This window comes from Aquimarina sp. AU474 (genome assembly GCF_900312815.1).
GTDB lineage: Bacteria > Bacteroidota > Bacteroidia > Flavobacteriales > Flavobacteriaceae > Aquimarina.
The window spans coordinates 288,357-346,027 of sequence record NZ_OMPE01000004.1 but is presented as its reverse complement, the minus strand read 5'-3'; the positions used below and the strand labels follow the sequence as shown (position 1 = coordinate 346,027).

Sequence of the window (57,671 nt, the reverse complement as noted above, 5' to 3'; positions counted from 1 at the left end):
TTTTAATACTTTTATTATTCCTTGATTGGCTATCTCATAATCTTCGGCCACCAATACTTTAGTAAACATTGTGCTAATTTTTAATTAGGGATTTTAATTTCGGCTTTAAACCCTTTTTCTTTTTCTGATTCAAAGATAAGTGTTCCACCGATAGCACCAATACGCTTTTCTGTATTGCGCAATCCATTTTTGGATTTTAAATCTTCTTTTGAGATCCCAATTCCATTATCCGAGTATTTAATCATCATCATCTGATCCACATTAGAAAACACCAATACCACCAAACTAGCATTGCTATGTTTTTGCATATTGGTCATTAATTCTTGTAATACTCTATACACCGTTATTTTTACAGGTTTTTCTTTTAGGTCCCAATCAATTTTATCTAACCCTCTAACCATTAATTGAATTCCGTTTTTGCTATAGTTTTGCAACATATTGCTTAATTCTTCGATAAAGGTTTCATCGGTGTCGAACTCGTTGTTTTCACGAGAAATATCACGTGCTTTATGATAGGTAGTATTGAGTTTATCTTTAATTTGTGGATCATGGGGATCGTTTTGATATTGCAACATGACTTGAAAGATATCATTACCCAACTCATCATGCAATCGTTTAGAAATACGAGTTTCTGTCTCATAACTAGCTTGAAACTGTATGATCTGATTTTGCTGTGCCAGATATTTTGTGCGTTGTCTAAAAAAGTAGATTGCAAATGCTATACCCAAGAACAAGACAGCCATGCCTAGTAAATATATAGTATTTTGGTTACGGACTATATGAATTTTGCGATTTTTCTCTTCGTTTTGTTTGAGTAAGTTTTCATTCTCAAATCTAGTAGGAGCGTATATTTCTCGAGTTTTTTTCCTAAGTTCCATTAACTGAAGACTAGCATCTTTAAAGTGTTGATGATACTCTAAAGAGTTAGGTTCTAATTCAGTAATAAGAGTCAACACCTCCATTGACGCCTCGTAATCTTCAAAATTTTCTGAACACAAAAATGCCTGATGAGCATAGTACTTTGCTTTTTCAACATCTTTATTCTTAAAATATTTTGTAAGATGTATATTACTCGCAAATAAACCAAATAAATCTTCCTTTTCATGGCGAATACTTCTAGCCTTCAATAACATTAATTCACTCATAATATTTTTAGGGTTTTGAAGAAATTTGATGTAACCTAAGTTACTTAGTAATTGTGCATATTCAGTAGGTTTTTGAAGTGAATCACTTTCTTTTAACAAAGCTTGTAAAATATTTATACTTTCTTCATATCTTTTTTCTCGTGATAAAATATTAGCTCTAGTATTTTTATAAGTAAGAATATTACGAGCGCCTATTTTATTTTTTGCTATCGAATCCTTAATTAAATTTAGAGCCTTATTATTCCATATTAAAGCTTCTTTAGAATTTTTAAGTTCAATAAAAGATATTGATATACCATGATACAATCCACTAATGGTGCGATATTCTGTAGAATTCTCTAAATATCTTAAACCATCTGTGGCTGTTGTTTTACCTGCATTATGATCTCCTAGTATTCTTTGAACTCTCGATAATGCCATTAAACACTTACCGGCTCTAATACTATCTTTAAGATTCCTAAAGATTTTGAAAGATTGATTATAATCTTTAAAAGACTCTATATAATCACCTTTTTCCTTATGTAAATAACCAACTTTATAATATGCTTTTCCTAAATTTTCACTGTCAGATTTCTTTCGAGCCAAATCTATCATTAAATTCGCTTGTTCAATAGCTTTCAAATAATTGTTAGATCTGGATAAAATTGTAGATTTTAAATTAAGCCCCTTATAAATTAAGGAATCTACACTTAGGGAATCTGCTCCATTTATAAAATTATCCACCGCAAGGAATTTTTCTTCTTCTGAATTAGCCCTGTTGGAAGCAATTTCATAATATGCATTTAAAGAATCTATTTTCCTTAGAAACTCAGTAGAATCAGTAGTATTTAAATAGTAATCTTTTTTACAAGAATAATTAAGCAGTATAAATAGAATGATTAAAAAAAAGAGGGATGTAAACGGGTATCGTTTCATCCCTCAAAAATATTAAATTATTTGAATTTAATCTAAACTTCCTTCTTCTTCTTCGGTCTCACCGTTCTCTCCTTTAGTTGCTAAAACTTCAGGAAGAGAAGTTTCCACTTCCTCAATTCCAACTTCCTCATGGATAGGAGGAGCCTCACAAGCGACTAAGTTGATTCCTAAAAGGATGGCTAATAGTATGTATTTTAAATTTTTCATGTTGTTAGTTTTTTTGTTTTCCATAATTTGGGGTATGCCCATAGGTTGTAACCCCAGATAAGTATGTTGCACATACCCAATACCCATGGGAAATAATTGATCGTATTCGGGAAAGTGAAGTCCTTTATGATCGTGTTACCGTACTTTCCCCGTTTCGGGTAGCAGCGATCTGTAATTAGACTTTTGGTGGATCAGTTTTCGATATGTTCTATTCGATGTTTCAGCTTTGCCTAATTATGTATTCGAAATGATAATTAGACTAGGCGCATGTATCCCATTACATTTTTTAAGAAATTGTATTCTTAAAGCATGCTATCGATTTACAAGGTATCGATCGGTTAGAACGTATTGACCAATGATAGTTGTGATCATTCAAATACAATGTCTTGTCCAGAACACATTATTTGAGGTGATTACTTTTTTAAAAGCTTATGAAACTAAAGCCTTGCGAGAAGTATAATTTGTATTGATTATAGCTCCACAAGAGTTGTTACATATACACATAAGTACTCTTTGCAATCTTTTGATACCACTTGCCTTGGTTATCATTTTTTGAAGAGGATCAACAACCAAAGTATCGATATCCACTTCAAGGATGCTTTCGAACGCACCCGCTAGCGGATGTATTCTAGTCTCCAGACCCTTGTTAGAAAATTGATTATACTTCATTTTTTAATCGTTTAGTTGTTAATTGTGTTATATGTTATACAAATCTCCGTGCTTACTACGCAATCATTTTGCGTAATTAAATAATACTGGTGATTCTTTTAATATTATTGTTATACAAAGGTTAAAATATTTTGGAATATTTACAAATATTTTAACAGTTATTTTATTGATTATCAAATAGTTACATTAAAACTAAGCAAAGATATCCCTGTCCGTTTTTTATACAGATATTAGGGGTTTGCGTTAGCACTTATTGGTCAGATGTTTATGATTCAAAATCTTAATTATTATGTATTGATTAGTGTCGATTCATTTTGATAAAGGCATTAAAAAAAGCGTTCAATTTCTTGAACGCTTTATAAGTTATTTTTGATTTCTTTTATCTATTTAAGTAAAAGATTCGATATAGCCTACAATTGTCCAATCACTAATGGATATTTTATTAATCCATCTAGAATCATACTGCGTTAGCAGTAGTCTTGGTTCGTTATGTGTACTAGTGTGTTTCATTTATTCTATTAATTTAATGAATTTTCGGATATTTTCCTAATAAACCTTCTTCAATCCATACTACATTAATGTCTAGATTATTTCTTCTTTAATTTTTTAGAAGATGACTTTAAATTTTCTTTTTTGGGAGTCTTTTTCTTTGGCATTTTTCCTTCAATTCTCTGTTTTTCTTCTTTTAAATCACTTATAAACCGATTATTATACGCATTCTCTTTTGCTAACTTCAAACATTTTAAGGCTTTTTTATACTCTCTCTTTTGTTCAAAAAGAATTGCCTTTTTAAGATGCAACATCGCCTTATCGGTTCCTTTTATGGTTAATGCAAAATCGATTAACTTTTTGGCTTCATCATAATCCTCGTTCCATAATAAAACGTTTATATATTTTGGATATACATCTAAAGCATACATATCTTCGGCCAGAGCTTGTTGATAATACTCTTTTGCGGTTTCATAATTTTTTAAACTCTCTGCATATATCTGACCCAAAAGACATAAAGCAATTGGATTTTTTTCATCATATGATAAAGCATAGTTTAAAGACTCTACTGCTTCTTCCAAATTATATGGATACGCATCTAATGCCTGAAATAAATATTTATCTAATAAATTGCTCATTTTTTCTAATTCTTTAATTGATCACGTAAATCATTTTTTAATTGATTTCGCTGGTTTTTGAAAGTTTTTACTTTGTTTTCTTTCTTAAAATCTGTCCCTTTTAAATACTTTAATCGGATTGCCTCGTTGCACACTCCAATGGTTTTCCCATTGATCCGTCAATGATTTTTTTAATTGCTCTAACTGGATTTCTAACATCTTTTCTTTAATACGACGAATAGCAATTTTTCGATTTTGATGTTGAGAACGACTATCCATAACCACCACACTTGTTCCTGTGCGTAGATATATAGCTCTTACTGCAGAGTTCACTTTATTTACATTTTGACCTCCAGGACCTGTACTTCGCATTGTTTGATAAGTAATATCCTTTTCTTCTATCTCCTTGAGATGTAGAAGATCTATCTCATAAATCCCTATAAACCAATTTTTGCGTTTATGATATTTACGAAAAGTTGAAGCACCTATCCACTGTACAGTCCCAATCCAAGAAATTAAAAATTTATCAACTTCATTTCCTTCAACTCTTACAGTCGCAGATTGCACAGTTCCATTTTCGGAACCTTTTATTCTTTGAATGACATTATACGATAATCCTTTTTGTTTTAATTCATCCAGAAAATATTTAAGAACTTGGGCAACAACCCAGCAGCATTCTGCCGGGCCTCTACCTGCTGTTATTTGTATAATTTTTTGATTCATTTATTCATCTTTTTTATTTGTCCATACGAACAATCTTTGGTGTAAATGTTCCTAGAACTTCTACAAGTTCTTGTTGATTCGCCATTACTTTATTAATATCCTTGTATGCCATTGGTGCCTCATCAACTCCTCCTCCTATTAGACTTACATCATTTGCTTTTAGTTGTTTTTTAATTTCACTCTTAGTAAAGGTATCCTTACATTTTCTGCGAGAAAATAATCGCCCTGCACCGTGTGATGCAGATTGTAAACTTTCTTTGTTCCCTAATCCTCTCACAATAAATCCAGGAGCTGTCATTGATCCAGGGATTATCCCTAGCTCTCCTTTGGCAGCTGGTGTAGCACCTTTTCTATGCACTATACACTCTTCACCTTTAACCTTTTGTTTCCAAGCAAAGTTGTGATGATTTTCGATTTTTGCTACTGGTTTCGAGCCTAAAAGCTTTGCTATTCTAGCATGAATATCATCATGACATGCCTGTGCATAATCGCCTGCCAAATTCATTGCAAGCCAATATTCTTTACCATCGTGAGTATTCAAATCCAACCATGCTAACTGTTGTACATGTTTTGGTAATGGACATTGCTTAGTTGCCAAATAGGTATAGTGTTTTGCTATATTAGCTCCTAACCCCCTTGATCCGCTATGCGATAATACGCCCAGATATTCTCCTTCTTCTAAACCCCACTCATTTGTAGGTTCTGTAATAGAAACTACACCAAATTCAACAAAGTGATTACCTCCTCCTGAGGTACCTAATTGCTTATAAGCTTTATCTTTTAATCTTTTAATCAACGGAATTGTTTTAAATTCATCCCGTTCAAAAATCGCATGATCGTGCTTCACATTATGAGTCTCATACATGCCAAACTTTGTATGCTCGGATAGGATATTCTCTAATTGATGTTTTTTACCTTTCAAATAAGATACCGCAATAGGGTAAATTGTTAAACACATTCTACATCCTATATCTACTCCCACTCCATATGGAATAACAGCATTTTTTGTCGCCAATACTCCTCCTATCGGTAAACCATATCCGGTATGCGCATCTGGCATTAAAGCCCCGGCGGTTGCCACTGGTAATTTTAAGGCATCAAACAATTGATATTTGGCTTTCTCATCAATTTCATTTTCTCCATAAATCATAAATGGAGATCGAGTTGTTTTGAGCGCATGCCTTTTGATCTCTACCGGTTTCAGTAAACTTTCTGCAATTTTTCCCCAAACACCATCGCCTCTATAATCTTCAGGATTAAGTAACACCTTTTTAGCTTCTGTTAATATTTGTTCTTTTTTTACTCGTTTATGATATCGATTAATCTGACCTAAAGTCACATTAATACTGTTATTTTTTGGAAAGCCTAATTTAATTAGGTCTTTTCCACTTAGTTTCTTTCCCATGGTATTGGAATTTGAGTGTACCCTCTTTTCTATAATTTGACAAAAGGTTAGACTTTTGATATACTCCTTTGCTTCTATGTAATCATCAAAGAGGTAACCGCTATGTCTCTAACACATTATATAATGATAACTTGATAAACCGTTTCGGATAATTAAGTACTCATTTGGATTAAGTCAATCCATCATGGCGTTATTTAAAATAAAAAATCCGAAACTTTAAGGCTTCGGACTTCTATTCATAAATAAGAAAACTTATGTATTACTGAAGTCCCGAAGCATACTCTGACAAGAACCTTGTTCTTTTTGAGTATTAGTATAGTGCTTTACAAAAATCATTGTACTTCGGTTATTAAAGGTTAACTATTATTATTATTCGCAATTCGTTAACTGCGGTGCAAATATGTATCTAGTTTTTGGATTACACAAATAAAAATTGAATTTATTTTATTGATTATCAGATACTTATGCAGACAAAAGGCAAAAGAATCCCTGTCCGTGTTTTGACGGATATTAACCTATTTGGTAATCAACTGTTGTCCCGAAACTTATCTTTCAAATGACATTTGATTTGGTATTATTAATTTTCTAAAAAAACGTATAAAAAAAAGCATCCAATTTCTTGAACGCTCCTGTTATATTTATCTTCTTCTTGGTTTTCTACCTATATTCACGATATACAAACAGCTTTTTAGCGTCCTTTTTATGTAGTTTAACAAAATTCATATATCTAATTTTACTTTTATTCAATTAATGAATGTCTATGACATTGGTAATATTTCTATTACTTTACCATAAACATTTTTTGTCCATCCGTTAATTCTACCGTGATTATTACCAATTAACAATCCACGTTTATCATTTTTTCCTTTTACCAGATGTGTAAAGCAGTTTCCACGAACTTTACAATAAACGATATCTCCTACTTCGCAACCTTTCCAATCACTAGGTTGAAGCCTAACGGGTTGTTTAGATTTTAAAAGTGGTAGCATAGAATTACCGGGTTCTTTTGAAATAATGGTTTCTCCATTACTTAATTTTTGAATTTTCCAATTCATAATCTTCATTTTATAAGTTATGTAACCCATTATTGGCCTACATATCCCATAAAATTTCAAAAGAACATTTTCAAGGAACTGGTGCAAATATGAGATTATTATTCAATTCCTTCCAAATTTATTTCAAAATTTAAAACTACTTCCTTCTTTTTTTTCTTCGCCAAGGGGCATTCTTTTGCCAATCTCCTGCCATGATACATCCATAAGGCAATACCTCATCAATAATATTACCCAGACCATATTCATCCATTTGTTCCCGTACTGTCTTAGCGTTTTTATATGCACTTGGTAATTCAGTAACATCAATTTCATTAGAAAAAAAACGAACATCCAAGCCTTGTGTTTCTTCTTGAAAAACTTCTTCATTAGTTCTGTCTTCTTTACTTCTTCTATGTTGTGTTCTACTCACATTACGTCCTGCTCCGTGAGGTGCAAAACCTAAATTGGTAGTTGTGGTTTCTCCACTCACAATCAAAACGGGTTCAGACATATTTAAAGGAATTAATCGTGGTCCCGTAATATCAGGCATAAACTTGGCATCTAATGGGGTTGCTCCTTTGGCATGATAGAATAAATCTTTGTCCTTAAACACAAAATTATGTTCATTCCAATATCTATCCTTTGCTTCTATCTGTAAAGCTTTGAGAGTAGCATTATGGATAACTTCATGATTAGTTTTTGTCCATTTTCTAATAATCTGTAATGCTTCCCAATAGATTTTCCCCTCTTCAGTTTCAAAAGGTATCCAGGCATTTTGCTTTAATGTAGTTGGAGATAATTCTTTTCTAAAACGTTCGGCAATTTTCATCCCCTGAGTATACAAGTTCGCTCCTGGACCTCTAGATCCATGATGTGTAATCATCATCGTATTACCAGTATTTTTTGAAGTCCCAATAAACAAGAAATGATTTCCATCTCCCTGAGTTCCCAAATGAGATCTAGCTGCTTGAATCATCTTTTCATTATTAAGCATATAGTTCCCTTTAAAATCAGCTAATAACTCATCAGGAAATCTATATTGCGAATTTCTATCTCTGCCTCCAGGTCCAAAATGTGTATTGTTATGTGCCACATCTAACACTTGTTTAGGATCCATATCACCAAAATCAGTAAGCATTACAGAGCAACAAATATCTGCACTGTGCATCCCGGGATGAATTGCATTTTTGGCAACTGCAATCCCTCCTACAGGAATAGTACCATTAGGACCAGTTGGACAAGCGTCTGGCATAATAGCCCCATCGACAAGTGTTGGAGTTTTCATTAAGGTATTCATTGATGCTACCACTGAGTTTACATTCGTTTTTTCTAATTCATCCTCTGCCTTTAGATTGATAGCAAAGGGGACTGGATTTTCGTGTAAAGGCAGAACTGGCGGAGACTTAAATTGTTCTAGATAGGCATACATTGCTTCCTCGCTCAATTGGTTTGTATTAATATGTGTTATTGCCTCAGGAAACCATTTTGCGGACCTAAATCCCAAATCGATTAATGTTTTTCGTGTTATCTTTGTTTTGTTTTCCATAATTCTTTCTTCGTAAATACTAATCACTCCCTGGCAAGCGGAGCGTTTTATTCAAAAAAATATATAAACGTTTATAATTTGAATACAAATGTTTCTTATAAGTACGCAATGATTTTGCGTAGACCTAAATAATTTCTATTTTTCAACAAATATTTGGATATGGCACAAAATAAGAATGCATTAATACGGTATAAAACTATTGATAAATGTTTACAAAATCATCATCGCCAATGGACATTAGATAACCTAATCGAAATGTGTTCTGATACACTGTATGAATATGAAGGGAGAGATATTAACGTGAGTAAACGTACCGTACAGTTAGATATCCAAATGATGCGTAGTGATAAATTAGGATATAACGCACCTATAGAGGTTTATGATAAAAAGTTTTATCGATATGCCAACGAAGACTATTCTATTACTGATATACCACTAACAGAAAATGATATGAATGTATTATCAGAAACTGTAGAAATGCTAAAGCAGTTTAAAGATTTTTCTCTGTTTTCTGAGCTTGGAGGTATTATACAACGACTAGAAGACAAAGTGTATACCGAAAAAACAAATCAATCGGCTATCATCCATTTAGACAAAAACGAAAATCTTAAAGGCCTTGAACATCTTGATACTTTATACCAAGCGATTTTAAAAAAAATAGTTTTAAAAATTACCTACAGATCGTTTACCGCCAGACAGGCTTCAGAATTCGTGTTTCATCCTTTTATACTTAAAGAGTATAATAACCGATGGTTTTTGGTTGGCATACCTGATACGAAAAACAAACAACCTATTGTAACCCTAGCACTTGATCGAATTATTGATTTAGATTTTGATACTGCTATCCCCCATTTGAAAGAAAATTTTGATGGTGACGCGTATTATAAAAATACCATTGGTGTTACTGTATTAAATGATGAGCAATTACAAGAAGTTATTTTAAAAGTTGATAAAAACAATGCTCCCTATGTGCTCACAAAACCTTTTCATCACTCTCAAGAAGTTATAGAAACACTCAAAGATGGCAGTGTAATTATTAAATTATATGTTCACCTTAACTTTGAACTAGACAGACTTATACTTGGTTTTGGAGAAACCATTGAAGTAATACAGCCGAGACAACTGAGGAAAAAGATTCGAAAAAAAATTGAAAAAGCTTATTTCTTGTATCAAAAAGCTTAATTAATACTTATTTATTATTAAGCTCTTTGGATATGATAATTGGTAAAAAATTATCGCGTTGCGAATTATCTTCACCTTTAGAAGCAGCGTATATCTCTCTTATGAAATTTATGGCACCATATGAATAGTTGATTTTTTCTATCCATTGGTTAAAATAGTCTTCTTTTTGATCTGTTTCTGCATATTCAAAAACTTTGCCTTTGAGTTCTTCTAAACTTTCATCAGTATAATCTAGACGTAAAGCAAATATGGTAAGATCATTTTTCGGGATATCAAGAGAGGATGAGATCCATTCTATATCCGAATGATATTGTTGAATAAGATTACCTTCAAAAGTACGAAATACATCTTCTTCAAAAACAATTCTAAGAGTACTTTTATCTGGTATTACATCTCCTATCTTAAAAGTAATGTTACCCGTACTTGCTAAATTAAATTGCCCATCATTATTACTCGATTCTAATACAATTGTATATGGTATCCCGTTAATACTGCTAACAGCAAATTCATTACCATTAATTTGTTCTATAGCAATTTGTTCATTCTGCGCTCCCACTCTATTGTAAGCACATAATATTAGTGCTATACATAATAGTTGTTTTATGTTCTTCATAGTAGTTCTGTACATATTCCTTTAGTTATTTTTCCAAGCTCAAAGTTAAGATTTCATAGATTCTTATCAAAACTCGTTTAATTATTAAGAGGTTTTTGTTTTATAAGACACCACATATTCTCTAGTAGATATTGACTATAATTTAATTCAAAAATTCTGATTAAAATGCATAGTTCATCATGCAATTCCTTTCATAGTAAGTAATGTAGTAAACCAAACTATAACAGACGAAAAGAAAATACCAACAGTATTAGCCACAAAGGCTTTTCTTCTTTTTATTTTAAATAAATATGTTGCTATACTTCCTGCATAAACACCGGTTCCTGGTAAGGGAAGCATTACAAAAAAAAGTAGACCCCAAAAGCCGTATTTTTCGATTTTATCTCCAGAACCCATTTTTGCTCTTCTCGCCACATAAATAGCTGCTTTTTTATAGGGATTCCATCGTAGTAAGTAATTATTTATTTTCTCAAGAAAAAATATCATCAAAGGAAAAACCAGAACATTCGCAAGAAAACAAAATATGAAAACCATGTATATGTTTAGCCCGCTAACCAAACCATAAGGTATTCCTACTTTTGCTTCTCCAAATGGAGATATACTCCATAACATAGCAATAATTAAGTCCTGAATCACAACGCATTTTTTAAGGCCTACAAAGATACTGCTCTTTATCCCTTTTATAGTAATTAAAATCATAAAAAAGGTTAAATTATTTCATGATATTAATTCCTGAATCTGTTTTAATTCCATAAATTGATTATTGGATAACCATTTAGGATATATTTTATCGTTAATTGTTCCTCTTTATCGATTTATGCATACTTTTTTAAAACCTTAAAGGTTTGTTAAAAGAATATTTCTTATCTTACTTGTATGGGAAGTATAAGAAATTCTGTTTTTTATCAAGATGCTATCCAAGAGATAAATTATTCTTTTGGAAACTACTACTTGTTTGAAAACTTTGTTGTGGGAGAAATTAATAAAGATGTTGTTTTTACATGGCAAAATCATGCCAAAATAGTTGTCGAAGAGTTAAGTGAGCTATATGATCAAAATGGTAAAGATCTGGTGTACATTACTAATCGCATTCATCCCTATTCTGTTGTTCCTAGCGATTGGATTAACTTCTATAAACAAAAATATTTACTAAAAGGGTATGCCATTGTTAGTTATAACCAAAAAGGTTTACTTAATACTCTTCTAGAAAAGCTTTTTATGCGTAATAAATTACAAAGTTTTAATAACCTTGAAGATGCAATTTCTTGGGCCAAAAGTTTACATAAAAAAGATAACGATAGTAGTGCTGCATAGTATTACCAATCCATACTAAAAATTCTGTTTTTGAATCGTTTCGATCACACTTCCACAGTTTAACATCATATTTCCGTAATAAGGGTTTCGTATTTCTTGCTCTAAACTTAACCATAAGGCGCCATTATTATCATTTGCCATGGGGCATTTTTGAACGTAAAAACTTTGCTCTACCTGGTCAAAAAGTTTTATTAGTTTTATCACATGCTCATTAAATACAATAAAGTACTTACGTTGTGTATCAATGTTATCACTTGCAATAATTTTGGTTATAGTGTTTTTACTGTTTTCAATATCTAATCTCTCTTTTTCATCCAATAAACTCATATCTAGAGTATTTAATAATGTCAAAATGTTTTTAGCAGAAATAGACACTTTTTTTATATCCGAAACTATAAATGCATTTTTCATTTCGAAGTATGGAGGAAAAATTTGTGAGAATTTTTCTTGAAACATTTTAGGCAATTTCTTATTAGCATCATTTATAACATCCTGATGATCTGAACTGCCAGATGAAGATGTTTCTTTTCTATTCATCATAGATTTTTTACCTTGTAACTGCGCCGCCGCATCCACCGTAAAAGTACCGTTAGTAACTATTTCTTCTCCTTTTTGTAATCCATCATGTACGATAAAGGTTTTTCCATCTTTGTTTTCGACTACTACTTCTCTCATTTCAAAAACAGGCATATCGGGGTTAGTTTTAACATATACCAAAGAACGTTTACCTGTCCATAATACGGCACTAGAAGGAATGCTTAAATTTTGCGAAACTGTTTGACTATTACTTTTTATTTCACCTAATACAAACATACCCGGTTTAAATAGATTTTTAGCATTATCAAGAGTTGCTCTTATTTTCAGGGTCCTAGTTTTGGTGTTAAGTATTGGGTCGATAAATGAAATTTTCGCTTCATGTTCTTGATTCGGGTACGCTTTGGATGTCACTACTACTTTCTGTCCCGTTTTTACATCAGAAATTTGATTTTCATAAGCATCAAATGAAGCCCATACCGTAGTAAGGTTTGCTATTTTATATAGGGGTTGTCCTTGCTTAACATAATCACCTTGTTCTACTATTTTTTCAGAAATTGTGCCCGACAGAGTTGCATAAACAGGAAAGCTTTCTTTTACTTTTCCAGTTTTTTCAATTTGCTCTATTTGTGTTTCAGACACTTTTAACAATCGTAATTTATTTCGTACTGCATTATACAGTTCTGGTTGGGCAGTTTTTATTGATGCCGCAGTAATCAATTCTTGTTGTGTCGCCACCAATTCTGGAGAAAAAATTGTAGCAAGCAATTGACCTTTACGTACTTTTTCTCCTGTTGTATTGATATAAAGTTGTTCTACTTGACCACCAAAATAACTTACTTGCACAGCATTGTATTTTTCGTTTTGAGTAATTTTCCCCGATAGTTTAAATATATTATCTCCTTCACTTGTTTCGCCAATAATCGTTGTTTGAATATTAGCTAATGCAAGTGCATTTTCTGTCATTTTAAATTCATTTACAGAAACACCATCAATATCACCTTGTACTGGAATTAAATCCATGCCGCATATAGGACAATCTCCGGGTTCGGGTAAATCAATTTGCGGATGCATGGAGCAACTCCAGCGTTCACCTATTCCTTCTTTTGAATGATCATGGTTATGATTTATTTTATCTCCGCCAAAAATTAAATACCCTCCTAATAATCCTATAAGCACGGATATAATAATATATATACTGTTTTTTTTCATGACTAAAAGATTTGAGTTAACATAATGATGGCCATACAGATCATTATAATATTTTCTATAAATGTTGCTTCTGTCATGGGCAACTTAAGTACGGTACCAAGGCAAGCGCATTCAATAGATTTTTTATTTAATAATATTCTAACTACACCATACGTCGTAATACCCAAAATAATTACCGTAACAATAAGCGCTATTGAAATTTGAAATCGCACAAGGAATAATAAAGCTAGCCCCAATTCTATAAATGGATATACCCAAGCGTATACCGAAGAAACCCTTGCCAAAGGGTCGTACATACTAAAAGATTGAGAAAATCCTTTAAGGTCTAAAATCTTAAAAAAACTAAATATAATATAGAACAGTCCCATAAAATCTAGCATAAATTCTTCTTGATTCCAATCTTTATAATTCAATAGCACACTTGCAACAAGAATATAACCGAAAATCAAAAACAAAGGACGAAGCTCTTGTAATTTTGTTTTCTTACTATCTAATGAAATATCACCCCGTTTTTGCGAAATTACATACTTACTAGGTAGGATCTCTTGTAACTTTTTTAATGATATATTTGATTTTGTTTCGATAATTGCTTCAGCTTCTTCCAAACTCACTGAGACATTAATAACATCTTCTAGTTCACCTAATTTCTGCTCGACACTATTGCGGCAGCCACCACATGTCATTCCTGATACTGTATATATATGTTTCATAATATTACTGACTTAAATAATTAATGATTGTAGACTGCACAAAATAATCTCGTATAGACATTATTCGACTCATATAAAATTTTAATTGTAATTCTTGTATGTCTAAAATGGCATTAAAATCTACGGTTCCTGTTTCATAGTTTTTGGTAAGAATCTGTTCTGCATGCTTCGCTTGTGTTATATTTTTTTCTTGTGTTTTATATTTGATTCTTGCAGTATTTCTAGAAGAAATTGCTTTAGTTAATAACGATTGCAAATGATTTTTTCGCTCTTTCTTTTTCAATTGAATTTCTTCTTGTTTTAGCTTGTTTTGCTTTGTTTTAGAATTATATTTTTTGTTAAAAACAGGAATAGATATTGATACCATTGGCATTAAAATATCTTTCCCGTTGTCCTCGACATTAATGTCTGTTCGTTCGGATACCGCAACATAATCAAGTCCAAATCCTATATTAGGACTTTTCTGTTTCTGGTTTAATAATTCAGATTTCGAAACAGATTCATAAAGTGAATCGTATATGAGCAGTTCTGGATGTAATGATAACTTATCATCATTTAATATTGGATCTTCTTCTGGTACTTTCATCTCCTGTACTACTTCTATATCCGCATATTGATCTTTATTAAGTATCGTATTAAACAAAGAGCGTTCGGTTATATATTCCTGCGCTAACACATCTATCCGCTGTTGTAATTCGTTCTGTCGTATTTGTAATTGTAAAACACTAACAGCAGATGCTTTGCCTACAGTAATTGATGTTAGTGCTAATTTCTCATAAGAATTTAAGAGATTTATTTGCTCTTGCAACACTTTTTGTTTTGCTTTAATAACATATAACGTATAGTAGGATTGTGAAATAGATAGTGCCAACTTTCGTTTGGCAACAGCAATATCAAGGTATTGTGTTTCTGCCAATGAATTTGCATAATTTTCTCTTGCTGTAATCGTTCCAAACCATGGTAACATTTGTTTTACAGACAACCTAGCTCTTTGCGCTCCTGTTCTAGTTTCTGGTTCGCTAACAAAATATCCAAAAGAAACCTGAGCATCTGATAATGTATTTACTTCATTTACCTTCTCGGTTGCTATAGTATGTTTTAACTCAAAAGCTTGTATCTGCGGATTGTTTTGCTCTGCATAATGAATGTATGCTTCTAATTGCTGACCAATACCAAAATGAAAAGTAAAAAGTAAAAAAACAGAAACTAATCCCTTTTTTAAACCTAAAAACGGAAAATACACAACATACATATATTTTATTGATTTCATCTGGACTATTGTTTTATTTTAATTTCTTTCCTCCAACTATAAAGTACCGGGACTATAAATAGTGTTATCAACGCCACAACCATACCTCCAAAAGATGGGATTGCCATAGGAACCATAATATCACTCCCTTTACCTGTAGATGTTAGAATGGGCAATAATGCCAATATGGTTGTAGCTGTTGTCATAAGGCAAGGCCGTATTCTTTTTTCTCCCGCCTCTATCACGGATGTTCGAATTTCATTTAAAGATTCTGGCTTATTTCTATCAAAAGCTTGATTAAGATATGTAGCCATAAGTACTCCATCGTCTGTAGCAATGCCAAATAATGCTATAAAACCAACCCAAACGGCAACACTTAAATTTATAGTATGTATCTGAAAAAGATCTCTTAAGTTTTCTCCAAAAAAATGAAAATTTAAAAACCATTCTTGACCATACAGCCAAATCATAATAAATCCTCCCGCAAAAGCAACAGCTACGCCTCCAAACACCATTAAAGAAGTTGCTACAGATCGAAACTGGAAATACAAAATGACAAAAATTAATAATAAAACCAGTGGTATAACAATGTTCAAGGTTTTCTCTGCTCGTATTTGGTTTTCATATGTTCCTGCAAACTCATAACTGATTCCTTCTGGTACTACTAATTCTCCTTTATCTATAAATTTCTTAATACGTTCTTGAGCTCTAATAACCACGTCTAACTCGGCGTAATCAAATAACTTATCAAATAGCACATGACCAATAAGAAAAGTATCCTCACTTTTGATTAACTGGGGTCCTTGTTCATATTTTATAGTTGCCAATTCTGTTAAAGGTATTTGGCTTCCATTCTTTAAGGCGACATATACCTTATTTAAATCATTTGGACTAGAACGAAGTTCTCTAGGATACCGTACTCTAATATTGTATCGTTCTCGACCTTCTACAGTTTGCGTAATTGGCATTCCTCCTATTGCAATTTCTATTGTATTCTGTACCTCTTCTATAGAAAGGCCATAGCGTACCAATTGATCTCTATCAATATCTATTAGCAAATACGGTTTACCAACAATTCTATCTGCAAAAACAGCTTCTTTTTTCACTCCTTCAACCTGTTTGAGAATCTGCTCTAGTTCAAACCCAAAACCTTCGATTTGTTTAAGATCTTGCCCTTTTATTTTTATTCCCATTGGTGCACGCATACCTGTTTGTAACATAATCAAACGCGTCTCTATCGGTTGAAGTTTAGGAGCTGACGTTATCCCTGGTAATCGAGTTGACTTTATGATTTCATTCCATATATCATCTGGAGATTTAATTTTAGGTCTCCAATTTCGAAAAAACTCTCCATCATTATCCGGTATAAGATGTTTTCTCTGAATCCCATAATATTCAAATTTTGAAACTCTTTTACCTATCTTAGAACGTACTGCATTGTTTTCATTATACAGTATTGTACTATCTCTTAACACAAAAAAACCATCCTTATCCACTCGAAATCGTTGTCGTTCTCCTCTATCATTAAGCATATACTCTGGCCAATATCGTATCATATTTTCATACATCGATAATGGTGCTGGATCTAAAGCAGATTCTACACGCCCTGCTTTACCAACCACAGTTTCTACCTCAGGAATATTTGCCACTGCCATATCCAATTGTTTTAATATTCTTTTGTTTTCTTCAACACCAGCGTGGGGCATCGATGTAGGCATTAAAAGAAAAGACCCCTCATTAAGAGAAGGCATAAATTCTTTGCCTGTATTTTTCATGATTAGAAAACCAAGAACAATGATAACTATGGGTATCGAAAGAAAAAGAATTTTATTTTGTAGTGCCCATCGTAAAATAATAGTGTAGTATTTTTTGAATAGCATAAACGTTCCTAACAAAGTAAAACCTATGCCTCCAACAAAAATTAGATTCCAAAAAATATTTTTATCTACGCCCAGAGGCCTCCAATATTGACCTAATAAAACTATGATAGTTATTACAGTGATCAAAACCTTAAAGCGTTTTGCCTGCTCAGAAGAAAGTATCTTTTTTTCTTTAAGAATTCCAATAACTCCAAATGCAATAAGTACTATACCCAATAGCACACCATTAAAAACAACAATTAATCCCATTAAAATTAAAATCGCTTGAAGCCCCTTTTTTATAAAGTTATTTATATTTCTTTTTTTGAATATAAAGGCCGCAAATGGCGGAATTAGAAACAATGCAACTATCAACGAGGCGATAAGTGCCATAGTCTTAGTAAAAGCTAGTGGTCTAAAAAGTTTGCCCTCTGCTCCTATCATCGTAAATACAGGAATAAAACTTATAATTGTTGTAAAAACGGCTGTAAGTACGGCTCCAGAAACCTCGGTAGTAGCATTATATACTATTAAATTAACAGGAAGTTTTTCCTTGTCTTTTTCTAAATGTTTAATAATATTTTCAGACAGTATTACCCCCACATCAACCATAGTACCTATGGCTATAGCTATCCCAGATAGTGCCACAATATTAGCATCTATATTAAATAGTTTCATGGCAATAAATACCATTAATACAGCTACAGGAAGTAATCCTGAAATTAATATAGATGCTCTAAGGTTAAACACCATAATCACAATCACAAAAATTGTAATTAATATCTCTAAAGTAAGTGCTTCATTAAGTGTTCCTAAGGTTTCGGTAATTAATTCGGAACGATCATAAAACGGTACTATTGTTAATTGAGAAGTGCTACCATCATTCAATTTTTTTGATGGTAATCCTGAGTGTAGCTCGTTAATTTTTAGTTTAATGTTTTCGATAACTTTTAAAGGGTTCTCTCCATATCTAGCTACCACAACGCCCCCTACCACTTCGGCTCCTTCTTTATCTAACATTCCTCGTCTCGTTGATGGACCTAATGATACTGAAGCAATATCTCCAACACGAATAGATGTAAAGTCTTTGGAAGTAATTACTGCATTGTTAATGTCATCTATAGATTTTACATATCCCAAACCACGAACAAAATACTCGGCTTTATTAATCTCTAAAGTTTGTGCCCCTATATCTTTGTTACTTTCTTTAACTGCTTTTATAACTTGATGTAAACTAATATTATATTGAAGCATCAATTCTGGATTTACGTCTACCTGATACTCTTTAACATATCCTCCTATTGATGCCACCTCTGCTACACCACCCGCAGAGGTCAACCCATATTTCACATAATAGTCTTGTATACTTCTTAGTTCCTGTAAATCCCATCCACCGGTTACTTTTCCTTGTTCATCACGACCTTCAAGGGTATACCAAAAAATCTGACCTAAACCGGTTGCATCCGGACCAAGAGATGGTTGTATTCCGTTTGGGAGTAACCCGGTTGGCAATGCATTGATTTTTTCGAGAATACGACTTCGGCTCCAATAAAACTCAACATCCTCTTCAAAAATTATATAGATCGTTGAGACCCCAAACATTGAAGAACTTCGTATCGTTTTTACTCCCGGAACTCCTAATAAAGCAGTAGTTAATGGGTAAGTAACTTGATCTTCTATATCCTGCGGAGAACGACCAGTCCATTTAGTAAAAACTATCTGTTGGTTCTCGCCAATATCTGGTATGGCATCCACAGCAACTGGATCTCGAGGTAAAAAACCAGTATCCCAATTAAATGGCACATTTATAATACCCCATCCTATAAAAACTAATAGTAAGAGTACAGCAACGAGTTTATTTTCAATAATAAATTTTATGCTTTTGTTTAGCATGTTATGACAATTAAACTATTAAACATTGGTTTTGAAAAACGCAATAGCAAAGTGATATTCTCAAATCTGTAAAAACTGAGGAATTATACACTTATAGTTTAAAAAATCAAATAAGAAAAGTCTCGTAAAGTACTTGAATATCTTTGACCAATAAAGGAGGTGGATATTCTTTAAAAGGAATCACATTCTCTTCTAAACCTTCAAAAAGGTTTACATATGAATAGAAGAAGGTAGTAATAAATGTTTGTTGATCAAATGTGAGTTTATCAAACGAAGTTTTTAACTCATCTTGCCCTTCAAAATTAAGTTGTTTATCTGTACAACAACTCTTTTTCATTACATGAAAATCTGATGGCGGTTGCATTTGTTGCATTTCCATACTGCAGGATTTAGCCTCCTTATACAATGCAACATTCATCAAAGTATTGCCACAATAATGCATATTCACAGTAAAGGACATTGTAGAAAATAACACTACAAAAGCCAATAGAACTGCCGCTATATTATGAATTACCTTTTTCATTTGATCAACAAAATTACGAAAAAATGTGTAATTGATTTTTGTTTAACACAAGATTAATGAAAATTGAAGTCGAAGATACCTTCTTTTAATATCTCATTTAACCATAGTTATTTACCCATATTATTACTCTATTACAATTTTATGCACGTAACGTTTGCCCGGAACCTCTAAGATGATAAAATAAACTCCAGGAGGTAAATTTTGCCCTTTCAGACTCATTGGTATTGAATATTCTGAAGCTCCATCATTTTTGTATGCCGTAGCCAACACAGGAGTATTACTTACCACACTATATATATTAAAGGAGATAGGTACTACTTCTTTAAATTTCATTTCTATAGTGAAATTACCATCTGTAGGAATTGGATAGATCGTAAAGTCCTTTAAAAAATTACCCGTATCATCATCGGATGAGGTTGATTGTTCTCTAACGATTATAGTTTCAGAGAAAGTTTCTTGACATCCATCCAGATAAACAGTCATACTTACCTTATATTCTCCTATTTCACTAAATTGAATTTCGGCATACGTATCATCAATATCAATAACTTGAGTTTTCTCGGGGAAAGTCCACTCTACACGATCTGGTGTAGGATAACTCACATTTGCCAATACAAATCCCTGGTTTACAAATACATCAGAAGACAACAGAAACTCTGCTATCAATGGAGTTTCTCTTACCGTTATTGATAAATTTGCAGTTGCAATACATCCTAGTCCCGTAGTGATTTCTATTTGATAATTTGCTTCTTCAGATAGTGTTACTTCAGCATCAAAACTCTCAAATCCCTTACCTGAAGTCCATCTATATGTTGCGCTAGGATCATCAATACTGGCATCAACAGTATAGGTCTGCCCTTGACATAATATTTTATTATCTGGACCAATATCCAACAAAATCTCATTAGGATCTATTAGTGTTATTTCTTTTATAATTGTACATCCTTTGTTGTCCATAACCTCAACAAAATAATCTCCTTCAGGAATATTTGAAATACTTGCTGTAACAGCACCTGTACTCCAGACATAAGTATAAGGAGGAACTCCGCCCAGTGCTTCTATTTCTGCCATACCTGTACTGCCTTGATAACACAAAGGGTCTGTTCCTGAGATATTAGCCTCTAAAGGGACCGGGTCAAATGTTGTAATAGTAGTTTGAGCAATACATCCACGAGCATCCTGAATGACAAGCGTATATGTTCCCGAAGGAACATCGATCAATTCTTGATCAACACTAAATCCATTTTGCCAAAAATAATTATATGGTTGAACCCCACCTACTACAGTCGCTGTAATGGTCCAATCATTTTGATCTCCACAATTAACATAATCCGTGGCGAGAGTAACTTCTAACTCTACAGGAGGTCCGTTTATTTCATACACATCACTTTGTATAGTATCACCAACTGCATCTTCAATAATAACATAATAGTTCCCGATAGGAAGTTCATATACTACTCGACCCTCACCAATCGAGTTAGGATTACCTTCTTCATACCAAGTATATATAAACGGATCATTACTGGAAAACGGAATACCTCCCATCACATTCGCACGTAAACTTGCTGTATTAGACCCCTGACATAATACAGGGTTTATTTGAACGATATCCACAGAAAGTCCAGCTATAGGATCATCTATATTTCTTCTTTCGATAACACATAGGTTAGCATCAGTAATGGTAACAAAATACTCCCCATTCCCGGTATTAGTAAGTGTATTGGTATTTGAAGGAAACTGCGCTCCATTAGGATCATACCATTCATAATTATAGGGTGGCGTACCACTCGTTACATTTATGGTTATAGATCCATCTCTTGCTATTGATGAAGAAGCTTGCACTCTACTTATTTCAGTTATGGTTAATGGCCCCGGTTCGTTAAGAGTTATATCCGCCGTATTCATTTGACAACCATTCCTATCGGTTACGGTTAAGAAATAGTTACCTGCCAAAAGGTTAGAAACATCCTTTGTGGTATCCCCATTGCTCCAATTATATAAATACTCTCCATTATCAAAAGGTGTTCCTCCAGAAACTTCAACGGTAATGCCTCCTGAAGCATCATTAAAACATGTTATATTAGTTGTACTGGTTATATTGATTGTAATTATCGATGGCTCTTCTACTTCAAAAGTCAACGACTTTGTGATATTATTATTAATATCCGTAACGATTACAAAATAATTTCCTTTTCCAATATTATTAAGTATTTGATTTGTACCGATTACCAAGCTCGGATCGTCATCTTCATACCATTGATAATGGTAGTAAGGATTTGTATCTAAATCGAAAGGTACTCCACCTGTAACCGCAGCTTCCAATATAGCATCCTTAGCTCCATTACAAGATACTCTACCGCCAATACTTGGGTAATCTACAGTGACTTCCAATTTATCTGGTTGTTCTAGTGTATACAATCCATTTGTTGTACAGTCATTAGCGTCTATAACCGTTACCTCATAATTTCCTATAGGTAAATTATCTATTGTACTTTCTCTACCAATAATACTTGTTTCATTTTCTCTTCGCCATTCATATTTATATTCTTTAGTTCCTCCGGATACGGTAACCGTAACGATACCATTTTGTGTTTCAAATCCTGTTAGATCAATGACATCAACATCAGAAATACGTAAAGGAGCATCGGGTTGTATAACTTTTATGGCATCTGGTACTTCAATTTGAGGGCAACCATTTTTATCTTGGACTGTAATCTCATAATTCCCTTCGGGTAAATCATCAAACTCTACATCTCCTACTGGGAAAGAACCATTGGTATAAAAATTTCCGTTTCTATACAATTCTAATATATAAGTATCATCATCAAATGGTGTTCCTCCCACTATATTAAGTCGTAAACTTCCGTTAGATTCGCCAAAACACTTTACTCCAGTTGTACCAATTAATGAAACGACTATTTTGTCTGGTTCTTCAAAAATAAAAGTATCTGAAGCTATCGCTCCATTAACATCTTCTACAATTACTTTATAACTACCACTTCCTAAATTTTCTGCGAAGCTTAAAGATGCACCCTGAGTAATCTCTACCTCTTGACCATCTGTAATTTTAAACCAATTGTAACTATATGGTTGATCTTCGATACCCCCAATAGCATTTGCATCTAAAACACCATTTACAAATTCGAAGCAATCCAAGGGGTTACCAATCGTAATCTCTACCTCTAACTTATCCGGTTGAGTGATTTCAAAATCCATAGACGTCATACATCCTGCATTAGATGTAGTCGTATTTATATTAGCATCAACTATTTCTACGGTATAATTACCTGCTTTGATATTGGTCAAATCTTTTTCGGTAGATAAAAAACCTAAGTCTTCGAGTTTGGTCCACTTATAGATATAGCCTAAGGTACCACCAGAAACAGTAATCGATATTGAACCTGTACTCTCATCAAATATTTTTACGTTTTCTTGAGAAGAATCTATAATGGTTAATGGATTATCTGGTTGCGTTACTACAAAAGTTTTACGCTTCACACATTCTATATTTTCATCACGAACTTCTACTATATACGTACCTGAAGTTAAATTATTTAGATCTTGATCTGTACTATTAAATAAAACATCTTCCTGTTTACTCCAACTATACGTTAATACCCCGGTACCACCATTAGCAGTAAGATCAATACTTCCGTTATTACCTCCGTTACAGAATACATCTATATGCGTACCTCCTAATATAATTTCTGAAGGTTCAATAAACGTTTCTCTATCGCTTATTTTAGAAACTCCAACAATATCGGTAGCCATAACTTCATAAATACCTTCGTCTAAACCTGTAATGGATCGATTGGTTTCTCCTGTTATTTCTACAGGTACTCCAGATTCAATAACATACCATTGGTAACTATGGCTTTGCGCCGAGTTGGTAACTCCCCCTTGCACAATAGCAGTTAAATTCGCTTTTTGCCCAAAACATAAAATATCTTGATCTATTTGTATAGAAGCCTCTAAAGGTTCTGGATCTTTTAATTCAAAATTTCTAATCTTGGGGCAGTTATTTGCATCTGTAATCGTAACTGTATAATTTCCTTCAGTTAAATTTGATAGATCTTCTGTGGTTATGGTACCTCCAAATTGATCACTGGTCCATGTATAAGTATATGTTCCGGTGCCAGTACCTCCAGAAACTTCTATATCTATCGCTCCATTAGTTCCATTTACTGTGGTAGGACCTTGAATCCCCAAACCATCAACATCAATAATGATTTCATCTTCTTCGGTAATACTAATGGGATCAGTACTACTTATAGCACAATTTTCGGTGTCCAAAATTTGAAAACTATACTCTCCCCTTGGCTGATTAACAAAAGCTACTGAACCATTTGTCGTTTGTGTCACACCATTGCTCCAATTAATAGTGTATGGTCGTCTTCCTCCTGAAATAGTAAATCTAATAGCACCCGTTCGTTCTCCAAAACAAAGTACATCTTGCACAGTAAGAGACGAAAAGGATAAGGTTGCTGGATTAACTAATGTTTCGGCATCTGATGTACTTGGTGCACCTACATTACTAATTGTAACATTGTATGTTCCTGCAGATAGATTTGTAATTCTTTTTGTAGTCCTACCAAAAGATGGATCCCCAGTTTTTGTCCATTCATATTGATATCCTGCAGAAGCAATTCCTCCACTTGGGTTAGCTTCCAAAACACCATTCGTATCATCAGTACACGATACCACTTGATCAATTTCAATATTCACATTTAGAGCATCTGGCTCTGTTACTTCATACCTTGGCGAAGTGAATACACAGTCGTTATTATCTGTTACCACAAGTGTATAAAATCCTGCTCGTAATCCAGATATATCCTCTGTTGTGCTGCCATTACTCCATTGATAATTATATGGTCTCGATCCTCCCGACACAGTCAAATTAATAGCTCCCGTATTATCTCCTCTAAACGTAATATCTGTAATTCGAACATTCCTAAAAGTTACGCCATCCGCAGGCCCGTTAATAAATACATTTTCTCCTACATTTCCTGAGGCTGTTTCTCCTTCACAACCGCTTGTATCTTGTACTTCTATTCTATAATTTTGACGCCCAGCCAGTCCGGTTAATACATGTCGGTTTCCACTTGTAAAGTTACGCCATGGACCGCCATTAACTTTATATTGATATCGACCATTACCATTACTTGCCGTTATGGTTAGTCTTCCTGTAATTTCTCCAAAACATTGTACGTCTTCAGTTTTAAAAGCAGAGAAACGAATCTTTGGAGTATCCCCTATCACAATTGTACCTGGTTGATCAATTGCCTCTCCTGGAAAAGGCTGGTAGGTAAGTGTATATCTACCCGAACGCAATCCTTTATTTGTAGGCCATACAAAACTAGATCCTCCTACATATTGCTGTACGCTTTCTACTGGCCTACCTCTTTCTCTTATAATAAATAACATTTCTTGATTTACGGCTTCTCTAAAATTTATAGTAAGTCCACCATTGCTTCTTCCGCAAGAAGCACTTCGAGGAATGATTCTAGAAATTTCGGGGGCACAAGGCAATGTATTAAATACAACAATATTAGAATTATAATTAACTCCTCTTATAGTTATTCTTGCCCTTAATCTAATACTCCCCCTATAATTACTAGGGATTAACCTACCAAAAGGGATAACAGCTGGTTGTCTTCCCACTGTACTCACACCAGTATCTCTAAAGGTTCCTGCACTATCAATATTATAAAACCAACGATAACTGGCATTAGTACAATCATTTATTCTAGTAAATGTTAAGCCATCATCCAAACAAAAACTATCGTTTACCGGTTGAGATATAGCTGCCTTAGTATGAATTAATTCGACATCCAAAGAACACCTGCTGTTTGTAAAGGTTCTTTTGTAGCAATCTTGTTGAGTTCCTGATAGAATAATATCTTCTGTTATACTACATGAATAAGGAGCAGAACTACTAGAGACTTGATATGAAAATTCTAATTGAATCCTTGTTACCCTCTGATTCGAGGTCATAATTGCTGTAGGAAAAGTAGCTTGATCACTAATAAAACTATAGCTATCTACCTGAGTAGCCCCACTAAACATTTTATATTCAAGTCGGGTAATAGCAAAACGAACATCTCCTCCGGCTGGTGGCCCACTTGGAGTTACTTTGACCACATAATCTTGCGCAAAAACTACACTAAAATTAAGTACTGTAGCAATGATTAAAATAATCTTTAATTTCTTCATAGCCTTAATATTTTATGGTTAACTCCGTTTTTTTTGATAACCCTCCATCCTTAAACACAGCTCTAATTACATACTTATAATTTGTATTAATACTTAAATCAGTATCTCGAGTTGTTCGCACATCTGCAAATACTGTCTTATACAATTGTAAAGGCTCTTCTTCTTTAGCTTTATAGATTTCAAACTGGGTAATATTATCTTCATTATATCGCCAATTAAGCTGCACAAAATGTTCTTCAATATTAGCGATCGCATTAAAGCTTTTTATCTCTGGACGGGCACCAATATATCTTGCAACAACAGAAACTGGAGCTACCGGTGGAGATTCTAACCCCGTTTTGTCCTTTGCTATAATGGTATAACTATATAGTTTTTCAACCTTTATATCTGTGTCTATGAAGCCTCTTTCTTCTTTTGAACCAGAAAAAATTAATTCCCACTCTTTTATATCATCTTCTTTTCTATATATCAAATAGTTTTCTACATCTGCGCTAGGACTAGGGGTCCATGACAATTCGAGCGTGTTGTTAGCAGTTTGATGCGCTTTTTTGATAACAGGTTGACCTGGTGGTATTAAATCTGGTTTAACGAGTTCAAGGATTTCCGAAAACCCTGAAGGATTCGCCCTTTGATCCAATGCATTAATTTTATAGTATACTTTACGATTTGAATTTGCCATAGAAATTGTATCGGTAAATTCGTTCTCGATTAAGGTATGCGGTGTGATAAGGCTAAATTCATGATTTGGATTATTAGCTGTATACACTCTATACCCCAAAAGATCTTTCTCTCTATTTTGTAGCCATGATAAGCGTACAACCCCTAATGTATCAATCACCCCACTAAAACCAGTTGGAGGTACCGGAGGTTCCTCATCATCAGGCTGCACCAACATAGAAAAAGAAGCTCTTTCTTTACCATATTTACCTATAGCAATAATTTTAAAATAGTTTGATACATCAAGATTATCATAAGTTATACTTCGTTTATCTTTTGAGATATTATCAACAACAGTTGTATAACTACCTGTTTTTGTGTCTGAACGTTGTAATTTAAACCCAACAATCATTTTGTTTTTATCCACAGGAAATTCCCAATTAATTAGAACAGATTTGTCATTTATTTTTTGTGTAGTCAGAGTAGGATTAATGGTCAAGAAAGGTTTTGCTTGCCCTTTTATTATTTTGGATGGAGGGCCTAATTCTCCAAAAGATGATAATCCTTTGATCCGGTAATAAAAAGTTGTTAGATTACTAATAGAATCCGTAAACATGGTACTACCTTCTCTTGATCGTTTTTTATTTACTGTATATGGTTTTTCTGTAATTGAAGAAAAATGTATCCCATCAGTCGACTTTTCTATTTTGTATTTGTTGTAATAATCATGTAATATTCCCGAATTCCAACTAAGTATTACTTCTTTATCCTTGAAAGATGCCGTAAAATCAACCGGTTTTGGTAGCTCTTCGTATTCTGTTAATCCTGTAAATACACCTCCATATACTATGGCATGTAGATCACTAGGTACATTTGGTTTTACTTGATATAGATATTTCTCATTAACCTTTACATCTGTATCGACAAAACCTAACCCCGCTTTTTGAGCTACCTCAAAATCTTGATCGGCTATTAATAATGAGAAACTAAATCGTTGTTTTAGTTCTTCAGATTTTTTTACAATGCGCTCAAAAGGGTTCGTACTAGATGTGTTATGAGCGACCATAAAAGTGTCTCCAAAAATAGCTTGTGCAACAATTGCTGCATTATCATTTGCCTTCGCCATCTCTTCCCATTCTTCTTTTTTTCCTGGTGATAATGGTAATGGATTCAGTACTTTTGTTTCTCCATCAATAAGTGTTTTACCATCACGAGAAACAGTGGTTCTACTAATTGTATATCCATACGTATTCAAAAGCTTCCAAGCGGCAGGTTTATTGGGTGCCCATCGAAGTAAAATACGCCCTTTTTGCACTCTGGATATTACTTTAATTTCACTTTTAGATACACTACTTTGCGCCTGACATATGGTAGTAATAGTCAAAAAGGAAATTAATATGAGGTATAGTTTTATGTTCATGTTAAAAATTAATCAAATGTATAGGTATAGTTTTTTGAATCACTAGTTACTCCTCCTGGTAACTCATACTTAATTTGAGTTCGATAATCTCCTTTTCGTATGACTGGAAACTCGCCGTTGATGATGTAATCGTATTGAGCTATCTGCCCTTGATGATTGGCTGCATTTGGAAAAAATGCATTTACAATTTTATATCGTATGTCTACAAAATCCTTTTTATAATAGTATGGTAAATGATAACGATGCGGCATCCGTTCTTTAATCCACCAATCTCTAGGATCATTCTCCAAACTATGTGTGTAATGTGAAATTACTAAAACAGCTTTGGTAGGTGGCATCCCCATCTCTTCAACATCTCTAGTTACTGTAAAATCCTCTCGTAATGGATAACCCTTATACACCAATGGATAGATATAATTGTTATAATATCGATTACCTCTTAGGTTGGCTTCGACAGTAATCAGTGGCATATTAACGCCTTCTTCATCGGCTCCTGTATACTCATTTCCTTCTAATTCGGGAAGGTCAAATGGCTCAGACTCTTCTGTAATAGCTAGTAAAAAATGAGCATCCCACACATATTCTTCTTGCTCTGTATTGGGGTTTAAAGTTTTAGCAATGTCTATTAGAGATCTTATCTGTTTTTTTACATTAACCTTTTCTCTAAATGTATCATAAATACTCACTCCAAAGTCATATCGTAACAATTCGATTACCTCTGCACTTGAGCTTTTTCCTTGAATTTTCGCGTTTCTAACAGAAATGGTTCCATCCTCTTCATCTTCAGGCTTGACTTCAAACCCTCCATCTATAACCTTCTGTTCTCTCGACAAAGTACTTCGATTACTACCTTTGGGTTCATTATTTAATACCAAAGAATATTCTTGTTCATTAATTAATTTAGGAAATGAAAAGGCTATTTTATTGCTTGCATTGTTATAACTAAACGCTTTTTTCTCATCATTTCCATTCCCTTCAAAAACAGCAACTTTGTTAAAAGCACTACTCGAGAATAAATAATCTTGTCCTTTTTTCAGTTTTAAATAGCCATTATTATGTTGCTTAGGGTATAGGTATTTTTGATTGACCACAGGATACGCATATTCGATATTATGAAAAGGAATATAATCTGGAGCAATCCCTGTAGTAAAACTTTGCTCTCTTGTTTCTTCGGCTAATTTCCCGTCATTTATAATATCGACCCATTCATTTCCTTTTAATTCCTGCACTACTACCCCAACTTTTATATTAATTTTTTTCTGGGGTGGCAATATATCATCAGTCACATAAGTAACCAGATCTTTTTGTTTATTCCACTTCAATTTACCCGGTAAAACACTCCCTCCTTGTTTTACAGAGAATTCATCCAATCGAACTTTATATTGTTTCACAGTTTCATCTTCTTCTACATACTCAAAGGGTTCATCAATTTTAATATTAAACCCAACTTCGGGAGAGGTAAATACATCTACTTCTGTATCGTCTTCTGGAGGACTTATATCTGAAATAATAGCGAAATCTAACCCCGTTGGTCGTATTAACTCACAGCGTGTACCCCATTCTACTTCAGCTCGAATATTGACAGTAATAACACCTCCCAAAACTTCTGCATACACACCAATTCTTCCTTTAAACCACCATGGGTTAGGCAATTCTGCTTTTAATTCAACTGCAGCACCTATAGTTATTAAGGTCGCTCTGGCTTCCCAAAAATAAAGATTGATGACAATACCAAAGCTTCCTGTTACATAAGCCCATAATCGTCCGGACATATACCATCCATTTACTCCTGGAGTTTCATTATTATGATCACAAACATTATCTCCAACGTTTTGCACTAACAAATCAAATCCAATACCAGCAGTTAACTGATAAAAGTAATATCCTACATCGATAGGACCTGTATCCAAATGATACCCAATTCCATAGGCATATCCTCTCCCTTTTTCCAAGAGGTGTTGACTATCCGTAACTGATTTGTTATTAAATAGCCGTTCATTATCAGTAAGGTTTAATATCTTGGTTACTGGATTATTTTTTGGTAATGTTAAATCTGGTATATTATATCCTGCCATATAATATCCTGTTGTAGTAATGGTATACCCTCCTATTTCTAATGTTAAGGCCAGTGGGTGTTCGGGTTTTCCTAAAAATACACTCCAGTTATTTTTTTCGAAATGAAACTCTATTCTTCCGGCATGATTATCAGGACCTCCACCTCTTATAGTACCTCCCTTCATCTTAAAATAGACATCTACTACTCCGTGTAATGAGCTTCGAGATCCATTGTTTCCAAAATCGTATTGCAAAGCAACAAAAGCATGGATACCATCTCGTCCTTTTATATTAGTACTTCCAAAAATATTTTCCGCTACTTCATTTAGGTTTCCTACTTTATCCGCTTCCAGGTCACCAGAATATCCCTCTTCTTTTGTAATCACATTCTTTAATCCATCAATTATTTTTGCTTTCGGATCACTCTCTGTTTTTGATAAGATATGCGCTTCGCCGTAGTATGAAATACGTTTCATCCCTCCCGCTTTATAAAAAACAACTTCGAAAGCTGCAGTACCATTAAACAATTGGGATGTAGCTAGATTATTAAATTCTACCATTGCTTTTATTCCTAGCCCTACAGAGCGATCAGGTTTATAGTCTAGTCCAGTAACATTGTTTAAAGAAGAAAAACCTGCTCTATCCATTCGATAAAAAGCACCACCTCCAAAAGCACTTACTGCTAACTTTGAGTACGTATTATTCTTACTCAGTCTACCAGCATAAGCATCGATATACCAATATCTAAATCCTGGTACATCACCTTCATCTCTGGTACGTCCAAATACGGCTGTAGAACTTAACCTAACCTTAATTCCTTTTTTAAATGTTACCGTTATTTGTCCTTTAAATCCATTTCCATATACAGGATCATCGGTCATAAATTCGACCTGACCTTCAAATTCTAATGCTTCTAAATCCGCTTCGAGGAACATATCTTTTATTTCAAAAGAATCATATTTCCAACGTTGAATTCCTCCTTCTTCGGCAAATTGACCTTTAATATGAATATTGGTTTTAGCTGAAATTTTATCTTTCATTAAATTGATACCTACTCTAAAAACTAATTCTGCTGTCTTATTCTCATCTGTTTTTAGACTTAGTTTTGATATTGTAACCGGAAAACCGGTTAATCTGGCTTGTTCACCCTCTCCAAAAGAAAAGGACCCGCTTACAAATCCTTCATCAGTATCGGCTCCAACCTGTATATATGGTTGTTTTGCCTGTATTTGCAAGTTTTCAAATTCTACATTAGGTACTTCTATTATTTTATCTGCTATATCATTAGAATTACCAGATTCATCATTAATATCTTGATCAGTTCCTATAGATAGTTTACCACTCAATACTGCTTTGGGCATAAACTTATCGTCTTCAACCTTAAACTCGACATAAGAACCTTCTCGGATCACTGCCTTTGCTTTCCATAAATCAAACCTTAACTCTTTATCTATAGTACCTACTGTAAGTTTATAATCTTGAGCATCAAAAATCACAGCTTCATAGTTCAATACTGTTCCATCTTCATTTTGATTATCTACTGCTTCTTTTGAAAGAGGTAATACTATTTTGCCTGCAAAACCAGCTCCATCTATAGAATTAGCAATTAAAGCAACTTCAAAAGTATCTACAGAAAATTGCCATTTTGAAGCATCTCCTTCATTGAGTTTAATTAAGTTTTCAGCTTTAAATAATCCAGAAACTCCTTGCCGATCAATCAAAAGGTTCATAGCACTGATCGTTATGCGATCATTTGAATTTCTTTTTTTAAATGTTTTAGGTAAAATAATAGTAGCACTTTGCATGTGCACTCCTCGCCAAGTATTAGAGACATCACCTCCTTGTGCTGCATATCCATCAGGAAAAGTAATTCCTGGATTTCGAATATCGCTAAAATCAAAGGCTGCATTTTTTATCTCAAAAATTAATCCCCGAAACGATGTCATTTGGAATTTTTGGAACGTCAAATTTTCTACCAAAATATCGTTCCAATCTTTTGCTGTTATCTTAAAAGCAGCAGAAACTCTTTCATTGGTATCACTGATTACAACATTATTTGCATCAACAGGTTCGAGCATCGAACGAGAAAATAATATTTCTGCATTAAGAGACATACTATCAAAACCATCACAATTTATGGTTACAAATGATCCTTTGTCCAAATTAACCTGACCTGTAGTTCTATCAAATCCTCCTTTTAGTAATAAGGAATACCCTTTTCCTGTTCCATTTTGATTTTGACCATTAGTATGCAGTTCATAATCTTTGAGTAGGACAAGGTTGTTATTGATTCCTACCAATCCGCCAGTTAACGACAGTTTTATCTTATCTAGTCCAAAAAATAACACCGTATTTCCTTCTGCATCTGTATCTTCAGCACTAGCACCAGCCATAGGTGTTCTAATACGAACGAAAGCCGTCATCTCGGCATAATTTTGATAAAAAGTAACTTTGCTAATTCCCAGATCATAACGAACATTTCCAATCTCTCTACTGATTCCTACCGGTAAGGTTTTTATATCATCATAAGTAACTAACTGTTCTATATAATTTTGAGTTTCTTCTAGTAGTTCAAATGTGCCTTTGGCCTCTTCTAATAAATCCCGACTCTTAGTACTTATTTTTATTTTTTCTTCGTGTGTATCTAGCGTTTTTGGAGATAAATGATGGGCAAAGTTTTTTTCTATTTCTTTATCTAAGTTTGCAAAAGTTCTCGTTTGCAATACCATTTTACCTATAGGCTGAATAGTTCTTCCCTTTTTAATCCTTAATGTATCTTTACTTGTATTACCCCATGTTACTGTGGAAACACATAATAGTAATAGTATGAAGAGGTATATTTTTTTCATTCTGTAGGTATTAACATTGATTTTTAAAACAGTATTTTCCTATGATATATCGTCTAATTCAATTTTTTTAAAAGTGTCGTCAATCCACTTTTGTTCATTATCTGATTCTTTTATTCCCTGTATCGCTATTTCATTCTTATCTTTAGAAATCACTCCTTTAAAACCAATAGTTTCGTTGGTGTACGGGTTTTCTATTTTAAATTCTATTTTATCATCATCAAGAATATAGTTTCCTCCTAATTCAAATTTTTCTGAAATGAAGCGACTGTAATCATTATTTGTACTTCCATAAAGTCCAACTCTATAATCGTTATCATAAAATGCGAGATACCAATACACCTCTTTCATGATAGTCTTTCCGCCATGTTTTTCATTAGCGGTATGAGGGTTATTTATTCTATATAATCCTTCTATTTTTTTCATAAATCTAATCTTAAACAACAGTTGGGTTAGTTCCATTTTGGATGAGCTTATGAGCAACTTTATCAATACCTAATTGATTTCTAAAAGCCCATTGTTTATTTCTATTCTCAATGTTTTCAAAATCAGATAAATCCTTATATAAAATAATTCTCCTTATCCCATTTTCCGAAACAGTATTCTCTTCGCAGTCCGTAAATTTATCCCATTCAATTCTTGGTATGTATTTATAATACAACTCAGAAAAATACATTTCACAACAAGCACCAAACCATAATTTATCACCAGTATTAATTTGATGATAATGAGTTGGTAAACTTTCTAGGTCTATCAAATACTTATCACGTTCACTTATACTTTGAGGATTATTAACCTTTTGAACATAGGTTGGAATTTCTTTTAGCTTTCTCTTCCAAACTCTATAATTTTTAGTCCTACTCAATGTTAAATCAAAGTCATTATGGATATAAGCATAAACCATATTATCTTTCAACAATCCAATTACATAATGAACTATTGATTTATTCCCACTCTTTCCAAAAATTCTCAAATCACCTTGACTGTTTTGAAAACCAATAAAGCTATTTCCTTTTTCAAGTTTCAATACATCAAACCTCATTTCATTATTGTAAAAACTCTCAAAAGCGGAATAATCTATAAAAGTGGCATCAAGTAACTTCTCTTCTAAAGTATACTCAAACGATAATTTTTTCGAGTTATATGAGATCGCTACTTCCTTTAAAAGCGAAATGAAATTTTCAAATGTTAAACTATTTGAAACTCTAATATTAAAATTAATCATATCCATAAATTAAAATTCTGAAATTCGAATATCGGCAACGTTCGGAAAATCATTCAGAAGGTCATCAATATATGTGTCAATATCGTCTAATTGATTATTTCTCCAAAATCCATTTTCAATTGTAAAATCAAGTATCCTATCTTTTCCCGAATGATTTTCACCTATAGTTGCATCATTATTTAATTTTCTGACGTTATTTTTTAGTACTGTCTTAAAGTTACCTAAAGTGTTATTAGATATAGGTTTAAATGTTTTTAAGGAAACAACTTCATTAACATTAGCTAGAACACCATCAAAATCTAAAGTTCTATAATTCGGAATGATATCATTTAGATTCTGATAATTTGCATACTTATTACCCCATTGATTGAATATTTCTTCAATTAAGTCACCTCTTTTAAATTGTCCAGAAGGAACATTAGTAAGCTCCCAAATAGCAGTTCTATTTTCTGCCAACAGTAAATCATCAAGATTATTTGCAACAAAATCGGGTAAATCTGCTCTTTTTAATAGAGCTAACTCTGTGGTCGTAAACCTCCTCCCTACATCAACTAAATTGGCTAAACTGGCTAAATTAATTATACTACCATCTCTAAAGTGTACCTCTTTGATATCATTATCAATTAAGTATTTAATCTCTTTTCCAAACCCAGTTAGTTTATCGGTAGGAACACCGTCCTCAAATACTCTTAAAACATCTTTTTTTCTAGGATCAGTGACAATTATGATTCTAATTTTGTCTTTATTTTCTTTTATAAATTTTAAAAAGGGTAGATTAAATTCTTTAAAGAACGTGTTGTAGTCTATAACTTCATCAGGGAGATTTAACATATTTATCCCTCCTTTTCGTAGTTCTTGCGATTTATCTGCGAAGGAATAATTTTTAAAAATTGTTAGCTTTTCGAGGATATCATCTGTACCTATTTCTCCACTTATCCCAGGGATACTATTAGGGTTCCATTTTCCTAAAATCACATTGTTTTTATCCAAGCTTAAAGAAACATTACCATCTGGGAGGTATATTGTTTTCTCGTTGGTATATCCATTTATCCTTTTAAGATTATCTATTAACTCTTCGTAAGCGGCAACTTCTCTTTCTGCATTGTTTAAATGTGCATACTTATTTAATAATTTATCGAAAAGCTTATCTTCATCTCTATCTTTTGACCAACTAATAGCTTTTTTTGTTGTTACATCAAAAAACAAGAGTTCTCCCTTTTCCTGATTATGTCGTATGTAAAAAAGTCCATCTTTGCTGGTGTATTGCGCAATATCTTGACGATTTTCGCCTTGAGTTCGCCAAAAAGTACCTGCTCTTTTTTCTCTTACAATAACACGTTTTCCATCTCTTAACTCTTTTACCGAAAAAGCTCTAAACGCACCAGCGATAGATGTTATCTCTTTAAAATATTCAAATTTAGCTTGCCCTTTTACTACTATTCCGACCGGTAAAGCAGCAGCAGCATTTCTTGCTTTCTTGAGAATCTTAAGGCTTTCATTGATTTTACTCAAAACCGCACTATTGTTCGTCTCAATAGCTTCGATTTTCCCTCTTCTTAGATAGTAGTTTATTGCGATATAGGCTCTATCATCATTGGCAATTGATCTTAATAACTCATTCGAATCTGTTGATATTCTATTAATATCATCAGCCACATCTTGTACTTTTGGAGGATCCAAAGCATGCTCGCTTACCTTAATGTTTGTAATTTTGTCATAACCCCAGTGCGATATCTGAAGTAGACTTTTAAGTGCTAAAGCATTACTTAATTGTTGCACATAAGGGTTATTTACTTGATCACTTAACCCCGTAATGGTTAATGAGGCTATATCGTCAGAAATATTCCATGCAAGTGCGTATCGCCCTGCTCTTGTTGCAACACTAGCAGTACCCAAAGTCAGTGTAAGTGACGCTACATCTATAGTTGTATTAATTGATTGCGCTACAGTACGGTTAAATAATTTATTATCCGAATACAATAATACTATTGCAGGTAATGGGTAGTTCATGATACTTGCCTTGGGGTCTCCTATAATGCTAAGGCTAGTTTTATCTGAAAAGCGAACCAAATCAAAAGGAGTCAATCCTTCGACAGAAGCACTTACCGGTACTCCTGGAGATATCCCTTGTTTAAGTACTTGAGTGGCGTCGAATGTTCCTGTAGTTTCTTTATAATCAGTTTCGATATCTAAGTATCCAAATTGTGATTTTAAAAACCCTTCTTCATTTTCTTCTAAGTTTTGTGCTTCTAATGCTAATATGAAATCATTAAAAAGAATTCCTTCTTCTGCAAGTCTTCGAACAATATTTCTATATTGTTGCACAAAATTTCTCCTTTCGAAATCATTAAAATATTTTGATAACTGCTCATCATAAAACTCTCTATCTAAAAAACATAATCTAATTAGGGAGTTAATAAAAGCTTTTCTATTGTTTTTGAAAAACCCTAAAAAGCTATCATCTACCTTATCAAAAAGTTGTTTGTAGAGTATTTTTTCCGGATCATAAATATTTGCTCTCTGCAATCCCTGAATTACTCCTTTTGCCTGAGGAACATCTATATTTTCCATTAGTCGAACTACCGCTAACTCTTCATCATTTTCATAAGATCCTCCTTGTGTTATAAAACTATCTGCATATCTCGAAAGAATACGAATTACTATATCCGAATTAAGGTTTTTTAAATCGTTTTTTGTACCTGCAGTAAGCGCAGGAGTCATTTCTTCAAAAGAGACATTTTCTAGGTATTGATAAATAGTCTCGGTCGAATATGGAGGAGACAATTTTGCATAAAAACCTTGTACCTCATCTCCAATTATTCCTTGAATATCATCTCTAATAAATCTCAAAAAATCGATAATGTAATCGTATTGAGTTTCTGGTTTTGGGCTAGTGGGATTAGCTTTGTCTTCGCAGACCAATGTTGCTATTACCTGAGGCCCTGTTATAGGAATATCACAGTCACAATGCTTCTGTAATAATTGAGATATAAACCTCGATCTAAGTCCTCCTCGAGCACCAAATTTTTCTTTACAACTTTCATCTACTGAGTGCCATTTGTTATATGTACTTTCACTTCTTATATTCTCATCAAGGACATGAGGAAAAGTCGTTCTTAGCTCAGCGATTTTGTAGTATGCGAACAAATGCCCCTGTCCGAAATTCTTATTTTTAAAAGCCCAATCGACTGCACCTTGAGTAACCGGCGTAACCGTATTTCTTACCACAACTCTTTGACTTGAACTTAGCTTCTCACGTTTGTTATGTGCTTGCACATTTGCCTGAAAATCAAATACTGTTTTGAGGTTCTTAGTATCGTATGAATATGGAAGAACATCTATTTCAGAAGTACTGAGTTTTATTAATTTATCATGTAAAAGAACTATTGGACTATCTTCAAAACTACCCCATATAACATCATCTCTTTCAATACTATATTTCTCGTACTTATAATATTCATCTCCAGATTTATACCCTTTAAAGACCCAAACATCACCAGCTCGTTCTATATCTGCTTCAAAAAATTGATTACCTACAGCAAATGATTTTAAGGAGCCCGGAATAAAATCCATAAACTGTTTGAAGTCTCCTTGAGAAGCTCTTCCATTATACCCATAAAAGAATTCTATTCTACCTGCCTTAGGAGGTAGTATAACCCCCTCTAGAGATGGGCTTAAAAAGGTATAGGTATCATTTCCATTTTTTCCGAAATTAAGACTGGCAAACTGTTCTTCTTCTGGCAAATCAAATAATGCGTCTTGATCTGGATTTGGGAAATTATAGGGAGTAAAATCTTTATGTATTTTATCCCAATGCATATGTGGTAATTTTACACCGGTACTGCCAGAATCCATAAGCCATTGGGTGGATCCTTTATCTACTCTCAAATCTGTAGCATCTTGTAAATCGAGTATACCCTTACCAATATGATACCCTATAATTTGTCCTAAATTATTTTTAAACCCAACCGCACTGCTATTCGTAATTTGATCTTCAAAAATAAATCCGAATTGATTTTTGGTCAGCATAGCACCTGTTACCGCCATATCCGGAGTCTCATCACTAATAAAAATATAGTATTGATCTTGCTCTATAAGTCTATTCTTTGCTAGTTCTCCTATATAAAATTTACGTAGTTCATACGAATACCTAGGTGATACTGCATCGGTATCCCAGATTTTTACGTTTTCTCTATATAAGCCAGATTCTGGAAAGAATCGATCACTTACTGTGATGTTTATTTTGACCGAACTAGGATTGAAAATATTATCTAATTCTTTTTGAATAGCAACTTTACTCGGAACCTCACTAAGGTTAACCGGGACAATAGTTATGTTTACTGGAGTCATTCGTGGCAAGTGCCACAATGTAAATTGCCCTGCTAATTTTTCCTTCCCATCTTTGGATACAACTGCTTTAATCATCTCTCTTTTAAAGCTATTGGCTCCATTTAACGAGAGAGTAACTAATGTATTACCTTGACCTATGGTAGCGTCTATTTTAACATCATTCTCATTCTTAAACGTAAGATTACTTAAATCCGATTCGTCTGTAACTCGAAGTGTCGCTATGATTTCATCATTCTTGTTAGCCTGTATTGCTTTATGGGGTATAAAATAATCTGTAAGGCTATCTGCTTCTTTGATTACAACATAACTATTTGATGAATTATTTAATAGATTACCAGTTTGTCTACTTGGTATTTGATCAAATGCATATGATCCCGATGGCAAGAAATTAACCTGAATATTTTCGGCTGTAAGATCATCGGTAGGTACATCTGGATTATCACTTCCTGGTCCTCCATCTGTGGGTGTTTGAACATTACCCTCAGAATCAACAACCCATGTATTCCCCTCTTCATCTACTAATGTGACTGTAGCATCACCTTCTGGCATTGTTACCACATCTAAAACTTCGCCATTATCACCATAAATAGTAATCGTACGAGTACCTGGATCTGTATTTGGGTCTACACTACTAATAATCCCAGGAATATTATGTGTAACATCCTGATCTGTGCCACCTCCTGGATCACCTGGATCGTCTGGTGGATCAAATCCAGGAAAATTACTAAAAGTAGGGTCATAAGTAGTCGTAATCACCCCACTGGTTAATTGCAATTTTGAATTTACTGTGATTCCCTCAAACTCAACAGCAACAACGGGTAAACCTAACCACGGAATACCGGCATATCCGTATCCTTTAAAAGGTGAATCATTTTTTTCTAGTTTGGTTACTGTAATCGGAAAATCACCTGCTATAATTACAAAACCAGGAAATATTCTATCTAAATTGGGAGAATTAGGATCTACGGTATAAGGATTAGGTTCTATACCACACCCCTGATACATTGCTACATCTTCAGTAACGGTTTCAAATTCCATTACTTGTCCATACGCTACATTTTCGGCATCACAATTACCAGCAACTTTGTACTCATATCGCGTTGCTGGTTTAAGGTTTGATAAAGCTGTAGCATTTCTGGGTGTTGTTATCGGATACCATTTAGAATCACCTCCTTTTTCTCTATAATTAATAATGTAGTCAATGTGGGTGCTTTCTAAATCCCATCCAATGGCTGCGGTACGAGCTCCGACCTGTTTAGTTTCTACATTATTTGGTGCAATACAAGGAGTTTGATATCGAAACCAGAATACCTGACTTAATCCAAAGTTCTCGAAAAACGTACTGATTTGTTCACCATCCTGATCTACATATGCTTGTACTTGCCAAGCATAGATATGATCTTCGAGCAATGGATTATCTTGAGGATTAGCATTCCAGTTATATGGGAGACTAGTTCCTATAATATTATCTCTACATATTACACTATAATCATCATTATTAAATGTACAATTATTCCCCCCTTGAGTACCTAACATGAACCCTTGAATATCTTGAGTTCCTAAAGGAATTTGTACTAATCTAAATTTATATTTTACACCTGTTATATTCCCCCCAGAAGCAGGACTCCAATTAAAATTAATTTGTGGAGATGGATCGGTGGCTGTAATTTTTGATTCATTTATAGGCCATGTTAAAAATGGTGGGTTTATCTGGGATACTGGAAGGTTTACACATTTGGTTTCAGAAATTTGAACTCCCGAACGAGCGTCAATAACCTCAAAACAAAAATCATAACTTCCATCTCTTAAAGGGGTCTCATATTGATCTGGTGATATCCCCAGTAAATTTTGGAATTCGAAATACGGAGCTAAATCTATTGCCCCTAATGTTAAAGGAATTCCTGCATCAAGAGTAAGTTGTTGGTTCTGAATAAAAGCAGGATTACTCGCTACATTGATTCCATTACCACGAACACTAATTCTTAAATTAATCGGCCTTTGATTTCCGGTAGTAATATCTGTAAGTAATAAACGTAATTGTAAAGGGTTGGTTGCCGATGTTGATGCGGCAAATGCCGATAAATTATTGGGGTAAGGTCTAGAACCTATAGGATTGATCTGAACTGGAAAGTTCTGTGCAGTTAATTGTTGCACACCACAGTATAATAAACATAAAACTAATAGTACCCTTTTTATCATATTCATAGTGTTAGTCATTCGTTTTGTTTCCTGGTCCTATATTCCATATCGAGATACAAGACAATTTCTCCTTCCAAATACTCATTACTATTCAGCAAACTACCATCTGATTTAAAGATTTTGAATGTGTTTCTTATTGCTTTTAGCCGTATGTCTTCAACTTCTTTTTTACTGTTGATTTTTCCGTTATTGATTTCAAAAACACGATCTGTTATGTAGTGATGCGCATCATACTTTTCTGATTGTTTTCTATGTTCTTCTACTAATTCAGTATATGCCACAATAGAATCTTTGGGCATATTTAACCTTTCTGAGGTTTTCATTTTATACAGTCCATGCCTTTCCATTTTAAACTTGGCAATCCTAAAACTCATCCGTATCTCCTCATCTTTTTTCTTTGTATCAATTTTAAGATCAGTTAAAACTTCTATTAATTTTTCTTCATAGGCTACTGCAAAATCAATATAGAGATAGAGATTGTCTAAAAACGTGATTGCTTTATCTTGAAATGTTAGTGGATTGTTTTTTTCTTTTAAATTACTCAGTATGGTTAGCAATTCAGTCCTTCCAAAAATTTCGGGATCGCTGAGGTATTCTTTTTTAGATGTTGTCAAAAGTTGAGCTATGATGTCATTGGCATACCCTTTATAAATAATATCCCGATATCTAAATCTATAAAAGTGATCCTCTCTTTTTTCCTCTTCCTTTTCTTTGGACGATGTTATTTTATCTCTCTTTCCAAATTTTAATTTTGGTCTTTTAACATCAAAGGAATATGCATATCCTAATCGAATCGTGAGATCATTAGAAACTCGTTGTGTCGCTTTTCTTAATAAAAAAATAGCGCTAAACGAAAAATTATGTCGTTTCTGATAGGTATACTGGGCATTAAATCTATTACTAAATATTTCATTCTGAATTTCGCCCTGTGTACTTGTAATATTATAAGAACTCGATAACCCAGTACTTAAAGTCTTATCAAAAAACCCTTTTCTTACAGACAATGTAGGGCCGTAGGTAAATGTGCTTTCCTCTACAGCTTCGTTATATGCAAAATTCATTGCTGCATTATATTGTAAATTTTTATTCGGAAATTCTATAGTATAGGATGTAGAACCATTATAAAAATCTGAAGAATTCGTATTAAGATCTCCACTATCCTCTTTTGATGTTTGGTAATTTAATTGAGCAGAAAGACCTTGTCTTTTATCTTCGGTATTCATGATCTTATAGGTTGCTCCTAAAGATGCATTTTGGGAGATTTGTGTAAAGTTTAAAGTATCTCTACTATTAAGTTCGTCTATTTGATTTATCTCATCAAATTGATTTCTTATGTTTGTGTATGACTGAAAATTAGAATACGAAGCATTGACATCTATTTTTTTTGAAACTACTAAAGAAGCATTTACAGAAGATACTACTCTTTGTAACTGTGTTTCTTTTTCATTTTTTAAATCATCTCTTTGTAATCCAGCATTAATTGAAAGAGATAATTTATTTTTAAATAAATTTTGTGATGCATTTAATGTGATATTCTCTAAATCATTATTAAAATAATACGATCCAAATGTTCTATAATCGGGATCAATACGTTCATATCCTACACCTACATTTCCATTAAATAAAGCATATGAAAAGTTAACATTAAACGCTTTATAAAAATCCGTTGAAGTTTTTTCATCTATCAAAAAACCAAGAATACTGCTATTCTCGGTAGTAGTAGGATTATTTATATTTTCTGTGACTGCACTTTGAGCTATTTCAAAATTAAACGATAGGTTCTTCACTAGATTAATACCACTTTTAAGAGAAACTACAAGGTTTTCTTTAGGAGTTACTCCAAGTTCTAAAGGGATATCCGTAGTTAAAGAAGAAGATTTGTCTTTGGCCTTAAAAAAAATCAACTCTACCTCCCACTTTCTAAAACTATATGATGACTTCATTCCGTAACCATAGCGATCATATACCGGTAAAATACCAGGAATTTCACTATCGTATTCTGTAGCTCTTAAAAATCTCCCGTATAGTGCACTAATTCTAAAAGGACCTTTGGGAGTAATATCTACTCCAGCTCCCGTAAATTGATGACCACTAACCGTATATGGAGAAAACGTCATGCTTACATCACCTATATGCGTAGTTATCCATTTATAAGAAGGGTGGATACTAAGTCTGTTAATCTTAAAAGGTGTGTTGTAACTAAAACTTTGACTTGTATATGAAAAAGATAAGGGTATATTGTAAAGCCCGCTTATATTAAAATTAAGATTACCATTGACATTAAAAGAAAATGGATCTCGATTTGAAGTACCCTCATAATATGTCCCATTGGCCGAAATACCTCCACCAACTTTTAGTAAAGGTACTTTTCCAATTTGATCCAAACTTTGTGCTTGGATTATTGATATTTTGAACGCCGTAATCAAAAGTAGTTTTATTAGACTTTTAGTTGTCAATTTTTTTATACTTAGCTTAACATTTTTTTGATATGATAAATGGAGATCAAAGGATATCTATACACCTTTTTGGTCTATACTTTTTGTGAAACAAAAGAAAAGTACGATGATTAACTTTTGGGTAATTTTAGAATTAAGATTCACGATAAGTTTATTAGTTTTAAGGCGGATAAATATTTTTGACGATGAAATTTATACAGAGTTATATACTTTTTGTATCTCAAACTCTTATGACTGTTTTATTTGGTTTGACAAGTGCACAATTTAAAGATGTCTGAATTAGAGGTTAATTTATCACCTATTTTAGTTAGCGTATGCGTCTGAAAGCCTTCAAAATATTTAATGACAACTTGGTCATCAATGATCTCATATTCTCCTGCAACATTTAACTTGCCTCCTAAATCAGGGTTTCTCTCTACTATATCATTAGGCACTAGATCCAAAAATAATTTCCCTCCTGTTTTAAATCGTAAAACAGAACCATATTTTCCATTTGATCTTTCACAGTTATACTCTCCAACTAGACTATTATCATTACAAGAAATTGTTAAGAATAGAATAAAGATTATAAGTACTGTTTTTTTCATAATTCAATTTTTGGTTATTTTTTAATTGGTTATCCTCATTAGTTAACAAGTATAAATTACACCAATCATAGGACTAAACACAAACTAATATTGTTGAGATTTATAAATTTAAACATGTAATCCTTATAGCATTTTTTATCAAAAACCACTATTAATCAACACTTTAAAGAATCACAAACATCTATTTAATCTGTAAGCTTTATAACATTTAACACGAAGTAGACTATAGCCAAAATTGCCATATTTGACCTTTAATATAACTTTAAGTACTAGTATGATTTTGTGTAAAACCTAAAACTGAAATATGTATTCTAGAAGAAATCAATATGAATCTCGTGGTACTTTTAATGAAGTTTGATTCATTCTTTTAAAAACGGAAAAAGTGATTTGAGTGCTAAGAAAAAGATACCTGCAAATGATTCATGTATTGTTGTCTATACCCGTTAGGTGTATCATCAATAATTCTTTTAAAAAGACGATTAAAAAGTGATAGACTATTAAAGCCACAATCAAAAGCTATATTGGTTATTGTAGCATCAGTATTAATCAATAAATTACATGCATTTTGAATCCGTATTTCGGTAAGTGCTTGCTTAAATGTTTTTCCGGTACTTTTGAGAAAAAATCTGCAGAAAGAACTTTCGGTCATTCCGATTTGTTGCGCTACTTGTCTTGTAGAAATATTAGTATGATAATTATCCTGAATAACCTTGTAAACTGTTCTAACTCTTTCTGTATTAGTAACAGATAATGTCAAATATTGTTTTGCTTCAAGGCTTTCATAAGACACCATGGTAAATTCTTGAAGAACCCTAAACAATTGTAATAATTTTTCTAATGGTGACAGGCCTATCATTTGCTTTATAATTTCACCTATTCTATGTTTATGGTTACTGGTGACTGTTAAACCTGCTTTTGCATCAATTAATAACTTTTCGATAGTATTAAACTCGGTAAAAAATTTACTTGCCTCTTTGATATCTTGACCATTAAATTGTATTACATATTGTTCATATTCATCAGATTCAAAACCAACGTTAAAACAATTATGAGGAATATTTGGACCTAACAATACCAAATCACCATCTGCAAACTGACTAATTTTGGTTCCTATAAATCTTCTTCCTTTACCAGATGGTAAGTATACTATTTCATATTCGGGGTGAAAATGCCAACTTCCTTCGTACGGCAAAAACGGGGCTTTAAAATAAAATACTTTAAAAGAGGAACCTTCAGAAGGGATAATTTTTTCAAAAGAAGCTTTTTTCATACTCTCAATTATCTATCACACCAAAATCAAAAGACAATTTAATGCAAAAAAAGGCACAATAAGTTAAAAATACTGTAAATTTTTCACAATAAATTTACCATATATCTAGTAATTAATCAATTGCAGTACGCAAATAGAAAACATATAAAATCACATTGTCTATGTTTTAAGGTAATCCGCCTTTCTTTAAGTATAGATCACATTAAAGGAAAAAAATGCTCTAAAAAATTAGAGGGAAAAGAATATTAAAAAACATATGAAATCATTTTGTCTAAGTTTAGGAGTACTCTGCTTCGTTTTATTTAGTAGTTGCTCCAAAGAAAAAAAAGAAAAAGAAACCATAAAAATTGGTTCGAAGAAAACCGAAACTAAATCTAAACAAGAAAAAACGGCTTCGGTTCCTGTATTGTTGGATAATAAAGGAATTGGCCCGATTAAGTCTATTTCATTCCAAAAAACCATAGATCAAACTTTGGCTGCAAAAGGAGAACAACTTTTTAAGTCAAAATGCCTTGCCTGCCATAAGGCTTCGCAAAAGTTTATTGGGCCATCGATGACGGGGATTTACGAAAGGCGAAGTCCAGAATGGGTTATGAATATGATCATGAACCCAGACGAGATGTTAAAAAAGGATCCAGTAGCCATAGCGTTATTAAAAGCATATAATAATACTATTATGCTCAATCAAAATATTCCAGAAGAAGAAGCAAGAGCAATGGTCGAATGGTTTAGAACTCTCGAATAAATCTAATTAAACTCAAAAAATCATCTTTTACTATGCAAAAAGAACCTCAATACGATGTAATTATAGTTGGAACAGGAATAAGTGGCGGTTGGGCTGCAAAAGAACTGTGTGAAAAAGGATTAAAAACATTGGTTTTAGAACGTGGTCGAATGGTTCGCCATATTGAAGATTATACTACCATGAATGATGATCCCTGGGATTATGAGCTAAAAGGGCAACCATCTCGTGAAGAAATAGAAGAACAACCAAAACAACACAGAACAGGATACGTTACAGCAAAGGCTAATCGCCATTTTTTTGTAAACGACAATAAACACCCTTATAACGAAACGAAACGTTTTGATTGGATACGAGGTTATCATGTAGGTGGACGCTCGTTAATGTGGGGGAGACAGAGTTATAGACTTTCTGACTTTGATTTTGAAGCCAATAAAAAAGATGGTGTCGCTATAGATTGGCCCGTTAGATACAAAGACATAGCTCCTTGGTACGACAAAGTAGAGGAATATATAGGAGTGAGTGGAGAAAAATTAGGATTAGATCAATTACCAGATGGTCAATTCTTACCACCTATGGAACTAAATTGTGTTGAAGATCATTTAAAAGGCAATATCGCGCAAAATTATGATGATCGAGTGATGACTATTGGCCGAGTTGCTCACATTACAGGAACCAAAAAAATTGAGGGCCGGATGAACTGTCAATACCGTAATCGATGTATGAGAGGTTGTCCTTTTGGTGCTTATTTTAGTAGTAACTCTTCTACCCTTCCAGCAGCAGAACGAACGGGTAATATGACTCTTCGACCAAACTCAATTGTTCACGAGGTGATATATGACGAAACTACAGGAAAAGCTACAGGAGTAAAAGTAATCGACGCAGAAACCAAAGAGAAAACAGAATTTACAGCTAAAATTATTTTCCTATGTGCTTCTGCAATAGCATCAGCAAGTATTTTGCTACAATCCAAATCGAAAAGGTTTCCTAACGGACTGGGAAATGATTCTGGTGAGTTAGGTCACAATATTATGGATCATCATTTTAAGGCTGGAGCACAAGCCAGTTTTGATGGTTTTGAAGATAAATTTTATAAAGGTCGAAGACCTAACGGAATCTATATTCCAAGATTTAGAAATATTGGTGGAGAAACAGACCAAGAAACTTTTAAACGTGGTTATGGTTTTCAAGGAGGTGCTAGTAGACAGGATTGGAAAGAAACTGTTGCAGAATTAGGTTATGGTGCACAATTAAAAGAAAACATACTTAAACCAGGTAAATGGAGAATGGGATTAATGGGATTTGGAGAATGCCTACCTTATCATGAAAACAAAATGACCTTAGATTATGATAAACTTGATGAATGGGGATTACCCACTGTCACTTTTGATGCTGAGTTTAAGGAAAATGAACTAGAAATGCGTAAGGATATGATCTCTGAGGCCATGGGAATGCTTAAGAAAGCTGGTTTTAAAGATGTAGAACCATGGGATGATATTGGAGGCATTGGCTTAGGTATTCACGAAATGGGAACTGCCCGAATGGGGAATGATCCTAAAACATCCGTACTTAATGGGCACAATCAGATTCATTCGGTTCCTAATGTATATGTAACAGATGGTTCATTTATGGCATCTGCAAGTTGTGTAAACCCTTCATTAACGTATATGGCATTTACTGCTAGAGCCGCAGAACATGCAGCAAATCAAATCAAAAAAAACGCTTAATTCATCAATCATGAACAGAAGAGAAGCTTTAAAAAACATTGGGTTATCGGCTGGATACATTGCTGTAACACCAACCTTAATTGGGATTTTACAGAGTTGTACCAGAGAAATTAAACTCACATGGACTCCAGAGTTACTATCAGAGGATGAAGCAAAAATTTTAGATCAACTTGTTGACTTAATTATTCCAGAAACCGAAATTCCTGGTGCTAAATCTCTTAACGTACCTATGTTTATAGATACCTATATGAACAAAGCCGCCAAAGATGAAGAAACTCAAATGTTTAAGAAACTTGCTGGAGTTGTAGTCGAATCGTTTGGGATAAGTGAAGAAAACCCGGTTAAAAAAATTAAGGTTGAAGAATATGATGCCCTTCTTGCAAAATACCTGCGTTCATCAAAAGAACAACAAGAAGCCTACGAAAAGGAAATGGAAACCATGGAAAATCCTAGTGATATAGAAAAAATCTCTAAAGATGCTCTTATCTTTTCTTATCTATCCTGGGTTCGAGGGCTTTCGATTTGGGGCTTTAAAACTAACGAGCATATAGGAAAAAATGTGTTAGCATATTTACCTGTTCCAGGAGAACAAATTGGGTGCGAATCTCTAGAAACGCTAACCCAAGGAAAAGATTGGTCACTATAAAACTTTGTTTCAGTATAATAATAATATCATGCAAAAATTAATTCTTAAAGGACTCATATTACTTTTAATTCTAGGGTCTTGTAAAAAGAATACTTCAGAAAATAATGAAGCTTCAAATGAAAAACCTAAAATGGAAACTATAGAAAAAGAACATGTTCCTTTTTTTAAATTATCTCTAGCCCAATGGTCCCTTAATAAAGCTATCAAGTCTGGAGAGATGAATCCTTTAGATTTTGCTCAAAAAGCAAAAGAATTAGGTTTCGAAGGAGTAGAATATGTAAGTCAATTGTATACCGAAGAACTTAAAAAGGGTACAAATCCAGAAACGGCTATGCAACAACTTTTAGACACTCTAAAAGCCAAAAGCGAAGCTTATGATATTCAAAATCTAATCATAATGGTCGATCACGAAGGTGATCTTGCCGTAACAGATGAAACAGAACGAAATCTAGCTGTAGAAAAACACAAAAAATGGGTAGATGCAGCGCAGTTTTTAGGCTGCCACTCTATTCGTGTTAATCTATTTGGGACTAATAATCCAAAAGAATGGGTTGGTGTAGCTGTCGATGGTTTATCAAAATTATCCAAATATGCAGCTACCAAAAATATTAATGTAATTGTAGAAAATCACGGGTACTTATCTTCAAATGCTGCATTATTAATTGAGGTAATGAAAAAAGTAAACATGCCCAATTGCGGAACATTACCCGATTTTGGTAATTTTTGCTTAGAACGAGAAGATGGTGAGCGTTGGGGTACTAAGTGTGTTAAAGAATATCCTAAGTATCAAGGCGTAGAAGAAATGATGCCTTATGCCAAGGCAGTAAGTGCCAAATCTTACGATTTTGATACTAATGGTGCCGAAACTTCTATCGATTATACAAAAATGCTTGAGATTATAAAAAAGTCCGGATATACAGGTTTTATAGGAGTAGAATATGAAGGTGAACGTTTGGGTGAAATTGAAGGTATTACGGCTACTAAAGATTTGCTTGTTACTCTTGCAAAACAAATTAACTAACTAATACAATCTTTTATGAAAACTACAACTCAAGTCCAGCTTTCTATAATGATGTTTTTAGAATTCTTTATATGGGGTGGTTGGTTTGTAACTATGGGAATATATTTACCCAATACATTAAACACAAGCGATGGAGAAATCGCGATGGCGTATTCGACACAATCATGGGGAGCTATTATAGCGCCTTTTATTATTGGTTTGATTGCAGATCGTTTTTTTAATGCCGAAAAGATTTTAGGTGTTCTTCATATTATAGGTGCAATATTAATGTATCAAATGGCCAACGCCAGTGATTTTAATGCTTTCTTCCCTTATGTTTTAGGATACATGATAATATATATGCCTACACTGGCATTAGTAAATTCAGTTTCTTTTAATCAAATGAAAGATCCTGCCAAACAATTCTCTTTCGTTCGTGTTTTTGGCACCATTGGATGGATTGTAGCTGGATTACTTATTAGTTATGCTTTTCATTGGGATTCTCAAGAAGGAGTCGCTAGTGGAATGCTCAAAAACACATTCTTAATGACATCCTTAGCTTCTATATTTTTAGGAGTATTTAGTTTCTTTTTGCCAAAAACTCCTCCAAAAATTGGTAAAGATCAAAAAATCAACATTTCAGGTATTTTAGGATTAGATGCTCTACGCCTTTTAAAAGATAGAAATTTCTTATTCTTTTTTCTTGCATCTATATTAATCTGCATCCCATTAGCTTTTTATTATCAGCATGCAGGTCAGTTTTTAGGTGAAATCGGAGCATCAAATCCTGCTGCTAAAATGACGATTGGTCAAGTTTCTGAAGTTATCTTTATGCTCCTTCTTCCTTTTTTCTTTAAAAAGTATGGTTTCAAGAAAACTCTATTGGTAGGTATGCTTGCTTGGACTGTACGCTATTTGTTATTTGCCTACGGCAACTCAGGAGAATTAGCTTTTATGCTAATCGTTGGGATCGCTTTGCATGGTATATGCTATGATTTCTTTTTTGTTTCAGGTCAAATTTATACTGATAGTAAAGCAGGAGAAAAATTTAAAAGTGCCGCACAAGGTTTAATCACTTTAGCTACATATGGGTTAGGAATGCTAATCGGTTTTTATGTGGCAGGAAAAATAACAAATTCTAATTTGATTGCAGAAGGCCAACACAACTGGCACAGTATCTGGATATTCCCTGCTATGTTTGCTGGAGCAGTAATGGTTCTTTTTGCCGTATTTTTCAAGAACGAAGAAATAGAATATAAAGAATAACTATGAGTAACAAAATAAAATGGGGAGTCCTAGGTGGTGGTGGTGATAGCTTGATTGGTATATTGCATAGGATAGCAGCAAGTATGTTTGATGCTTATCAACTTACAGGAGGTGTTTTTAATCCAGATGTAACGATTAGTCTTGATTTTGCAAAAGAGATAGGTATTCCTACAGATCGTATTCATGCCAATCTAGACGAAATAATTGCGGCAGAACTTGCTTTGCCCGAAAAAGAAAGAATACAAGTGTTTTCTGTCTTGACTCCTAATTTTTTGCATTTCCCAATGGCAAAACAATTATTAGAAGCCGGTTTTCATGTGATTTGCGAAAAACCAATGACCATGACATATGATGAAGCTCTTGAATTGCAATCGATCCAACAAAAAAATAAGAACATTTTTGCGTTGACGCATACTTATACGGGATATCCGATGGTTCGACAAATGAAAGAAATGATTGCCAATGGCGAAATCGGAGCCATACAAAAAGTAGACGTTCAATACTATCAAGGGTGGATTAATCCTATTATACATGATAAAGACCAACGCTCTTCTACATGGAGACTTAATCCAAAAAAATCAGGAATAAGCTGTTGTATGGGAGATATAGGTGTTCATGCCTACCAAATGCTTGAATTTGTTACAGGTAAAAAAATCAAATCCATTCTGGCTGATTTGAATCATTTATATGAAGACAACCAAATGGATATTGATGGTACCATATTGCTTAGGTTAGATGAATATGTAAAAGGTGTTTTACGTGCAAGCCAGATAGCCACAGGAGAAGAAAATAACTTTACTGTAGCGGTATATGGTAAAAAGGCTTCTCTAAAATGGGAACAAGAAAATCCAAATTATCTATATTTACTCGAAGAAGAAAAGCCGTTACAAGTGTTAAAACCAGGCCACTCTTATAATAGTGCTCTTTCGCTAGATGGCACGAAACTCCCTCCTGGGCATCCGGAAGGTATTTTTGATGCTATGGGTAATATCTATAAAGGAGTTGCAAAAGCAATTCGAGGAGAACAATTTAATGAAGGTGAATTTCCTGGAATGCAAGATGGCGTACGTGGTATGAACTTTATAGAAAAAGCAATACAATCACATCACGATGGAAATGCATGGGTTACACTGTAGTTTATTAGTAGTGTGATTTCAAGAAAGCTCTAAAAATGACAATCACCTTATCCTTGTATTGGTGAGCATAAGAATAAACACTTTTTTTAAAAATTATATATGAAAAGTATTAAAGGACCTGCTATATTTCTCGCTCAGTTTATGGATGAGAAAGCTCCATTTAATTCGCTTGAAGGGTTATGTAAGTGGGCATCAGATCTAGGGTATAAAGGTATTCAAATCCCAACCTGGGAAACAAGATTAATCGACCTTGAACAAGCAGCTAATAGTCAAACTTATTGCGACGAGTTGAAGGGTAAGATTGCCGATTACGGATTAGAGATTACAGAGCTTTCCACACATTTACAAGGTCAATTGATTGCAGTACATCCTGCATATGATCTTATGTTTGATAATTTTGCTCCTGATAATTGTAAAAACAATCCGGCAGAACGAACAAAATGGGCTATACAACAGTTAAAAAGTGCCGCTACTGCGAGTAAAAGACTGGGGCTTTCTGTACATGCTACTTTTTCTGGAGCATTGTTATGGCATACTATGCACCCTTGGCCACAAAGACCGGTTGGTTTGGTCGAAATGGGGTTCGCAGAGCTTGCAAAAAGATGGCTCCCAATACTTAATCATTTTGATCAAGAAGGTGTTGATGTATGCTACGAAATTCACCCTGGAGAAGATCTACATGATGGTGTTACTTTTGAACGTTTTCTTGAAGCAACAGGAAATCATAAACGTGTAAACATACTATATGATCCAAGTCATTTTGTATTGCAACAGTTAGATTATATCGAATATATTGATCATTATCATGAATTTATTAAAGCCTTTCATGTAAAAGACTCAGAATTTAACCCTAATGGAAAGAAAGGTGTTTTTGGAGGATATAGTGAATGGAAAGATCGAGCAGGAAGGTATAGATCTCCAGGTGATGGTCAAATTGATTTTAAGACCATTTTTTCTAAATTAACTGAATATGGGTGCGATGTTTGGGCGGTCATGGAATGGGAATGTTGTATCAAATCACCAGAACAGGGAGCTCGTGAAGGAGCACCATTTATTAAAAACCATATTATTGAAGCTACCCAAAAGTCTTTTGACGACTTTGCCGGAGCCGATATTGATAAAGAGCAATTAAAAAAAATATTAGGGCTTTAGCCAACCAAAAACTCTGTAATGAAAATAATCATCTATTTCTTCTTGACCCTAGGTTTAATTTTTTCTTGTAAGAAAAAAACAGAACATACCGAAGTAAAACAAACCAAAGAAGAGATTACAATTCCTAAAGTAAAGGAAATAACAGATCCCAAAGAGACTGAGGTTTGGGAACCAGAACCAAAAGCTGTTACATTTAATGAAAATAAAGTACCATCTGATGCCATTGGCTTGTTTGAAGGAACCCATCTGGATCAATGGATATCTACCAAAGATTCTTCGGTAGTTAAATGGACTATTCATCCCGACAAAACTATGACTGTTGGCCCAGGAACAGGGGATATACAAACCAAACAACATTTTGGGAGTGTTCAATTACATTTAGAATGGAGTGCCCCTGATGTAATAGAAGGTGAAGGACAGGGCCGCGGTAATAGTGGTGTTTTCTTTCAAGATAAATATGAAGTTCAAATTCTGGATAGTTATCAAAATCGTACTTATGCAAATGGTCAGGCCACATCAATTTACAAACAGCATATTCCATTAGTAAATGCAACAAAAGCTCCAGATCAATGGCAAACCTATGATATCATATTTCATGCTCCGCAATTTGATACTGCAGGTAACAAAACCAAATCTGGATTTTTTACCGTAATCCATAATGGAGTACTTGTTCAAGATCATGTAGAGATTTTGGGATCTACCGAATATATAGGACCTCCCAAAAATGAGGCGCATGGAAAAGGCCCTATTAAATTACAAGATCACGGTAACCTTGTACAATATCGTAATATCTGGGTTAGAGAATTATAACGCAAAAGCATAAAGGTCTATAATTACACTAATGTTAATGCAGTTATAGACCTTTACATATAATATTGTTGTTTCTATTGCTTCAAAAATTTATTTACTACTTCGGCAATATCTTTACGTTTTGTTTTGACATCCATCCCAAATAAAAATTTATACAAAGGTTTCTCATCTACAGATTTTTTAAGAGTAAGATCGGTATTGCGATTATAAATTTGATCCCACTCTGCACGTACAGAAGTCCAGAAATTTTGATTATTTTTCCACCAGATTGAGGCTAATTTACATTTTTCGTCAGCAACTTTAGTATAGATATTATACCCTTTCTCTTTGGCTAGGATAACATCTTCTTTTTGATGTTCTCGAATTATCTTGTCATTATCTTGTTCATGAACCCATCCATAATCTGTAATTTCATGTCGGTTTCCTCTGATCATGACATTATAGTCGCTACGTTTGGTATATTCGCGCCTTGGCAGAGGTGCGTTGGTTTTATTTTCCCAATAATGTTTTCCGTCTACATGTACCCAAGTCGACGAACCAGAATATCTTGGACTATCATCTACTTGATATACTTTTTGAGTCCATTGCCCTTTAACCTGTTCTGGCTTTAAAGAAGTATATTTCCATGAATTACCTTTAACATAATTATGAACATCTGTATTTTCATACAACCAATCTTGTCTCCAATGTTTAATAATCATTGAATCCCTAACAATTAATAAGTGTTGAATAGATAATTTATTATCCTCATCGGTGATCAACTCTGCCCATTCTAGACCACCTGTAACATAATCTTTGGATTTTTCATAGCCTTCTTTTGGCGAGAAAGTTTCAGAATACTTAAAGGTTACTTCGTAGCAACCACACATAGCTTTAATTGCTTCAATGTCTTTTTGTTTCTTATCTGTTTGAGCGCTTATTATCATAGAAACCAATAATAGAAATAGCGTACTAATTTTTTCAATTTTCATTTTTGTGATGATTTATAAATTAAGAAATTCGAGGTCAAAATTAATTAATTTTATTTAGATTTAATAAAAATAAGATTTATATATTTGCATTTCATTAATTATTAAGAATTAGTCTAAATAGTATGAGGAGAGTTTTTTGGGTATTATTAGCTTTAAAATCAACACTTTATAGTCAAAACATAGAGCATGTAAAAAATACAGACTCTATAGTACATCAAAACCTAGAAGAAGTTATTATAAGTGCCACACGTACGCAAAGGCAACTCTCCTCTATCCCTTTACCTGTCATTTTGATACCCAAAAATCAAATCCAAAAAAGCGGTACTATACGGCTTAACGAAATTTTGAATGAACAAACGGGTATTATTACAGTTGCCGACGAGAGTGGTTTTGAAGGTATCCAAATGCAAGGAATCAGTTCGGATTACATTATGATATTAATTGATGGGGTTCCATTGGTCGGTAGAAGTGCCGGAAATTTAGATCTAAGTCGCCTTACCGTAGGTAATATCAAGCAAATTGAAGTCATTAAAGGCCCCTCTTCTAGCCTTTTTGGATCTGAAGCCATGGGCGGTGTGATTAATATCATTACTGATACTCCAAAAAGTGAAACACTTAATGGATCCGCTTCTTTTAGAATAGCTTCTTTTAATACTCAAGATAGTAACTTGACAATTGCACAACGTAAAAATAAATTTAGCTATAATTTTTTTGCAAACAGATTGTTTAGTGATGGGTATGATCTAAGAGAAGAAACTCCTGGTCAAACTGTAGATCCTTTTGAAAATTACACTTTTCAAGGAAAGATATGGTATGAAATTAATAATACTCTCTCTCTTTTTGCTTCAGGAAGATATTACTTTCAAGATCAAGATTTAAGTTTATTTTTTAACAACAATACCTTCGAAGGTACCAGTGACTTGGATGAATGGAATGTCCAAGTAAGGTTAGAGCATGATCTTGCTTCTTCTCTAAAATTACAGTACGAATTGTATTATACTAATTACAAAGCTTCAGAACTATTAGCTAATCCTCTCGACAATGAAGTTTTCTCCCAAAGTGATTTTGATCAACACCTCTTTCGCCCCGAAATAAGAGCCAATTATAATTTTAGTCCTAAAAAAGCTCTTACCCTTGGTACAGGATGGAATAATGAACGATTAAATCGTACTTTTTTTGATGAAGAAATCAAATTTAATTCACAATATGTTTTTACTCAATATGACTTTTACCCATTGTCAAAAGTTAATATCATTTTGGGTGCAAGGTTTGACAATCACAGCGAGTACCAATCTCAATTTAGTCCAAAAATTTCGATAAAGTATGATATTACTAAAAATTTATCTTTTAAAACCTCAACTGGATATGGATTTAAAGCTCCCGATTTCAGGCAATTATATTTTGATTTTACCAATTCTGCGGTGGGGTATACTGTATTGGGTTATAATGTTGCCGTTGATAAGCTTAATGAATTGATAGACCTTGATCAAATTATAGATGTTGTTGTAGATATTAATGCGTTAAACACGCCCTTGAAACCGGAGAGTTCTATTGGTTTCAATTTTGGGGTAACCTATACAAATGATAATTTTTTACTAGAGGCCAATTATTTTAGAAACGAAATTGAAAATCTAATTGATACCAGAGTAATAGCTCGAAAAACTAATGGTCAAAATGTGTTTAGTTACACCAATTTCAACAATATTTTTACCACTGGATTAGAAATAAATACACAATATAAACTCACAAAAAACATCAAACTACTAGCCGGGTATCAATTACTATATGCCAAAGACAAGGATGTTTTGGATCGACTAGAGAATGGAGAATTTTTCGCAAGAGATTCTGAATCTTTAGAAACATTTAGATTAGAAAAATCCGATTATTTTGGCTTATTAAATAGATCAAGACATACTGCCAATCTTAAAATTTTCTATGAAATCCCCCAGTGGGATTCTTCAATTAATGTAAGAATTAATTACCGAAGCAAATATGGCTTAATTAATAATACAGAAGGTGGAAATGACATTTTAGACATCTACGATCCTTTTGTAAATGGGTATGCCCTTACGAATCTAGCTATTAATAAAACATTCAAAAAGAACTACAAACTACAATTAGGGGTGAATAATATGTTTGATTATACAGATATACAAAACATTTCTAATCTGGCGGGTAGACAAATTTATGGAAAAATGGAAATTCAATTTTAATATTTACAAATCAAAACTAATATGAAAACTATCAAATTAATTATAGTACTCTTACTATCAACACATTTTATTGCATGTAACAGCGATGATGATGCGCCAGGGCCAGAAATAACACCTGTGGTTTCTAAAAGGATTGAGAATCTTCATGCTCCACAAACTGGAGGTCAAGGTCAACCGGTGGGTGGTGAATTCACAAAATTCGATTTTACAACTGGTGAGATTACTACCAGTAATATAGATTGGGATATCGCTTTTAGAGGTACAACAATTGCAGTAAACGGAGGAGTCGTTACCGGAACAACAGATGAGCCTGCAAGAAATGGTGCAGCGGCAGCTGTTATTTTGACTAATACCTTTAGTGAAGTAAAAGAAGCCCCAGAAACTTCTTTGTTTACACAAGATGCAGATGGTGCATTTGCCATACCTACAGGTAGTGGAAATGGATGGTATAATTACAATTTCCAAACTAATATTGTTTCGCCTATTGCCGGTAAAATTTTAGTATTCAAAACTAGAAATAATCAATATGTGAAAGTAGAAATATTGAGCTATTACAAAGATGCTCCTGCATCTCCCGACGGTACGGTACATGAGTCAAGATATTACACTTTTAATTATGTATACAACCCAAATGAGGGTGATAAAAACTTAGAATAATGAGCAAAATAATTAGCATCATTTTTATCATTCTTCGTTTAGCATTAGGCGGAATGATGATTTACGGAGGAATTCAAAAATTTAAAAACTTAGATCCATCTCCAATTGAAGTAGTTGAAAAAGCTCAAAAATTTCAGGAACCAGGTCAAAGAAATACTTTACAAAAAATCCTTTATATCAACGGTATGAAACAAACTGGATATTTTTGGCAAGTATTAGGAATCTGCGAAATTA

40 protein-coding genes (2 of these 40 cut by a window edge) are annotated in these 57,671 nt (G+C 33.5%); 13 read left to right on the top strand and 27 right to left on the bottom strand.

All coding sequences use genetic code 11. The features are described from left to right. The 10 genes from DK508_RS02640 to DK508_RS02600 form a co-directional block, all read right to left on the bottom strand. Nucleotides 1-69, bottom strand: partial view of a response regulator gene (locus DK508_RS02640; protein WP_109299192.1) — the start only. Its footprint begins 600 nt before the window's first position; 69 of the gene's 669 nt are visible here — the first part of the coding sequence; its start codon is at nt 67-69; the stop codon falls past the left edge of the window. Between the two features lie 11 nt (nt 70-80). Beyond that, nucleotides 81-2,060 carry an ATP-binding protein gene (locus tag DK508_RS02635; protein ID WP_109299191.1) on the bottom strand — a complete coding sequence of 660 codons (1,980 nt, stop codon included), beginning with the start codon at nt 2,058-2,060 and terminating at the stop codon, nt 81-83. A gap of 27 nt (nt 2,061-2,087) precedes the next feature. After that, a complete protein-coding gene (locus DK508_RS02630; RefSeq protein ID WP_109299190.1) occupies nt 2,088-2,354 on the bottom strand; it encodes a hypothetical protein in 267 nt (88 codons plus the stop codon). Between the two features lie 342 nt (nt 2,355-2,696). Next, on the bottom strand, nt 2,697-2,936 hold the full coding sequence (locus DK508_RS02625; RefSeq protein WP_109299189.1) for a hypothetical protein: 240 nt from the start codon (nt 2,934-2,936) through the stop codon (nt 2,697-2,699). 387 nt (nt 2,937-3,323) lie between these two features. After that, the gene (locus tag DK508_RS21510) at nt 3,324-3,446 is read right to left on the bottom strand and encodes a hypothetical protein (protein ID WP_255411284.1); all 123 of its coding nucleotides are present in this window, start codon (nt 3,444-3,446) and stop codon (nt 3,324-3,326) included. A 77-nt stretch (nt 3,447-3,523) separates the two neighbouring features. Next, nucleotides 3,524-4,063 (bottom strand): tetratricopeptide repeat protein, encoded by a 540-nt coding sequence (locus DK508_RS02620; protein ID WP_109299188.1) that lies wholly within the window; start codon nt 4,061-4,063, stop codon nt 3,524-3,526. Between the two features lie 84 nt (nt 4,064-4,147). Then, complete coding sequence (gene prfH / locus DK508_RS02615; protein WP_370443812.1) at nt 4,148-4,765, bottom strand: peptide chain release factor H; 618 nt, start codon at nt 4,763-4,765, stop codon at nt 4,148-4,150. A 13-nt stretch (nt 4,766-4,778) separates the two neighbouring features. Then, complete coding sequence (locus DK508_RS02610; RefSeq protein WP_109299187.1) at nt 4,779-6,170, bottom strand: RtcB family protein; 1,392 nt, start codon at nt 6,168-6,170, stop codon at nt 4,779-4,781. A gap of 758 nt (nt 6,171-6,928) precedes the next feature. After that, nucleotides 6,929-7,225 carry a phage repressor protein gene (locus tag DK508_RS02605; RefSeq protein ID WP_200831830.1) on the bottom strand — a complete coding sequence of 99 codons (297 nt, stop codon included), beginning with the start codon at nt 7,223-7,225 and terminating at the stop codon, nt 6,929-6,931. A 136-nt stretch (nt 7,226-7,361) separates the two neighbouring features. Next, a complete protein-coding gene (locus DK508_RS02600; RefSeq protein WP_109299186.1) occupies nt 7,362-8,750 on the bottom strand; it encodes an RtcB family protein in 1,389 nt (462 codons plus the stop codon). 159 nt (nt 8,751-8,909) lie between these two features. Here DK508_RS02600 and DK508_RS02595 point away from each other — a divergent pair, with 159 nt between their 5' ends. Further along, on the top strand, nt 8,910-9,932 hold the full coding sequence (locus DK508_RS02595) for a YafY family protein (RefSeq protein ID WP_109299185.1): 1,023 nt from the start codon (nt 8,910-8,912) through the stop codon (nt 9,930-9,932). A gap of 7 nt (nt 9,933-9,939) precedes the next feature. On the opposite strand, the gene DK508_RS02590 is transcribed toward DK508_RS02595, so the two are convergent. Beyond that, nucleotides 9,940-10,545, bottom strand: coding sequence for a hypothetical protein (locus DK508_RS02590; protein ID WP_160114533.1), 606 nt, complete (start codon nt 10,543-10,545; stop codon nt 9,940-9,942). A 177-nt stretch (nt 10,546-10,722) separates the two neighbouring features. After that, a complete protein-coding gene (locus tag DK508_RS02585; RefSeq protein WP_200831833.1) occupies nt 10,723-11,157 on the bottom strand; it encodes a small multi-drug export protein in 435 nt (144 codons plus the stop codon). A 264-nt stretch (nt 11,158-11,421) separates the two neighbouring features. Between DK508_RS02585 and DK508_RS02580 the strand changes: the two genes are divergently transcribed. Then, complete coding sequence (locus DK508_RS02580) at nt 11,422-11,859, top strand: hypothetical protein (RefSeq protein WP_109299183.1); 438 nt, start codon at nt 11,422-11,424, stop codon at nt 11,857-11,859. A gap of 15 nt (nt 11,860-11,874) precedes the next feature. On the opposite strand, the gene DK508_RS02575 is transcribed toward DK508_RS02580, so the two are convergent. The 14 genes from DK508_RS02575 to DK508_RS02510 form a co-directional block, all read right to left on the bottom strand. Beyond that, the gene (locus DK508_RS02575; RefSeq protein ID WP_109299182.1) at nt 11,875-13,605 is read right to left on the bottom strand and encodes an efflux RND transporter periplasmic adaptor subunit; all 1,731 of its coding nucleotides are present in this window, start codon (nt 13,603-13,605) and stop codon (nt 11,875-11,877) included. A 2-nt stretch (nt 13,606-13,607) separates the two neighbouring features. Beyond that, nucleotides 13,608-14,315: a heavy metal-associated domain-containing protein gene (locus DK508_RS02570; RefSeq protein ID WP_109299181.1), complete on the bottom strand. Its 708-nt coding sequence runs from the start codon at nt 14,313-14,315 to the stop codon at nt 13,608-13,610. A 4-nt stretch (nt 14,316-14,319) separates the two neighbouring features. After that, a complete protein-coding gene (locus DK508_RS02565) occupies nt 14,320-15,585 on the bottom strand; it encodes a TolC family protein (protein WP_109299180.1) in 1,266 nt (421 codons plus the stop codon). A 5-nt stretch (nt 15,586-15,590) separates the two neighbouring features. Next, nucleotides 15,591-19,316, bottom strand: coding sequence for an efflux RND transporter permease subunit (locus tag DK508_RS02560; protein ID WP_109299179.1), 3,726 nt, complete (start codon nt 19,314-19,316; stop codon nt 15,591-15,593). Nucleotides 19,317-19,422: 106 nt separating this feature from the next. Continuing rightward, a complete protein-coding gene (locus tag DK508_RS02555) occupies nt 19,423-19,839 on the bottom strand; it encodes a hypothetical protein (RefSeq protein ID WP_109299178.1) in 417 nt (138 codons plus the stop codon). A gap of 123 nt (nt 19,840-19,962) precedes the next feature. After that, entirely contained in the window at nt 19,963-26,052 is a 6,090-nt protein-coding gene (locus tag DK508_RS02550; protein ID WP_109299177.1) for a SprB repeat-containing protein, read from the bottom strand. A 4-nt stretch (nt 26,053-26,056) separates the two neighbouring features. Beyond that, nucleotides 26,057-28,129 carry a fibronectin type III domain-containing protein gene (locus tag DK508_RS02545; RefSeq protein WP_109299176.1) on the bottom strand — a complete coding sequence of 691 codons (2,073 nt, stop codon included), beginning with the start codon at nt 28,127-28,129 and terminating at the stop codon, nt 26,057-26,059. 8 nt (nt 28,130-28,137) lie between these two features. Beyond that, nucleotides 28,138-33,033 (bottom strand): hypothetical protein, encoded by a 4,896-nt coding sequence (locus tag DK508_RS02540; RefSeq protein ID WP_109299175.1) that lies wholly within the window; start codon nt 33,031-33,033, stop codon nt 28,138-28,140. A 39-nt stretch (nt 33,034-33,072) separates the two neighbouring features. Next, nucleotides 33,073-33,456 carry a hypothetical protein gene (locus DK508_RS02535; protein ID WP_109299174.1) on the bottom strand — a complete coding sequence of 128 codons (384 nt, stop codon included), beginning with the start codon at nt 33,454-33,456 and terminating at the stop codon, nt 33,073-33,075. Between the two features lie 10 nt (nt 33,457-33,466). Further along, nucleotides 33,467-34,261 (bottom strand): hypothetical protein, encoded by a 795-nt coding sequence (locus DK508_RS02530; protein WP_109299173.1) that lies wholly within the window; start codon nt 34,259-34,261, stop codon nt 33,467-33,469. A 3-nt stretch (nt 34,262-34,264) separates the two neighbouring features. Then, nucleotides 34,265-40,804 (bottom strand): fibronectin type III domain-containing protein, encoded by a 6,540-nt coding sequence (locus DK508_RS02525; protein ID WP_160114532.1) that lies wholly within the window; start codon nt 40,802-40,804, stop codon nt 34,265-34,267. Nucleotides 40,805-40,818: 14 nt separating this feature from the next. Then, nucleotides 40,819-43,260 carry a hypothetical protein gene (locus DK508_RS02520; RefSeq protein ID WP_160114531.1) on the bottom strand — a complete coding sequence of 814 codons (2,442 nt, stop codon included), beginning with the start codon at nt 43,258-43,260 and terminating at the stop codon, nt 40,819-40,821. A gap of 239 nt (nt 43,261-43,499) precedes the next feature. Continuing rightward, nucleotides 43,500-43,847, bottom strand: a complete 348-nt coding sequence (locus DK508_RS02515) for a hypothetical protein (RefSeq protein WP_109299170.1) — start codon at nt 43,845-43,847, stop codon at nt 43,500-43,502. Nucleotides 43,848-44,241: 394 nt separating this feature from the next. Further along, nucleotides 44,242-45,117 carry an AraC family transcriptional regulator gene (locus tag DK508_RS02510; protein WP_109299169.1) on the bottom strand — a complete coding sequence of 292 codons (876 nt, stop codon included), beginning with the start codon at nt 45,115-45,117 and terminating at the stop codon, nt 44,242-44,244. Nucleotides 45,118-45,373: 256 nt separating this feature from the next. Here DK508_RS02510 and DK508_RS02505 point away from each other — a divergent pair, with 256 nt between their 5' ends. The 8 genes from DK508_RS02505 to DK508_RS02470 all read left to right on the top strand — a co-directional run bounded on the left by DK508_RS02505 (nt 45,374) and on the right by DK508_RS02470 (nt 53,596). Next, nucleotides 45,374-45,862, top strand: coding sequence for a cytochrome c (locus DK508_RS02505; protein ID WP_109299168.1), 489 nt, complete (start codon nt 45,374-45,376; stop codon nt 45,860-45,862). A gap of 32 nt (nt 45,863-45,894) precedes the next feature. After that, nucleotides 45,895-47,586: a GMC oxidoreductase gene (locus DK508_RS02500; RefSeq protein WP_109299167.1), complete on the top strand. Its 1,692-nt coding sequence runs from the start codon at nt 45,895-45,897 to the stop codon at nt 47,584-47,586. A 10-nt stretch (nt 47,587-47,596) separates the two neighbouring features. Continuing rightward, nucleotides 47,597-48,232 carry a gluconate 2-dehydrogenase subunit 3 family protein gene (locus tag DK508_RS02495; protein WP_160114530.1) on the top strand — a complete coding sequence of 212 codons (636 nt, stop codon included), beginning with the start codon at nt 47,597-47,599 and terminating at the stop codon, nt 48,230-48,232. 28 nt (nt 48,233-48,260) lie between these two features. After that, nucleotides 48,261-49,253 carry a sugar phosphate isomerase/epimerase gene (locus DK508_RS02490; RefSeq protein WP_109299165.1) on the top strand — a complete coding sequence of 331 codons (993 nt, stop codon included), beginning with the start codon at nt 48,261-48,263 and terminating at the stop codon, nt 49,251-49,253. 15 nt (nt 49,254-49,268) lie between these two features. Continuing rightward, complete coding sequence (locus DK508_RS02485; protein WP_109299164.1) at nt 49,269-50,498, top strand: nucleoside permease; 1,230 nt, start codon at nt 49,269-49,271, stop codon at nt 50,496-50,498. A 2-nt stretch (nt 50,499-50,500) separates the two neighbouring features. Further along, nucleotides 50,501-51,634, top strand: a complete 1,134-nt coding sequence (locus DK508_RS02480) for a Gfo/Idh/MocA family protein (RefSeq protein ID WP_109299163.1) — start codon at nt 50,501-50,503, stop codon at nt 51,632-51,634. A gap of 99 nt (nt 51,635-51,733) precedes the next feature. After that, on the top strand, nt 51,734-52,786 hold the full coding sequence (locus DK508_RS02475) for a sugar phosphate isomerase/epimerase (protein WP_109299162.1): 1,053 nt from the start codon (nt 51,734-51,736) through the stop codon (nt 52,784-52,786). 18 nt (nt 52,787-52,804) lie between these two features. Beyond that, complete coding sequence (locus tag DK508_RS02470) at nt 52,805-53,596, top strand: DUF1080 domain-containing protein (protein ID WP_109299161.1); 792 nt, start codon at nt 52,805-52,807, stop codon at nt 53,594-53,596. Between the two features lie 74 nt (nt 53,597-53,670). Here the strand turns inward: DK508_RS02470 and DK508_RS02465 are convergent, their stop codons facing one another. Beyond that, nucleotides 53,671-54,567, bottom strand: coding sequence for a DUF6607 family protein (locus DK508_RS02465; RefSeq protein WP_109299160.1), 897 nt, complete (start codon nt 54,565-54,567; stop codon nt 53,671-53,673). A gap of 122 nt (nt 54,568-54,689) precedes the next feature. Between DK508_RS02465 and DK508_RS02460 the strand changes: the two genes are divergently transcribed. The 3 genes in view from DK508_RS02460 to DK508_RS02450 are tightly spaced (at most 21 nt apart) and all read left to right on the top strand, a layout consistent with a single transcriptional unit that may run on beyond the window. After that, a complete protein-coding gene (locus DK508_RS02460; protein ID WP_109299159.1) occupies nt 54,690-56,780 on the top strand; it encodes a TonB-dependent siderophore receptor in 2,091 nt (696 codons plus the stop codon). A gap of 21 nt (nt 56,781-56,801) precedes the next feature. Next, nucleotides 56,802-57,437 (top strand): HmuY family protein, encoded by a 636-nt coding sequence (locus tag DK508_RS02455; RefSeq protein WP_109299158.1) that lies wholly within the window; start codon nt 56,802-56,804, stop codon nt 57,435-57,437. Then, a protein-coding gene (locus tag DK508_RS02450) for a DoxX family membrane protein (protein ID WP_109299157.1) crosses the window boundary here: on the top strand, nt 57,437-57,671 show its 5' portion. Its footprint extends 215 nt past the window's final position; 235 of the gene's 450 nt are visible here — the first part of the coding sequence; the start codon lies at nt 57,437-57,439; its stop codon lies off the right edge, out of view. Before DK508_RS02455 ends, DK508_RS02450 begins: the two co-directional genes overlap by 1 nt.

Coding starts and splice junctions, on each gene's coding strand:
- DK508_RS02525 (WP_160114532.1), bottom strand. CDS start 40,804: ATGATAAAAAGGGTACTATTAGTTTTATGTTTATTATACTGTGGTGTG.
- DK508_RS02485 (WP_109299164.1), top strand. CDS start 49,269: ATGAAAACTACAACTCAAGTCCAGCTTTCTATAATGATGTTTTTAGAA.
- DK508_RS02630 (WP_109299190.1), bottom strand. CDS start 2,354: ATGGGTATTGGGTATGTGCAACATACTTATCTGGGGTTACAACCTATG.
- DK508_RS02510 (WP_109299169.1), bottom strand. CDS start 45,117: ATGAAAAAAGCTTCTTTTGAAAAAATTATCCCTTCTGAAGGTTCCTCT.
- DK508_RS02610 (WP_109299187.1), bottom strand. CDS start 6,170: ATGGGAAAGAAACTAAGTGGAAAAGACCTAATTAAATTAGGCTTTCCA.
- DK508_RS02570 (WP_109299181.1), bottom strand. CDS start 14,315: ATGAAACATATATATACAGTATCAGGAATGACATGTGGTGGCTGCCGC.
- prfH (WP_370443812.1), bottom strand. CDS start 4,765: ATGAATCAAAAAATTATACAAATAACAGCAGGTAGAGGCCCGGCAGAA.
- DK508_RS02565 (WP_109299180.1), bottom strand. CDS start 15,585: ATGAAATCAATAAAATATATGTATGTTGTGTATTTTCCGTTTTTAGGT.
- DK508_RS02620 (WP_109299188.1), bottom strand. CDS start 4,063: ATGAGCAATTTATTAGATAAATATTTATTTCAGGCATTAGATGCGTAT.
- DK508_RS02550 (WP_109299177.1), bottom strand. CDS start 26,052: ATGAAGAAATTAAAGATTATTTTAATCATTGCTACAGTACTTAATTTT.
- DK508_RS02535 (WP_109299174.1), bottom strand. CDS start 33,456: ATGAAAAAAATAGAAGGATTATATAGAATAAATAACCCTCATACCGCT.
- DK508_RS02585 (WP_200831833.1), bottom strand. CDS start 11,157: ATGTTATGGAGTATATCTCCATTTGGAGAAGCAAAAGTAGGAATACCT.
- DK508_RS02545 (WP_109299176.1), bottom strand. CDS start 28,129: ATGAACATAAAACTATACCTCATATTAATTTCCTTTTTGACTATTACT.
- DK508_RS02490 (WP_109299165.1), top strand. CDS start 48,261: ATGCAAAAATTAATTCTTAAAGGACTCATATTACTTTTAATTCTAGGG.
- DK508_RS02625 (WP_109299189.1), bottom strand. CDS start 2,936: ATGAAGTATAATCAATTTTCTAACAAGGGTCTGGAGACTAGAATACAT.
- DK508_RS02475 (WP_109299162.1), top strand. CDS start 51,734: ATGAAAAGTATTAAAGGACCTGCTATATTTCTCGCTCAGTTTATGGAT.
- DK508_RS21510 (WP_255411284.1), bottom strand. CDS start 3,446: ATGAAACACACTAGTACACATAACGAACCAAGACTACTGCTAACGCAG.
- DK508_RS02575 (WP_109299182.1), bottom strand. CDS start 13,605: ATGAAAAAAAACAGTATATATATTATTATATCCGTGCTTATAGGATTA.
- DK508_RS02480 (WP_109299163.1), top strand. CDS start 50,501: ATGAGTAACAAAATAAAATGGGGAGTCCTAGGTGGTGGTGGTGATAGC.
- DK508_RS02635 (WP_109299191.1), bottom strand. CDS start 2,060: ATGAAACGATACCCGTTTACATCCCTCTTTTTTTTAATCATTCTATTT.
- DK508_RS02515 (WP_109299170.1), bottom strand. CDS start 43,847: ATGAAAAAAACAGTACTTATAATCTTTATTCTATTCTTAACAATTTCT.
- DK508_RS02470 (WP_109299161.1), top strand. CDS start 52,805: ATGAAAATAATCATCTATTTCTTCTTGACCCTAGGTTTAATTTTTTCT.
- DK508_RS02455 (WP_109299158.1), top strand. CDS start 56,802: ATGAAAACTATCAAATTAATTATAGTACTCTTACTATCAACACATTTT.
- DK508_RS02590 (WP_160114533.1), bottom strand. CDS start 10,545: ATGAAGAACATAAAACAACTATTATGTATAGCACTAATATTATGTGCT.
- DK508_RS02605 (WP_200831830.1), bottom strand. CDS start 7,225: ATGAATTGGAAAATTCAAAAATTAAGTAATGGAGAAACCATTATTTCA.
- DK508_RS02460 (WP_109299159.1), top strand. CDS start 54,690: ATGAGGAGAGTTTTTTGGGTATTATTAGCTTTAAAATCAACACTTTAT.
- DK508_RS02560 (WP_109299179.1), bottom strand. CDS start 19,316: ATGCTAAACAAAAGCATAAAATTTATTATTGAAAATAAACTCGTTGCT.
- DK508_RS02495 (WP_160114530.1), top strand. CDS start 47,597: ATGAACAGAAGAGAAGCTTTAAAAAACATTGGGTTATCGGCTGGATAC.
- DK508_RS02595 (WP_109299185.1), top strand. CDS start 8,910: ATGGCACAAAATAAGAATGCATTAATACGGTATAAAACTATTGATAAA.
- DK508_RS02465 (WP_109299160.1), bottom strand. CDS start 54,567: ATGAAAATTGAAAAAATTAGTACGCTATTTCTATTATTGGTTTCTATG.
- DK508_RS02530 (WP_109299173.1), bottom strand. CDS start 34,261: ATGGATATGATTAATTTTAATATTAGAGTTTCAAATAGTTTAACATTT.
- DK508_RS02500 (WP_109299167.1), top strand. CDS start 45,895: ATGCAAAAAGAACCTCAATACGATGTAATTATAGTTGGAACAGGAATA.
- DK508_RS02600 (WP_109299186.1), bottom strand. CDS start 8,750: ATGGAAAACAAAACAAAGATAACACGAAAAACATTAATCGATTTGGGA.
- DK508_RS02555 (WP_109299178.1), bottom strand. CDS start 19,839: ATGAAAAAGGTAATTCATAATATAGCGGCAGTTCTATTGGCTTTTGTA.
- DK508_RS02580 (WP_109299183.1), top strand. CDS start 11,422: ATGGGAAGTATAAGAAATTCTGTTTTTTATCAAGATGCTATCCAAGAG.
- DK508_RS02505 (WP_109299168.1), top strand. CDS start 45,374: ATGAAATCATTTTGTCTAAGTTTAGGAGTACTCTGCTTCGTTTTATTT.
- DK508_RS02540 (WP_109299175.1), bottom strand. CDS start 33,033: ATGAAAAAAATATACCTCTTCATACTATTACTATTATGTGTTTCCACA.